This window comes from Streptomyces sp. NPDC079167, from assembly GCF_040686735.1.
Classification (GTDB): domain Bacteria; phylum Actinomycetota; class Actinomycetes; order Streptomycetales; family Streptomycetaceae; genus Streptomyces.
The window spans coordinates 226103-281313 of the sequence record NZ_JBFBLO010000004.1 but is presented as its reverse complement, the minus strand read 5'-3'; the positions used below and the strand labels follow the sequence as shown (position 1 = coordinate 281313).

Below are 55211 nucleotides of genomic sequence, written 5' to 3'. Positions count from 1 at the left end.
CCGGCACGAACCGATGCCGCCCCAACTGGCCGAGCGCCTCCGCGAAGCGCCGGAAAACAGCACAAAATCGAGTTAGCTGACTGGATCTGACGCCTTCCGCCCGCCCCCGGTCACGACAGCGGGCGGACGGCGCGCCCGGACGATACTCTGTGGGCCCAGCTCAGAAGGTGTGCGACGTACGGTAGTTGGGAACAGCCGCAGGAGCAGACCGTGCGGGCGAGTGGGGGCGACAGTGGCCAACGACGGATTCGATTTCTCTCCCGGAGCGCAGATCCCGCTCCAGGGCTCGGGAGGGCAGGCGGTGGCGACCAACGCCCTCGCCTCCGCCGCGTACCGCGACAGCGATGTGACGGAGATCCTCAAGGCCAACAGCGAGTGGCACAAGTCCGAGGTGAAACCGGGCGATTCGAAGCTGTTCAAGTCCGACTACTTCAAGCCGAATCTCGGCGAGGCGTTCTCCCGGGCCGTGCAGGAACGCATGCTCGGCGGTGGCCGCAACGCGCTCATCCAGTCCTTCGGCACCGACCCGCAGACCGTCGTCGAGCACTGCCTCTCCGCGACCCGGCTGCGCAAGGCGCGCGACACGAAGCTGACGCTGATCACCGCCGTCTTCGGCTTCGTCTTCCTGCCGGGCCTGATCCTCTGGGTCCTCGCCTTCCGGCTGCGCGACTTCCTCAACAGGTCCAAGGACAGGTTCTTCCAGGCGCTGGGTGCCATCCTGCTCATCGCGCTCGGCGCCGGCGCCGCGTTCTTCCTGATCGCCATGCCGCTCACCGGCTTCCTGGCCCTCTACCTGCGGGCCGCCGCCATCGCCCCGCTGATCGGCTGGCTGCTCGCCAAACGGATCGCCGAGACATCGGTCAAGGATCTGCGCGCCCGCTGGGAAGGACTCCTCTCCGGCACGGGGGTCAGCGCCAAGATCCCCGAGGCCGTGCCCAAGAACCCCAACGAGACGGCCCGCGAAGCACTGCGCCAGGGCCTGGAGAAGCTCTCCGCCGAGCAGCAGTCCAACGCCGTCTTCTACGCCGGCCCCAAGGGCATCCTCGGCATGGGGACCCGCTGGGGCAGCTGGCAGCTCGCCGAGGAACTGACCCCGGAGGACCCCGCCAAGGAGATCCACCAGTTCCGCAGCTGGGACGTCGTGCGGGCGATCCACGACCAGCTGAAGATGCTGGAGCGCGGCCCGCTGAACACCGGCGGCTTCCCCACCCCGTCGGTCAAGCACTGGATCGTCTCCCCCGTCGGCGAGAACGCGGACTCCGTCTCCCGCCCCGAGGGCGAGGACGTCGCCACCTTCCAGATCAAGCCCCACGAGATACAGCGCATCTGCAACCACCAGCAGTTCGGCAGCGGCAACCGCCACTACCTGGGTGTGCAGTTCACCCTCTGGGACGGCCAGCTCGTGATCACGATGCTGATCACGGTCACCGTGCTCCACGAGACCCTGCGCATCGAGGTCACCGGACACGCCCTGGGCCCCGTCCACGGACTCTTCCTCACCAAGCCGGAAGCGGCGACCAAGACGGTCAAGAAGGCGGTCAGGTTCTGGGAGACCCGCAAGGTCACGCTCCCCCTGATCAAGGCGAGCGAGGTCGTCAGGCTCTCCCTGCGTGCCCCTTTCACCTGGTACCCGCCGCTGCTCGACTACCTGGGCGGCAAGATCGTCCTGCCCGAGCCCTTCGGCCTGCGGCACGCCTGGGCGGCCAAGCCGTGGGGCCACCGCTTCATGGCCGACGACGCCATGCGGACGGCCACCCCGGTCCTGCGCGTCGTCCACTCCGCGACCATGCGGGTCCTGAAGGAACACGGCGTCGACACCGAGCGCTTCGACAACCGCTCCATGATCCTCAGCGGACTGGTCCAGGACCCCGCCCCGAGGAAGGCCGACGTCTACGACGCCTGAGGCGACTCGGCACCCCGGGGCGCCTCCCGGGCGCTCTAGAGGGGTGGATTGCCGTGCTTGCGGGGCGCCGGTCCGGCGGCCTTGGACCGCAGCACGGCGAGAGCCGACACGAGCGTCTCCCTGGTCCCGGCCGGATCGATGACGTCGTCCACCAGTCCGCGCTCCGCCGCGTAGTAGGGGTGCATGAGTTCGGCCCGGTACTCCTTCACCAGCCGGGCGCGGGTCCCCTCGGGGTCGTCCGCTCCGGCTATCCGGCGCCGGAAGATGACGTTGGCCGCGCCCTCGGCGCCCATCACCGCGATCTCGTTGGTGGGCCACGCAAAGGTGAGGTCGGCCCCGATGGACTGCGAGTTCATGACGATGTACGCGCCTCCGTACGCCTTCCGCAGGATCACCGTGACCCTGGGCACCGTGGCGTCGCAGTAGGCGTACAGCAGTTTGGCCCCGTGCCGGATGATGCCCTCGTGCTCCTGGCCGACGCCGGGGAGGAAGCCGGGGACGTCCACCAGGGTGACCAGCGGGATGTTGAAGGCGTCGCACATCTGGACGAAGCGCGCGGCTTTCTCGGACGCCTTGATGTCCAGCACGCCGGCGAGTGCCAGCGGCTGGTTGGCGACGACGCCCACCACCTCACCGGCCAGCCTGATCAGGACGCACAGGATGTTGGGTGCCCAGCGCTCGTGGACCTCCAGCACCTCGTCGTCGTCCGCGAGTTCCGCGATCACCTCGCGCATGTCGTAGGGCCTGCTGCCCTCGGCGGGCACGAGGTCGAGCAGCCGCGGTGACCGCCTGGTGACGGGGTCGCCGGTGGCGGCCCCGGGCGGGCGCTCGCTGTTGTTCGCGGGCAGGAGTCCGAGCAGGTAGCGGACCTCGGTGAGGCAGGACTCCTCGTCGTGGTAGGCGAAGTGGCAGACCCCGGAGACCTCCGCGTGCACGTCCGCGCCGCCCAGCCCGCTCAGGGTGACCTCCTCACCGGTGACCGCCCTCACGACGTCCGGCCCCGTGATGAACATCTGTGAGGTGCCGCGCACCATGAACACGAAGTCGGTCAGTGCGGGGCTGTAGGCCGCGCCCCCGGCGCACGGGCCGAGCATGACGCTGATCTGGGGGATCACGCCCGAGGCGCGGGTGTTTCTGCGGAAGATGCCGCCGTACCCCGCGAGGGCCGAGACGCCCTCCTGGATGCGGGCCCCGGCCCCGTCGTTCAGGGAGACGATCGGCGCGCCCGCCTCCAGGGCCATGTCCATGATCTTGTGGATCTTGGCCGCGTGTGCCTCTCCGAGCGCACCCCCGAACAGGCGGAAGTCGTGCGCGTAGACGAACACGGTCCGGCCTTCGACCTCGCCCCAGCCGGTGATGACGCCGTCCGTGTGCGGACGTTTCGTCTCCAGTCCGAAACCGGTCGCCTGGTGGCGGCGGAACTGCCCCACCTCGTGGAAGGTGCCCGGGTCCAGGAGGAGGCCGATCCGTTCACGGGCGGTCAGCTTCCCGCGGGCGTGCTGGGCGTCGGTGGCCTTCTCGTCGGGCCCGGCGTGCACGCGGGCGCGCAGGGCGTCGAGTTCGTCGACCCGTAGACGCATGCCGGACGCGGAATGCGGGGCGGAAGCCGGTGCGGCGGTCGGTGCGGGCGTATCCTTGGTGGTCATCTGACGTCCTTTCCGGGGAGCCGGCGGTGGCCCGCCGGATGACGGGGGGAGAAGCTCAAGCGGCGTATGCGGTCAGGAGCTCCCGGGCGGCGGCCAGGCCGTCCCGCGTACCGGCGGCATCGGACGGTCCTGCGGGCAGGAGCGGAAGCACCCTGCTCCGGCCGGCCAGTACCGCCGGGTGCCGCCGGGCGATCGCGGACAGGCCGCGGCCGGGCCCGCACTCCACGAGCTGCCGCCCGGCGCCGGACAGCAGGTGGTCCAGCGCCGGCCAGAAGCGCACCGGCGCCGCCGGATGGGAGGACCACCAGGCGGGATCGGCGGCCTGCTCCGCCGTGAGCGGGGCGGCGGAGTAGCCGGATATCAGCGGAAGGCCGGGAGGCCTGGCGCCCACCGCCGCGAAGACCGGCTCCGCCCCTGCCGCGAGGGGAGCGAGCACCGGGCTGTGGAAGGGCGTCGACGACGGCACGGCCCGGCACACCAGCCCGCGCTCACGCAGCGCCGCGGTCACCTCCCCCAGGTGCGGTTCGGGGCCGGCCAGGATCGTCTGACGCGGCGCGTTGTGCGCTCCGACCACCACGTCGTCACGCAGATAGGGCGTCAGGGTGTCGGGGGTGGCCGCCACCGCGACCATGCCGCCGGCCGGTCCCCCGGCGAGCCGGGTCACCCGGTCCCACATCAGGCGGGCGGCGTCGGAGAGGGTGAAGACCCCGGCGAGTACGGCTGCCGCCATCTCGCCCACACTGTGACCGAGCAGTGCCACCGGGCGCACCCCCCAGGACCCGACGGTCCGGCCGAGGGCGTAGTCGATCGTGAACAGCAGGATCTGGGACCGGGTGACGTGATCCATCGGCACACCGGGCCGTTCCGCCAGCCAGTCGTCACGCACCTCCGCGCCCGGAGCCCCCAGAGCGGCGAACACCTCGTCCGCCGCTTCGGTGAAGACCTCGTCGTGTCCGTAGAGACCGGTGGCCATGCCAGGGTGCTGGGCTCCCTGGCCCGGCAGCAGGAGAGCCGCCGGCAGTGGCTCGGCTCCGGTGACCGGCATCGTGTTCGTCATCGCTTCCCCTCCCGCGCTCCGCGCCGAGCGGTGCGCGGGCCGATCCTGCCGGGGCCCGCTACAGGCACGCTCGACGGCGGATCGAGGTCCTCCAGCAATCCTCGATCCGCGGTCGAGAAGCGCACCGGACCATCTGAGGGGCGCCCGTGGGTGCGGGCCCGGAGAGGATGTCCATGAGGTGCGATCAGCTCTACGTCGCCGGACTCGGCAGCTGGCTGCCGCCCGCCCTGCCGGTGGCCGAGGCCGTGGCCAGAGGGGACTGGGAGGCGTCCGCGGCGGCGCGCAGCGGCATGCGGTCGGTGACGGTGTGTGAGGACGGCTCCCCGGCGCCGGCGGAGATGGCCGTGCGGGCCGCGGAACGGGCGCTGGAGCGAGCGGGGACGGACGGCTCGGACGTACGGATGCTGCTGCACGCGAGCCTGTACGAGCAGGGCAACGCCCTGTGGGGCACCGCGTCGTACGTACAGCGCCGGGCCGTCCGCGCGAGCTGTCCGGCCTTGGAGGTGCGCCAGGTGTCCAACGGTGGCATGGCCGGTCTCCTGCTGGCTTCCGCGGTCCTGGCACAGGGCGGCGGCGAGGTTCTGCTCACCACCGCCGACCGGTTCTGCCCGCCGGGCTTCGACCGGTGGCACAGCGACCCTGGGACCGTCTACGCCGACGGCGGTACGGCGATGCTGCTCTCGGCGGGGCGGGGGTTCGCCCGGGTGCGTTCGCTGGCCGTGGTCTCGGACCCGGAACTGGAGGGGATGCACCGGGAGGGTGACCCCTTCGGGACGGCACGGACCGCTCCGCCGGGCGTGCTCGACCTGGAGGCGCACAAGAAGCGGTACGTGGCGCGGGCCGGGATGTCGTTCAGCGTGGCGCGGGTGGCGGCCGGGCAACGAGACGTCGTCAAGGAGGCCCTGGCGGACGCGGGGGCGGACGCCACGGAGATCTCCCGGTGGGTGCTGCCGCACTTCGGGCGCCGCCGCCTGGAGAGCAACTGCCTGGGTCCGCTGGGGATCGAGGCCGACCGGACCACCTGGGAGTTCAGCAGCCGGGTGGGACACCTGGGGGCGGGAGACCAGACAGCGGGCCTGGAGCACCTGGTCCGCTCCGGCGCGCTCGGATCCGGCGATCTGTGCGTCCTGATGGGGGTGGGGGCGGGGTTCACCTGGTCGTGCGCGGTGGTGGAGGTGCTGCGGGCCCCCGGCTGGACGGTATGAGACGGATCTGAGGCCGCAGGCCGCTCACGCGGCGGCGGGGCACCCCCGGAGGGGCGCCCCGCCGCCGCGGTACCTGCGGAGGTCAGCTCTGGTCGATCGTGCGCATGAAGTGCGCGGGGTAGCGCGGTCCTGCGGTGGCACCGGCCGGGAAGAGGCCGGAGAGCCGGGCGACATCGTCGTCGGTCAGCCGTACATCGGCCGCCGAGACGTTCTGCTCGAGGTGGGAGACGCGCCGGGTGCCGGGGATCGGCACGATGTCGCCGCCCTGGGCCAGCACCCAGGCCAGCGCGAGCTGGGTGAGGGTGACGCCCTTCTCCTGGGCCAGCTCCTCGACCGTGCGCACCAGGTTGCGGTTGTGGTCGAAGTTCTCGCTCTGGAACCGGGGGTGGTTGCGGCGCTGGTCGTCCGCGTCCAGGTCCTCCGCACTGTCGAAGGCGCCGGTGAGGAACCCGCGGCCGAGCGGGCTGTACGCCACGAAGCCCGTGCCGAGCTCACGGCAGGCGGGCAGGATCTCCGCCTCCACATGCCGCTCCCACAGCGAGTACTCGGTCTGCAGCGCCGCGATCGGGTGGACCGCGTTCGCCCGCCGCAGGGTGCGCGCGGAGACCTCGCAGAGCCCGATGTGCCGCACCTTGCCCTCGGCCACGAGCTCGCCCAGGGCGCCCACGGTCTCCTCGATGTCGACCTTCGGGTCGAGCCGGGCCAGGTAGTAGAGGTCGATGTGGTCCAGGCCCATGCGCTGCAGGGACGCCTCGCAGGCTTCCCGGACGTAGGCGGGGCTGCCGTCGACGTAGGGCGGACCGGCCGCCGGCCGCCGCATGCCGAACTTGGTGGCGACCACGGCTTCGTCCCGGCGGCCCTCCAGGGCCTGGGCGACGATCTTCTCGGCGGTGCCCGGTCCGTAGAAGTCGGCCGTGTCGATCAGGCTGACCCCCAGGTCGAGCGCCCGGCGGACCGTGGCGACTGCCTCGTCCGTGTCCGCTGTGCCGTATGCGCCGGCCATGCCCATGCAGCCGAGGCCGAGAGCCGAGACGCCCAGACCGGCGGCGCCGAGCTTCCTGTTCTCCATGAATGCCTTTCCATAGCCCGCCCGTTCCGGACGGCACGAAGGGGTACGGGCGCCGAACGCGCCGCGAGGTACGCGAGTTGGGGCCCGCGTCGAAAATATAGCCGACTAACTAATGACCCGACAGGTGATCGCCCGGCACGGCCGGACGTTCCGCCGGGCGCCGGCCGCCGTTCACCCGTCGAGCAGCGCCACCACCCTCGACCACCCCGCACCCGCTCCGGCGATCTTCACCGGGAGGCAGCTGACGGTGAACCCGGTCGGCGCGGGCAGGTCCTGAAGGCCGGCGAGCCGTTCGAGCTGGCAGTACTCCTCGCGGCGCCCGGCGAAGTGGGCGGGCCACAGCAGGTCCTTGTCCCCGGTGCGCTGGTACTCGCGGATGATGTGGGTGAAGGGGGCGTCGAGACTGAAGGCGTCGGTGCCGATCACCCGCACCCCCAGTTCGAGCAGCAGCCGGGTGGCCGGACCGTCCAGGCCGGTGAACTCGGTGAAGTACTCCGGCTTGCCGAGGTGCTGGTCGGCCCCGGTGTGCAGCAGCACCACGTCCATGGGCCGGGGCCGGCGTCCCACCCGGTCGAACTCCCGCTCCAGGTGAGGGACTCCGGCCGTGCCGGTGCCGACGTCCCGCAGGTCCAGGACCATACCGGGCCGGACGAACCAGTCCAGCGGCATCTGGTCGATGGTCCGGGGCGTGTGGTCCCCCTCGGCCGGCCCGTAGTGCGCCGGGGCGTCGACGTGGGTGCCGGTGTGGGTGGTGAGCGTCATGTGGTCGTTGGTGAGGAAGGCGCCGTCCCGGAAGACACCGGGGTCGAGCTCCAGGCCGAAGTGCTCCTTCATCTCGTCCCGTACGTGCAGGGCCGCCTGGTGCGCGTCGAGGACGCGGTGCACCACCTCGTCCGGCTCCCAGAACGACGCGTCGATGGGTGAGGACAGATCGATGACCCTCATGCTCCTGCCGCCTCTCCGCGGATGGGTTCCGCCGTACCGAACAGGTCCGAGCGCACAGCGATCGGCCGGGCCCCGAACGCGATGGCGCGCAGGATCTTCCCGTAGAGCGGGGTGTGGGCCAGTGCACGGGCGGCCAGGGGACGGACCGCGCCGGCCAGCCGGCTGCCGCCGCCGAGCATGGCCTTGCTCTGCCTGGCCTGAAGGGTGAAGACCTTCTCGATGTCCTTCCTGCGCTCGGGCACCCACCCGGACAGCGCGGACTCACCGAAGTCACCGCTGTCCAGGGCGTTCATCAGCACGGGATGGAGCAGTGCGGCGTCCTGCAGGGCGAGGTTGATGCCCTGAGCCCCGATCGGACTGTGCGTGTGCGCGCTGTCGCCGAGCAGGACCAGTCCGTCGTCGGCCCACCGGGTCGCGTAGCCGGAGAAGACGTCGAGCAGGGTCAGATCGCTGAGCTGCTTCACCTGCTCGAGGATCTGGTCCGCGTAGCCGGGAACCGCCCGGGCGATCCGCGAGCGCAGCTTGTCCACCCCCTCCTCGGCGATCTGCCGGTACCCGTTGTGCGGGAGGGTCCAACCGATCTGTACGCAGTCGGGGTAGGAGTCGTAGATGAGTACCGGAGTGCCCTGGGTCCGGTGCACCCGCACCGAGCGGTCCGTCCGCCCTCCGGCCGCCACCCTGAACCACAGGATGTCGTGCGCGAAGGTGTCCAGCCGGTGCTGCTCGATACCCGCCAGCCGACGGGTTCTGGAGTAGCGGCCGTCGGCGGCGACGGTGACCGGAGCGCTGATCCGGCGGCGCCGCTCCCCTTGCCCGCACACGACTCCGGTGACGGCGCTCCCCTCACGCACGAGGTCCCGGATTCCGCAGCCGTCCAGGTACGTGAAGCCGGCGTGGCGTGAGCAGGCGTCGAACAGCTCGGTCAGCAGATGGCGCTGGGGCAGGCTCAGCAGGAAGCCGTAGGGCGGCGGCAGCGTGCCGTAGTCGATGTCCATCAGGAGGCGCTCGTCCTCGACGAGCTGGAAGCGGCCGAGTTCGTAGCCGCCGCGGGCGCGCGCTCCGTCGAGCACCCCCAGGTCGGCGAGCAACGTCATCGCGCCGGGCTGGAGGATCTCGCCGCGGTACTCACGGTCGAAGGAGCGGGTCCGGTCCAGGACGGTGACCCGGGCGCCCGAACGCAGCATCAGGAGTGCCAGGGTCAGGCCGGCCGGCCCCGCTCCGACCACGCAGATGTCTGTGGTGATGTCCATGTCCGTCCCCCTCAGGCCCGGAGGCCGAGACCGCCGTCGGCCACGACCACCTGCCCCTGGATCCAGGCGGCCTCCGGTGCGCACAGCAGGGCGATCACATCGGCGACGTCCTCGGGGCGGGTGAGACGCCCGTTGGGGGTGCGGGAGGCCAGCAGACCGGCGATGGCCGGGTTGGAGGTGTGTTCCCCCTTGTCGAGGAGATGGGTGGAGACGGCGTTGACGGTGATCCCGAACGGCGCGAGGTCGACGGCGAGGTAGCGCACCAGGTTCTCCAGTGCCGCCTTGGCGACGCCGGTCGCCAGGTAGTGCGGGATCACCTCGAACGCTCCGTTGCCGGAGACCGCGATGACCCTGCCGCCGTCCGGCATCAGCTTGGCGACGGTGGCGGCCCCGTGCAGCAGCGGGTTCAGGGCGAGGGCCATCTCGTCGAAGAGGGGGGCCACCTCCGGCGCGACGGGCAGCATCGGGTGCATGGTGGCGGCGTTGTGCACGAAGATGTCCAACTGTCCGTGCTCGTCCCGTATCCGCTCCAGGAGCCCGTCGAGGAACTCCGCCGAGCGGATGTCTCCCTTGACGGAAGTCGTGCTGCCCGGCAGACCCGCCGCCGCCTCCACCGCCTCGGCTGCGGCGGCGTCGTCGTGTGCGTAGTTGAGGTAGACATGGCAGCCGTCGGTACGCAGCCGGTGGGCGACGGCCCTGCCGAGGCCGCGGGACGCCCCGGTGACCAGGGCGATCCGTCCGGTCGGGAAGAGTCCCCGTCCCTGGGCCGGACGAGGGGTGTGCTGATCGAGTGGAGCGTTCATGCCGGGGACCGCCTTCGTGTGGTCAGGGCCGCCCGCCGTTGACGACCTGGAGGTGGCCGTTGACGGGGCTGGACAGGTCGGAGGCGAGCGCGAGGACGCATCCCGCCACTTCGTCGGGCGTGTTGGGCACGATGCCGGGGCCCAGCGGGCCGGGATGCGGGATGCCGGGCTCCTGCACGGGACCCGGCGCGACGCAGTTGACCCTGACCCCCTCGCCCGCCAGGTCGTGCGCCAGGGCCAGGGTCAGGCCGGCCACCCCCGCCTTCGCCGCGCACAGGTGGGCGGCCGCCGGCCGTCCGCGTACCCCGGCGAGCGAGGACAGCAGCACGACCCTGGCGCGGCCGGACGCGGCGAGCAACGGGAGCAGGCTGGTGACCAGGGTGTGCACGGCCACCAGATCGGTCTCCAGCACGGCACGGAACTCCACGGCTGTCATGGCCGCGGCCGGCCTGGGCCGGCCGTCGTAGCCGGTGACACAGTTCACCAGGACGCCCAGCCGGTCCACGCCGGCCGCCGCGAGTCCCGCGTTCAGGGTTTGCGGGGCGTCGGGGGCGGTGAGGTCGGCGGTCACCGGGTGCGCGTGGACGGCGTACCCGGCGATGAGGGCGTCGGCGAGGGAGCCGGTGCTCTCCGGGTTCCGCCCGTGCACCACGACCCTGGCGCCCCGCGCCGCGAAGGCGTGTGCGACCGCGGCGCCCACCCTGCCGGTCGCCCCGGCCACCATGACCGGGACGCCCGCCAGGCCCAGCGGGTCAGCGCTCAACGTGCGACACCACGCTGTGCAGCTGGGGTGTCGCCCTGGCGACGCCCGCGAGTTGTCGGATGTGGTCCTGGAAGCCCTCGGACTGTACGACCTGGAGGTGCGCGGCGGCGTCCTCCCAGCGCGCGATGTTGATGTAGGTGTTCGGGTTGGTCAGGGAGCGGACCAGGGTGTGGTCGACGAAGCCGGGCTGTTCGCGCATGTACAGCGAGCTGGCCTCGAAGACCTTCTCGAACTCCTCGGGTGCCGAGGTCAGGATGAACTCGTTGATCAGGATCACCATGGGGGAACCTCCGTCGAGTCGTGCGTGGAAGGACGCCCGCAGCTCACGCCGCGGGATCTTGCCGTTGGGGCTGCGGGGAATCTGTTCGGCCACCTCGTAACCGCGGACCTGCTTGTAGTAGGGCAGGCGGACGTTGAGCCGGCCGACGGCCGCTGCCGCCCGCTCCTGCGGACCGGGGACGGCCGCGGGGTCCGCGGGGTCCGGGGGCGTGAGGACGAGCAGCGCGTGGGCGACCGCGCCGGACGCGGGGTCCGGCCTGTCCAGGACGACGCTGTCCGCGACCGCCGGATCCTCGGCGAGCAGGGCCTCGATCTCGCTCGGGGACACGAGCCAGTTGTCGCACTTGAAGACGTCCTTGATGCGGTCGGTGAGGTGGAGACGGCCGCCCTCGTCGATCCGTCCGACATCGCCGGTGGCCAGCCAGCCGTCGGCGTCGACGGCCGGCCCGTGTGCCGGATCGAGGTATCCGCGCATCACCTGCGCCCCTCTGACCTGGAGTTCCCCGTTCTCACCGGAGGGCAGTACGGTGCCGTCGTCCAGCGAGACCACACGGTGCTCGGTCCCCTCGACGGGAGTGCCGACGGAACCGGGCCGGTGGTCGCCCGGCCGGTCGAAGTGGGTCAGCGGGGAGGCCTCGGCGAGCCCGTAGCCCTGGACCACCGGCACTCCGAAGTGCTGTGACAGGGTGCGGGCGAGGGCCGGTGCCAGGGCCGAGCCCCCCGAGGCGATCATCCGGGCGTCCGGCAGCCTCAGTCCGGGCAGCCGGGGGTGGGCCGCCAGCTGGGCCAGCCGGGCGGGCAGCGAGTAGATGTACCCGGCCGCGCAGTGGCGGGCCCGCTCCATCGCGAGTACGGGGTCGGCCTCCGGCACGAGCACCTGCGTCGCGCCGGCTGCCAGCGCGGAGTTCATGTGCATGGGGTGGTAGCTGGGGAAGTGCACCAGGGTGACGGAGCCCGGCTCCAGCCCGTGCGCCCGCGCGGTCTGCACCGCGTTGACCGTCACGTTGCGGTGGCTGAGTACGACGGCCTTCGGCAGGCCAGTGGTGCCGCTGGTGAAGTGCAGGGCGGCCGGGCCCTGCGGATCGGCGTGCCACTCGGGCACCCCGGGGGCGGCGGCGTCCAGCAGCTCCGTGAGGCGCGGTGCCTCCGGGGCCGCCTCGGCGGCGTCCTCACCCAGCACGGCGACCAGCTCCAGTCCGGGCAGCCCGTGTCGCACCCGGCGCAGCCGGTCGTACAGCGCGGTTCCCAGCAGGGCCGCTCGCGCGCCGGACGCCTCCAGGACGTACTGCAGTTGCTGCTCGCGCAGCAGCGGGATCACCATCAGTGCCTGGTTCCCGCTGCGCAGAGCGCCGTGGTACGCGATCACCACGTCGGGGTGCAGGTCGGCGCCGATGGCCACGACCGCTCCCCCGGCGCCGAACCGCTGCCGCAGAACTGCGGCACACCGGTCCACCGCCGCGTCGAGCGAGGCGTAGGTGACCGTACGGCCGCCGACGACGAGTGCGGGACGGTCGCCGTGGCGTCGGGCGGCGGTGCGCAGCAGCAGGTCGGCGCGGTCGGGGAGCCCGTCCAGGAGGTCAGTCACCGGATGTCCCTTCGACGAAGGCCTTGGCCTGCCGCAGCGTGGCCGAGCTGTTGCGGCCCAGGGCTTCGCGGACGAACGTCCGGGCCTCCCGCAGGCCCGCGTCCGGCCCGAGTACCCCTGCCACGGCTGCCGTCTCCAGTACGACGGTGTGCTCGGCGACCGCGGTGACGCCCCGGCCGTCCTCGGTCAGCAGCCAGCTTCCGGTGTGCACCCGGAGCAGGGCAGGGGTGAGGAGCTGCTTGTAGTGGATGCTTCGGGGCGCCTCGCAGATCCGGACGGACCGCGTGGTGTGGGACGACCCGTCCGGGGTCCGGGTGTCCATCTCCAGGATCTGGACACCGGGCTGGTCCTCGGTCAGCCGCACCCGCGCCACATGGGGCAGGCGCTGCTCCCACTGCTCCGCACGGTCCAGGAAGGCGTGGACCTCGGCGGCGGTGCCCTCGATGTGCAGGCTGTCGCGGAAGGTGAAAGCCGTCTCCGAGCCGGCTTCCTTCTCCCGAGCCGCGACGGCGAGGGCTGCGAGTTCGGCCCGGCTGTTGCCGTCGACCGCCTTCTCCAGCCAGCCGAGCGTCTCGGCGTCGTCGTCGGCGGCCGCGTAGGTGTGGGTGAGGACCACCTCGCTGCCGGCGTCCACCGGACGGACGGTCCACTCACCGCCCATGGCGGCGATGGGTTCCTCGGGCCGGTCCTGCCCGAACGAGATGCGCATGCGCACCGGATCGACGAGACGGCGGGAGGTCCAGGTGCGTACCCCGCCGTTGGCTGTCGCCCACAGCTGGAGCCGTTCCGGACCGCCTTCGTCCGGCGCCCGCTCCAGGAACCGGGCGTGCACCGTGGGCGGGAAGATCAGCGGCCACTTCTCGACGTCGGCGAGCAGGGCGAAGACGGCCGCCGGAGCGGCGGGGACGGTGATGCTGTGCTCCACGTCGACGCTCGACGGGTCGCCGGGGCGTGCGCCCGGCGTGCGCCGCGAGGGACGGGCGGACACCTCGGGGGCAGGGCCCGGCGTCGTGGTCAGGGGTGTTGTCTCGGACATGGGCGTGCACCTTCCGGACGGGCGGCGTGGCCGGTCAGTAGTTGCCGAGGCCGCCGCAGACGTTGAGCGCCTGCGCGGTGACGGCGTCGGCGGCCGGTGAGACGAGGTAGGTGACCATGGCGGCCACCTCCTCGGGGGTGGTGTAACGGCCGAGCGGGATCTTGGCCTCGAAGCGCTCGCGCACCTCTTCCTCACCGGTGTTCCACGCCTCGGCGTAGGCCCGGCGGACCCTCCCGGCCATGGGTGTCTCGACGTAGCCGGGGCAGACCGCGTTGACAGTGGTGCCGGAGGAGGCGAGTTCCAGGCCGATGGCCTTGGTCATGCCGATCACGCCGGCCTTGGACGCGGAGTACGGAGCGGCCAGGACGACCCCCTGTTTCCCCCCGGTGGAGGCGATGTTGACGACACGTCCGCGCGGCCGGCCGAGCATGCCTCCCGCGGACAGGACCTCCCGGGTGACCAGGAAGACGCTGTTGAGGTTGGTGTCGACGACGTCGTACCAGAGGTCGTCGGAGAGCTCGGCGGTGACTCCGCCGCCGTTGCGGCCCGCGTTGTTGACCAGCACGTCGACCGGTCCGAAGGCCGCGACGGCGGTGGCGACCAGTTGGACGACCTCCGCGCGGGAACGGACGTCGCACGTCGCGCCGTCGGCCTCATGGCCCAGGTCGCGCAGTTCCTTGACCGTGGCGGCGACGTTCTCCGCCGAGCGGGCGCACAGGAAGACCCGGAGTCCTTCGGCGGCCAGCGCGTGGGCGACGGCGAGGCCGATTCCGCTGGTGGCGCCCGTGATCAGAGCCGTGCGGGGCGCTGCGGGACGGTTGGGGGCGCTGGCAGGCATCTCGCTCCTCGTTCCTGGCCGCGGGGCGGCGTTCTCGGGGCACGGATTGGTGTGCGGCTCCGTGACCGGCTTCGCCAGAGAGGCTTTCCGGGAGCGGTGGAGTCCGGCTCGAACGCGGCTGGAGCGCCGCCGCCCGGTGCGTGGACTGGTCCTCAAGTCCTTCTCCAGTCACCGCTCCTACGTTGTCCACGTCCTGGCGACCGCCGGGGCCCCTGGGGGCCCTGAAGAAGGAGTGACGATGGAATTTCCTGCCGACCAGCCGATGCGGGTGCAGGCGACCCAGGAGGTCGTCGACTACGTGGTCGCGAACGGCATCGCGCCGCTGCCCGCCCACCACGAGCTGGTGGAGCGCACCGAGAAGGAGACGGGTGACAAGGCCGGTATGCGGATCGCGCCCGAACAGGGCGCCCTCATCACACTGCTGGCCCGGATGGCCGGGGCCCGGCAGGCGGTCGAGGTGGGGACCTTCACCGGTTACTCCTCGCTGTCCATCGCCCGCGCCCTGCCCGCCGGCGGACGTCTCCTGTGCTGCGACACCAGCGAGGAGTGGACGCGCATAGCCCGGGACGGCTGGGAGTCCGCGGGACTGGCCGGTCTGATCGAGCTGCGCCTGGGCCCGGCTCTGCAGACCCTGCGGGCCCTGCCTCTGGAGGAGAGCATCGACTTCTCGTTCGTCGACGCGGACAAGACCGGTTACGCCGCGTACTTCGAGGAGCTGGTGGCCAGGACCCGGCCCGGTGGCCTGCTCGTCTTCGACAACGTCCTGTACGGCGGCCGGGTGCTGGGCGACGAGCCGGTGACCGGAAACGCCGCCGCGCTGCGTGCGTTCAACCCCGCGCTCGCCGCCGATCCGCGGGTCGACGTCGTGATGCTGCCGCTCGCCGACGGTCTGACCGTCGCCCGCAAGCGCTGATCCACGCCGCCTCACCCACGGCGTCCTGTGCAGCGCGGGCCGCCGTGGGCGGGGCGGCACCGAAACCCGGGGGCCGCGGTTCATCGGCCGGAGACCGGTCCGCGGTCCCCCGGCCGGCGTCCATCGTCCACCGTCCAGTCAGAGGAGTGGTATGTCAGGCAGAAAGTCGCTCTCCCGTCGTCGGTTCCTCACCGGCGTCGCGGCAGGCACGGCCCTCGGGGTCCTCCCGCTGAGACCCGCCGTGGCCGCGGCCGCGGAGCCCGTCGAGATCCTCGTCGTCGGCAGTGGTTACGCGGGCAGCGTCGCCGCTCTGCGGTTCGCTCAGGCGGGTCTCGACTCGGTCGTCATCGAGCGTGGCAGACGCTGGACGGTCGATCCGCAGGGTGGCACGTTCGCCACCCCCGCCGCGCCGGACGGCAGGGCCTCCTGGCTCAGTTCGTGGAGTCCGTTCGTCCCTCAGCAACTCGACGTGTATCCCGGTGTGCTCGAAGCCTTCCGGGCCGACGGGGTCATCGCCCTCGCCGGGGCGGGCGTCGGCGGCGGGTCCCTGGTCAACAACGCGGTGATGCTCAAACCGTCCGAGGCCGCGTTCAACCGGGCGTTCGGCACCGACATCGAGTTCGACGAGATGAGCGAGCGGTGGTACGCCCGGGCCCGTGCCCTGATCGGCCCGGCACCGATGCCCGACGACGTCTACGCCTCCACGCACTACACCGCCGCCCGTTCCTTCACCGCCGAGACCGCGGCTGCGGGCCTGGCCCCGTTCCGGGCCGACATGGCGGTGGACTGGCAGGCGGTGCGGGAGGAACAGGCCGGCACCCGGGAGCCGTCGCTGATACTCGCCCGTTCCATCTGGGGCGCCAACAGCGGGGCCAAGCGCAGCGTCGACCGGACGATCATGGCGGACGCCGAAGCCACCGGCCGGGTCTCGGTGGAGACGCTGACCCGCGTCGTGGACGTGGTGCCCGCCGCCGGCCGTTACCTGGTGCGGTGCGAGCGCATCGACGACTCCGGGGCCGTGGTGGCCCGGCCGGACTACAGCGCGAAGCACGTGTTCTTCGCCGCGGGTTCGCTGGGGACCAGCCGGCTGCTGGTGGCCGCCCGCGGGCGCGGGAGCCTGCCCGCGCTCCGGGCCTCGGTCGGCAAGGGGTGGGGAACCAACAGCGACCGGCAGACGGTCCGGGTGGGCATGCCCTGGAACAACCCGACGCAGGGTGGCCCGTCGGGCATCGTCGCCCAGGACCTCGACAACCCGTACGAGCCCGTCACCATGATCAACTTCCCCTGGCCCGTCCCCCCGGCGGACGGAACCGGAGCACTCGGCGCTCTGGCCATGACCACGTGTGCCGCGGACGGCCGCTTCAGCTACGACGCGGCGACCGACTCCGTGAAACTCACCTGGCCGAGCACCGGGGCGGCGGCCGTACGCGCCACCCAGGCGGTGACGGCCACCGTGGACCGGATCAACGCCGCCAACCCGCAGACGTCCACTCTGCGGGTGAACGCCGACACCACCTCGCACACGCTGGGCGGAGCGGTCATCGGGAAGGCGTGCGCGCCGGACGGCCGGCTGCACGGCTACGACAACCTCACCGTCATCGACAGCTCGCTGATCCCGGGCACGATGGCGACGGTGCCACCGGCCCTGACCGTCACCGCGCTCGCCGACCGCTGCGTGCACAAGGCACTGAACCGCATGCTGAACTGACCGCCCGCGAGCGTCCCCTCCCCCGCACGCGCGCGGAAGAGGGGACGCTCGCGGGAATGCGCACCGGGACCGACGGCTGCCCGTTATCAGTGCACCTAGAGCCGCACAAGCACTTTTCGGACAACCCGCTTCCTCCCCGGTCGTGTTGACACGTCCGTTTCGAAGTACCCGCGGTCCGTCTGGGTAGCGTTCGGGTGCATCACAGGCACTACACACAAAGCGGCCAGGTCACGCCGGTATCCGGGGGGAGCCCGAAGCGGCCATGGCACCGCAGACCTTGGGGGGAAATGATGGACATTTCCGTCGGCATATTGGGGATACTGGAATTACGGTTCGGTGACTTTCAATGCGTTCCCAGCGCTCCCAAACCGAAGAAAGTGCTGGCGCTCCTCCTCATCTACTGCAATCAGATCGTCCCGGTCTCCGCGCTGGTGGAGGAGCTGTGGGGCAACCGGCCCCCCGCCAGCGCCAGGACGACGCTCCAGACGTACATCCTGACGCTCCGCAAGCTGCTGCAGGCCGCGCAGCCCTCCGCCGGTGAGCTCCTGGTGACAGCGGGCCCCGGGTACATGCTGAGGATCCCTGACGCCGCCTTCGACCTGCACCGCTTCACCCGGCTCGCCAAACAAGGACGCGAGGCCATCAGCCGAGGCGACGACGCGGCCGGCGTGGTGTTCCTCTCCCAGGCCCTGGAGCTCTACCGCGGGCAGGTGCTGGCGGACGTCGACACCGGCCAGCGCGTGACCGCCCACGTCACGCGGCTGGAGGAGCTGCGGCTGACCACTCTGGAACTCCGTATCGACGCCGAGATGAGGCTGGGGCGGCACCAGGAACTCCTCGACGCACTCGCCGCGCTCACCGCCCACCACCGCTTCCACGAGAACCTGCACGCCCAGTACATGCGGGCCCTGTGGCGCTCGGGGCGCCGCTCGTGCGCCCTGGATGCCTACCAGCGGCTGCGTCGTTCCCTGGCCGAGGAACTCGGCATGGAACCGGCGTGGTTCCTCCAGCAACTGCAGTGCGCGATCCTCTCCTCGGCCGCGCCGCAGCAGCAGAAGCTGCCGGGCGGAGTGCCGTACGAGAGGGCCGGCTGACCCCGGTGGAGAACGACGTGCCGCGGGGCCCCGTCCGTGACCCCGCGGCACGTCCTCAGACCAGGTCGTCCCTGCTGACCTGCCGGTGTCTGACCAGCCAGCTGCCACCGTCGTGCACGAGCACGTCCTCGCACACCGTGCTGCGGTGTACGGCCGGTGAGCCGCCGGCCGCGGTGGCGATCACCAGGGCGTAACACCGGGCGGCGACGCTGCCGTCGGGCCGGGGATCCACCGTCAGCATGCCGAGCCAATGACGGTGCATGACGTTCTGCCCGGCGAGCGCGGCACGGGCCTTCCCGCTGCTCGCGGCCAGTTCCGCGCGGCCGGTCGCACGGTCGTGACCGCCGTGCAGGAGAAACACGCCGTCCTCGGTGAACGTCTGTGCCCAGTCGTCGGTCCGGCCGTCGTCCAGGGCCTGCATCTGCCGTGCGTAGAAGTGCGAGACCTCACCGTGGAGCCGGGCGATGTCGGGCCGGGCCGTGTCGAGCGGTGCGGTGCCGGTGTGCGGCATCGGACCTCCTTAGCGCTGTAGGGGCCACCAGCGTGCTCGGCACGCCTGGAAGGCGGCTGGAGCCCCGCTGGAGCACCGGGCGCTCAGGCGCTCCCGCTTCCGTCCGCCGGGAGGGAGGTCTCGTACAGGCGCAGCAGGAGCGAGATGAACTGTTCCCGCTCCTGCGGTGAGAAGGGCGCGAGCAGATCCCTCTCCAGCTCCGCGAGCGCGGCGGTCACCTGCGGCCAGGTACGCCGGCCGAGGGGGGTCAGCCAGACCCGGCTGCGCCGGGCGTCCTGGTCGTCCGGGGTGCGGTGCACCATCCCGGCGGCCTCCATGCGCTTGACGGCCTGTGTCGCCGTGGGCGCTTCGACCCTGACCCGCCGGGCGAGGTCTCCGACCGTGCTGCCGTCCGCCTCCCAGAGGCAGCGCATGAAGAACTGCTGGCCGACGTGCAGCCCGAAGCCGTTGAGCAGACGTTCGGAACGCAGACGCGTGGAACGCCCGGCCAGAGCGAACAGGGTGCTGAAGTCCCCCAGGGAGACGGCGGGCTGGGCGGCCATACAGATGTGACCTTCGCGGGTTGCGGACGGCATACGGGCGGCCCACGACACGGGGGATGCCCCGGCCATGATACGCGGCCGGCGCTTCACGGTCCGGGGCCCGTCTCCACCGGTTCCCGAGTCCCCCTCCAGCGCCGCCGCCAAGGATGATCCGCGTCCCCCGGTTCCTCCACGGGCGATGCGTCACGCCACCGGCCGAGTACGGGAAAGGGTCGATTCGATGGACAGCGCACAGCGCGCGGCGGGAGCCGCACGGCACACGGCGAAACCCGCGCGGAACGTACCGGACCGCTGGAAACCCGTTGTTCTCGCCGCGGACGGATCCGGCCATTCCCTGGATGTGACGAGTTGAGCCGCCGCGTCGCCGTCACCGGAATCGGCGTGGTCGCGCCGGGCGGCAACGGGACCAAGGAGTTCTGGTCACTGATCGCTTCCGGCCGGACCGCGACCGGCCCCCTGACGGCCTTCGACGCGACGCCCTATCGTTCGCGCATCGCCGCCCAGTGCGACTTCGATCCGCTGGCAGCGGGTTTCTCCCCGCGAGAGGTCCGGAGACTTGACCGCGCGGCGCAGTTCGCCGTGGTCTGTGCCCGTGAGGCCCTGGCCGACGCCGGCTTCACCTCCGGCCCTCCCCCGGTCCCCGAACGGACGGGTGTGTCCCTGGGCACCGCGGTCGGCTGCACCACGAGCCTGGAGAACGAGTACGCCGTCGTGAGCGACGGTGGTCGCGACTGGCTCGTCGACCACCGCCACGCCGTACCGCACCTGGCGGACTACCTGGTGCCCAGCAGCCTGGCCCGGGAGGTGGCGTGGGCGGCGGACGCCCTCGGCCCCGCCGCGGTCGTCTCGGCCGGCTGCACCTCAGGGCTCGACGCGGTGGGGCACGCGTGCGAGCTGATCCGTGAGGGCACCGCGGACGTCATGCTCACCGGCGGCACCGACGCGCCCATCTCACCGATCACCGTGGCCTCCTTCGACGCGATCCGGGCGACCTCCGCACGGAACGAGGACCCGGCCACCGCCTCCCGCCCCTTCGACAACTCCCGGGACGGCTTCGTCCTGGGTGAGGGAGCCGCCGTGCTGGTGCTGGAGGAGTGGTCCCACGCGAGGGCCCGGGGCGCGCACATCTACGCCGAGATCGGTGGCCACGCCTCACGGGGCAACGCCTATCACATGACCGGACTCCGCCCGGACGGCCGGGAGATGGCGGAGGCGATCACCCGGGCACTCGACGAGGCACGGCTGGACGCGACCGCCGTCGACTACGTCAACGCGCACGGCTCCGGCACCCGGCAGAACGACCGGCACGAGTCGGCCGCCTTCCTCCGGGCCCTCGGTGAGCATGCCCGGGAGATCCCCGTCAGTTCCATCAAATCGATGATCGGCCACTCCCTCGGGGCGATCGGGGCCATCGAGATCGCCGCGTGCGCACTCGCCCTGGAGCACGGCGTCGTGCCTCCCACCGCCAACCTCCACGAGCCGGACCCCGAGTGCCCGCTGGACTACGTACCGATCACTGCCAGGGAACAGCGGCTGGACGCCGTCCTCACGGTGGGCAGCGGTTTCGGGGGGTTTCAGAGCGCCATGGTGCTCACCCGGCCCGAGAGGACACGCCGATGACCGCCCCTGCCCCCACGCCCCTGTCCGAACGCCCCGGCACCGGGCGGGAGACGGCGCTGGTCACCGGTCTCGACGTACGGGCGGCCAACGGTGACGGCACCGAGGATTTCTGGCGGAGCCTCCTGGAAGGGCGCGGAGGCATCGGCCCCATCACCCGCTTCGACGCCTCCGGCTATCCCAGCCGGCTGGCCGGAGAGGTCACCGGGGACCCGGACGCGTCCCTGCCCGGCCGGCTGCTGCCGCAGACCGACCGCGTCACCCGGCTCGCCCTGGTCTCCGCCGCCGAGGTGCTGCGGGACGCGGGCCTGGATCCGGCCGTCATGCCGGAGTACGGGGTCGGGGTCGTCACCGCCAACGCGGCCGGCGGATTCGAGTTCGGCCAGCGGGAGCTGGAGAACCTGTGGGCGAAGGGCCCGCACCACGTCAGCGCCTACCAGTCGTTCGCCTGGTTCTACGCGGTGAACACCGGCCAGATCTCCATCCGGCACGGTCTGCGCGGCCCCAGCGGCGTCCTGGTAACCGGCCAGTGCGGCGGACTGGACGCGGTCGGTCACGCACGCCGCATGCTGCGCAAGGGCACCCAGGCGGTCCTCACCGGGGCGATGGAGTCCGCCCTCTGCCCGTGGGGGCATGTGGCGGAACTCACCGGCGCCCGGCTGACCACCGCCGACAGCGCCGAGGGGGCCTGCCTGCCGTTCGGGGAACACGCCTCGGGGCACGTGGCCGCGGAGGGCGGGGCCCTGCTGATGCTGGAGAGCGCGGCCGCGGCCGGCGCCCGGGGCAGCACGCGCTCCTACGGGGAAGTGGCGGGCTACGCGGCTGCTTTCGACCCGCGCCCCGGCTCGGGGCGCCCCGGTGGGCCGGCCCGGGCCGCAAGGGCGGCGCTGGCCGACGCGGGCATCGACCCCTCGGCGGTCGGCGCGGTCTTCGCCGAGGGGGCGGCCGTCCCCGAACTGGACGCGCAGGAGGCCGCGGCGATCACCGAGGTGTTCGGTCCGCGCGGCGTACCGGTCACCGCGGTCACCTCCCGCACCGGACGTCCCGGAGCCGGTGCCTCCGCGCTCGACCTCGCGGCGGCGCTGCTCTCCGTCCGCGACCGGCTGATCCCCCCGACCGCTGACGTGGGGCGTGTGCCCGCCTCCTACCGGATCGACCTCGTGACCGGAGCACCGCGCCCGCTGGAGGGCGACGCGGCGCTCGTACTGGCGCGCGGCCACGGCGGCTTCAACAGCGCGGTGGTCGTGCGCCGCGACCGCACGTCCCGATGACCTGGTCCCACCCCGACCGCAGTGAAAGGTGACCACCATGAACGGCTTCACCCTCGACGACCTGAAGCGCGTGATGCGGGAATGCGCCGGTGAGGACGAGACCACCGGCCTCGACGGCGACATCCTGGACGCCCCCTTCGAGGATCTCGGCTACGACTCCCTCGCCCTGCTCGAGACGGCGACCAGGATCGAGCGGCAGCTCGGTCTGCGTCTGCCGGAGGAGGTACTGAGCGGGGCGAAGACGCCCCGGCTCCTGCTGGAGGCAGTCGCATCCGCCGACTGACCGTCGCCGGTGGCCGCCGCGAGCGGCGGCCACCGGTTCTGCGAGCCGACCCGAAGGTGAGAACCATGACCGACAGACCTGTCGTCCTCGTCACCGGAGCCACCGGGGCGCAAGGCGGCTCCGTCGCCCGCCATCTGCTGCGGACCGGCCGCTGGGCGGTGCGGGCCCTGACCCGCGACCCGCGCTCGGCGGCAGCCGCCGCGCTGACCGCTCAGGGCGCCGATGTGGTGGCCTGCGACCTGACCGACCCCCTCCAGGTACGTCGGTCGGCGACCGGAGTCCGGGCAGCGTTCCTGGTGACGGACTACTGGTCGCTGAGGGAGCGCGAGTACGAGGTGGCCCGGCACACGGCCGAAGCCGTGCTCCTCGCGGGCGCCGAGACGCTGGTGCACAGCAGCCTGCCCGAGGCGCACCGGCGCAGCGGCGGCGAGCTCCTCCTGCCGCACCACGACGGCAAGGCCCGGCTGGAGGAGGAGCTGCGCGCGAACGGCGCCCCCGTCTCCACCGTCCACCTGTCCACGTACTACGAGAACTGGCCCGCCCGCCGGCTGCGCAGACAGCAGGACGGCACCTTGGCCTTCATGCTGCCGCACGGGGACTCCCCCCTGCCCGCCGTCTCCGTCGCGGATCTCGGTCCGCTGGTCGCCGCGGTGCTCGAAGCGGGCAGCGCACTCCACGGCCAGGTGGTCAAGGCGGTCGGGGATCTGCTGCCTCCCGCCGCCTACGCCGCTGCCCTCACCCGGTCGCTCGGCGTCGAGGTCTCCTACCAGGACGTGCCCTACGAGACCTATCGGCAGCTGCCCCTGCCCCATGCCGGGGCCGTGGCGGACATGCTGGAGTTCACCCGGCGGCACCCCGACGTCACCCCTGAGGATCTGAGCCGCGCCCGGGCGCTGTACCCCGGCATGCGGACCTTCGCCGCCTGGGCGGATTCGGCGGCCGGCCAGTTCGAGCGGCTGCTGCGATGAGGCGGCGCCAGCGGTTCAGACGGACGGCAGCTCCGCCGGCCACACACCGGCCAGCATCGTCCGGGTGTCCCCCAGGAGCTGCGGGAGCACCTTCGTGTGACCGACGACCGGCATGAAGTTGGTGTCCCCGCCCCAGCGGGGCACCACGTGCTGGTGGAGGTGTGCGGCGATACCCGCGCCGGCCTCGGCGCCCTGGTTCATCCCGATGTTGAAGCCGTGCGCCCCGGAGGCGGCCCGCAGCGCGACCATGGCCCGCTTGGTGAAGTCGGCCAGCTCCACGGTCTCGGGGCCGTCGAGCTCGGTGTAGTCGGCCACATGCCGGTAGGGCACCACCATCAGGTGCCCGCCGTTGTACGGATACAGATTGAGCACGGCGTAGACCCGCTCGCCCCTCGCGACGATGAGCCCGTCCTCGTCGGACTTCGAGGGGATCTCGCAGAACGGACAGCCGTCCCCGGCCCCCGGGCCGCTGGGCTTGCTCTCACCCTGGATGTAGGCCATCCGGTGGGGCGTCCACAGGCGCTGGAACGCGTCGGGCGTCCCCACTCCGATCTGCTGTTCCGGCTCACTCGTCATGCCGGTCAGCATATTGCGTCACTCCCGGCGCGCGTGTCGCCGGGGGCGGCCCCGCCGGGGCACCGCGATGCTGACGCCATGAGCGACCGCCCCACGGCCCCCGACCCCGTCCGGCTGCAGGAATGGGAGCAGCGCACCGAGGTGCCGCTCTTCGCCGCGGCGCTGGTCTTCCTCACCGGTTACGCGGTCCGCGTCCTCGCCCCCGTCGGCGTCCAGCCCTGGCGTGACATCGCCCTGACCCTCGTCGCCGCCACCTGGCTGCTCTTCGTCGTGGACTACGGCGTACGGCTCAGGCTCAGCGGCCTGGGCCTCCGCTTCGTGCACCGGCACTGGCTGGACACGGCGGTCCTGCTCCTGCCGCTGCTGCGCCCGCTGCGCATGGTCAAGGTCTACACGGCGGTCCAGCAGCGCAGGAACGGCCCCGGGCTGAGCCTGTACGCCCGGGTGATGACGTACGCGAGCCTCACCGCCGCGCTCCTGGGCTTCTCCGCGGCGCTCGCGGTGTACCACCAGGAGCAGGGGGCGCCCGGCTCCACCATCCGCACGTTCGGCGACGCGATGTGGTGGGCGTGCGCGACGCTCACCACGGTGGGCTACGGCGACGCGGTGCCGGTGACCCCGGTCGGCCGGGTGATCGCGGCGGTCATGATGGGCTGCGGACTGGCGCTGCTGGGGGCGGTGACGGGGTCGTTCTCGTCGTGGCTGGTGGAGGTGTTCAAGCGGGAGGACGAGAAGAGGCCCCCGGGGAGCGCGTAGCTCTCCGGGAGCCTCCTCGGGCGTGGATCAGACCTGTACGCGACGCTCCACGACGTCGACGAGCTTGGCGATCGCTTCGTCACGGGCGATGCCGTTCTCCTGCGAGCCGTCGCGGTAGCGGAAGGACACCGTGCCCGCGTTCATGTCGTCGTCGCCGACGATGATCATGAACGGCACCTTGGCCTTCTGGTGGTTGCGGATCTTCTTCTGCATGCGGTCCGAGGAGGCGTCCACCTCGACCCGCAGCCCCTTCTTGCGCGCCTCGGCGGCGAACTCCTGGAGGTACGGGATGTGGGTGTCGCCGATCGGGATGCCGACCGCCTGGACCGGGGCCAGCCAGACCGGGAACGCACCCGCGTAGTGCTCCAGGAGCACCGCGAAGAAGCGCTCGATGGAACCGAACAGCGCGCGGTGGATCATGACCGGGCGCTGCTTGGTGCCGTCCGGTCCGGTGTACTCCAGGTCGAAGCGCTCCGGCAGGTTGAAGTCGAGCTGCACGGTCGACATCTGCCAGGTACGGCCGATGGCGTCCTTGCACTGCACCGAGATCTTCGGGCCGTAGAAGGCGGCGCCCCCCGGGTCCGGGACCAGCGGGAGGCCCTGCTTCTCAGCGACCTGACGCAGCGTCTCGGTGGCCTCTTCCCATGCCTCGTCCGAGCCGACGAACTTCTCCGGGTCCTTGGTGGAGAGCTCCAGGTAGAAGTCGGTCAGACCGTAGTCGCGGAGCAGGTTGAGGACGAAGGTGAGCGTCCGGTCCAGCTCCTCGGCCATCTGCTCACGGGTGCAGTAGATGTGCGCGTCGTCCTGCGTGAAGCCGCGCGAGCGGGTCAGGCCGTGGACGACACCCGACTTCTCGTACCGGTACACCGTGCCGAACTCGAAGAGGCGCAGCGGCAGTTCACGGTAGGAGCGGCCACGCGCGTCGAAGATCAGGTTGTGCATCGGGCAGTTCATCGGCTTGAGGTAGTAGTCCACCCCGTCGTCGAGCTGCATGGGCGGGTACATGCCGTCGGCGTACCAGTCCAGGTGGCCGGACTTCTCGAAGAGCTTGCCCTTGGTGGCGTGGGGCGAGTAGACGAACTCGTAGCCCTCCTCCTCGTGGCGGCGCCGCGAGTAGTCCTCCATGGCCCGGCGGATGACGCCGCCCTTGGGGTGGAAGACCGCGAGACCGGGGCCGATCTCGTCGGGGAAGGAGAAGAGGTCCAGCTCGTTGCCGAGCTTGCGGTGGTCGCGCTTGGCGGCCTCCTCCAGGAACGTGAGGTGCGCCTTGAGCTCGTCCTTCGTGGGCCACGCGGTGCCGTAGATGCGCTGGAGCATCGGGTTCTTCTCGCTGCCCCGCCAGTACGCCGCCGCGTTCCGCATCAGCTTGAACGCGGGGATGAACCGGGTGGTGGGCAGGTGCGGGCCCCGGCAGAGGTCCTTCCAGCACAGCTCGCCGGTCTTGGCGTCCAGGTTGTCGTAGATGGTCAGCTCGCCGCCGCCCACCTCGACGTCCGCGCCGTCGTCCGAGGAGGCCGAGCCCTTGATGCCGATGAGCTCCAGCTTGTACGGCTCGTCGGCGAGCTCCTCACGCGCCGCCTCGTCCGTCACGACCCGGCGGGAGAACTTCTGGCCCCGCTTCTGGATCTCCTGCATCTTCTTCTCGATGGCCTTGAGGTCCTCGGGGGTGAACGGCTTCTCGACGTCGAAGTCGTAGTAGAAGCCGTCCTTGACCGGCGGGCCGATGCCCAGCTTGGCCTCGGGGTGGAGCTCCTGCACGGCCTGCGCCATCACGTGCGCGGTGGAGTGCCGCAGGATGTTCAGGCCGTCCTCGGAGGAGATCTCGACGGGCTCGACGACCTCGCCGTCCTTCAGCTCGTACGCGAGGTCGCGCAGCTCGCCGTCGACCCGGGCCGCGACGACGGTGCGCTGCCCGGGGAAGAGCTCGGCGGCCGTCGTGCCCGTCGTCACCACGTGCTCTTCCCGCTCGGAATCGCGATGGATGATCACACGGACGTCTGACACCGGTCTCTCCTGACTGAGGGGGTGCGTCGCTCCTCTGGCGCGCGCAAGAGGAATCGTACCGAGCCGGGGGGCCTCGACGCGAAAGGGATACCGGGCGGGCTACTCCTCGTCCCCCGTGCACGCCTCCTCAAAGAAGTCGACGTTCTCGTGGAGCGACTTCATCAGCCGGTCCCGCTCGGCCTCGTCCACCTGCACCGGTGTGACCTGGGAGGCGCCGCTGAGCCGGCGGAAACCGCCCCGGTTCTCCAGCCTGCCCTCCACCCGCAGGGGCAGGCCGACCAGATGCGCGTGGCCCGCGATCCGGTAGGCCTCCTCGTCGAGCTGGATCCGTACGTGCGCGACCTCGGCCCCCGCCAGCACCTGCAGCCGCACCACGCCGGGCCCGCGCGGCCCGGAGCGGCGCAGCCGCACGACGGCTCCGGTGATCCGTACGGGAACGGCGGGCTCGTCCTGGAGGTAACGCACACCGGCCATACGGAGGGCGGGCAGGTCGCCCGGGGAGAACTCGACGGGTTCGGGGCTCGCGGGGCACCCCTCGGGCGTTCCGGCGGCCGGGGCCCAGGCCAGCGTGATCCTGGCGCCCTCGGCTCCCCGGACGAGGGCGACGACCGCCTCGGTCAGTTCCCGGCTTACGCCGGCGGCGACCGCGGTGTCGAAGGCTTCCATCCCGCCGGTGGCCCGCTGGTAGTCGACGGCTTCCCGTGCAGCGTGGAGCGCCGCGTAGAGCTGTACGGCGACGGCCCGCCCCGAGGTGACGGGGACGAACGCGGTGAGGCAGCGGCCGTCGGCGGCGGGCCCGACCAGGGTGCCGTCCAGGGCCCTGCGGGCTTTCCCCCGGTGCCGGGCACCGTGGTATCCGGCCCGGCCGCGTACGGCGAGGGATCCGGCGAGGAGGATCTGCCGGGCCGCCGTGCGCAGCTGGTCGGTGCCGGTCCAGTCGGCGGCCCCCGAGGCGCCTTCGGGGACGTCGCGCCACCAGCGGATCTCGTCGCTGGGCACGGTGAGGGCGACCAGGATGTCGCGGGCCGAGGGGGCGGCGCTGCGGGTGAGCGCGGTGAGGGCCTCGGCGAGCAGCTCCTCGCCGTCGGGGAAGGCGGTGCTGTCCGGCACGAGCAGGCTGGTGCCCCCGGTGGCGGGGCCGGGCGGGACCCAGCGGCTGTAGCGTCCGCCCGCGCCTCCGCGCCGGTGCCAGCCGTGCCGCCGCAGCAGTGCCCCGAGGACGGCGGGGTCGACGCGTGCGGGGTCGGGGGCCCCTCCGGGGCCGGGGTCGTCGGCGTACGGGTGCGCGCGGCTGCCCGCCGGGACCGTTCCTCCGGTGGGTTCGTCCGTCGGCCTGTGCATCAGGGTCTCCCTCCCGCCCCGACTCGGGCCATGATGTCGCAGAGTGCGCGGTCGTCGAAGATCCGCGAGGTCGGGATCCGCACGGTGGTCCGGTACCTGCCCGTCACCGGGTGGCCGGCCAGGTTCGTCCAGTAACAGCAGTGCCGCAGGTCGAGCCCGTCGTGTCCGGCCCGCAGCCAGTCGTCCTGGCTGCGGGGCACGAGCATCACGACCAGGATCTTGTGCACCGACACGGGGCTGCGCGCGAGCTTCACCAGGTGGGCGTTGTCGAGGGTGAAGGAGAACGCGGCGCCGGGCGGGCGCGGGGGGATCTGGTAGGTGCACTTGAGCTGCACCTTGATGGTCACTTCGTCGTCGACGGTGTGGTCGGGGGCGCCGTGGCTGACGTGCCAGTCGATGCCGTTGTCGGGAAAGGGCTGCGAGAGCGAACAGCCCGCCGCCGCCGCGACCGCGTGGAGGTAGCCCACCTGGAGGGTCTCCATGCAGGCGGTGGTGGCGAGTGTGCCGCGCAGTGGTGGTGCGTTCCGCTGCTGCGGCGGCTTTCCCCCGTGGTCCTCGGTGCGGGCGGGACTCCCTGGGTTCGGCTGCGCGAGCGCCATGGCTCCGTGCCTTCCGGGCTGTGCCGACCGGTTGCCCGGTCTCCGCTGGCGGGCCTGCCGACTTCCGTGCCCGTCCCTTGTGTTGTCACCGCAGGAGGCGGGCCGTAAACGGCGTATCAGGCATAGGGCGCGGGTATCACCGAACCGGGCAGAGGAATCCCGCCATCTGCCGTGCAGGCGCGAGGAGTTCGGGGATGATGCATTGGTTCGAGGGGCCGCTGGCGGCTTTTGACACCGAGACAACAGGCGTCGATGTCGAGGAGGACCGGATCGTGTCGGCCGCCCTCGTCGTCCAGGACATGGCGGGCGGCCGGCTCCGCGTCACCCGCTGGCTGGTCAATCCGGGGATTCCGGTGCCGCCCGGCGCCACCGAGATCCACGGTCTGACCGACGACCATCTCCAGCGCAACGGCCGTTGGCCCGCGCCGGTCGTCGAGGAGATAGCCCGGGCGCTGGCGGAGCAGTGCGCGACGGGACGGCCTCTGGTCGTGATGAACGCACCGTTCGACCTGACGCTGCTGGACCGGGAGCTGAGGCGCCACCGGGCGTCGTCGCTGGCCGGCTACCTGCGGAACAAGCCGCTCTGCGTGCTGGACCCGCGGGTGCTGGACAAGCACCTGGACCGCTACCGCAAGGGCCGACGCACCCTGACGGACCTGTGCGAGCTGTACGGGGTCCCGCTGGACGGCGCGCACGACGCGGCTGCCGACGCGGCGGCTTCGCTCGAACTGGTGCGGGCGGTGGGGCGGCGGTTCTCCGCCCGGCTGGAGCGGCTGTCACCGGCCGAGGTGCACACACTGCAGGCGGTGTGGCACGCGGCTCAGGCCCGCGGGCTGCAGGCGTGGTTCGAGAAGAACGGCGCGCCGGAGGCCGTGGATCCCGCCTGGCCGCTGCGTCCGGAGCTGCCCGCGGCGGCCTGAGGCGGGTTCCGGGCCGGGCGCCGGGTACGCGAAAGCCGGTCCGTCGATGATGCTGACGGACCGGCTTTTCCCGGGTGGGCGATACTGGGTTCGAACCAGTGACCTCTTCGGTGTGAACGAAGCGCTCTCCCACTGAGCTAATCGCCCGGGAACGGGTTGAACCATACAGGGCTCGGCGGTCTCCGTTCAAACCGCTTGCAGCCAAGCCCCCAGGCCGCGGTGTCCGGCGCGCATCATCAGGGTGTGGTTGGCGCGGAAGAAGGGGCGGCAGGGGACGGCGAGCCGGCGCAGCAGCGCCCTGCGTACCTCGGCCTCCTGCTCGTACACGATGCGGCTGCCGCCCTTGTGCGGGGCGACGGTCCAGCGTGCCCAGCCTTCGAGGTCGCCGCTCATCGCCGCTTCGAGGGTCCGTGCGGCGGGGTCGTTGCGGCGCTGCCGCAGCGTCAGGACGAGGTCGTACGGGAGGGACGAGCGGAAGCGGGCCCTGGCGGTGGAGTCGTCGATGCGGCTGATCCCCCGGACCTGGGGCCACCACCGGGGGTAGTCCTCGACGCGCTCCAGGGCGGCGTAGACGGCGTCGGGCGGCGCCGGCAGTTCCCAGACGCTCGTGAAGCGGTAGTGATTCCAGTCCATGGGTCCAGTCTGCGCGAAGGGCCTGTGCGCGGCGCTACTCAGCGGCGGAACTGAGTAGGGGAACGCATGCACGAGGGTGTGGCGGCCGCCACACTCCCGTACATGAGACATGTGCCGCCGCCCGCCGAGGAATTGGCGCTCCTCGATCACGAACTGGCCCGGCTCGACGCCCGTCGGCTGCAGTTGCTGGACCGCCGTGCCTGGCTGGTGGCCGCCCTGCGCGCGCCGGCCGCCCCGACGCCGTTCCCGGCGCCTGCCGCCAGGGCGCAGACCCCTGCCGTTCCGTACGCACCCTCGGCGCCCGCGCACGGCACACAGAACGTGCTGCTGGTCCTCGGTGGGCTGCTGCTGACGGTCGCGGCGATCGCCTTCACCCTGTTCAGCTGGGGCGAGATGGGCATCGCGGGCCGTTCGGCGGTGCTGGCGGCGGTGACTGCGGGCGCGCTGGTGGCGCCGGCTCTGCTGCTGGCGCGCAAGCTGCCCTCGACCGGTGAGGCGGTGGCCGCTCTGGCCCTGGTGCTGACGGTGCTGGACGCGGTCGCCCTGCACGCGGTCGCGGCTCCGGGGGCCGACGGGCTCGTGTTCTCGGCGGTCGCGTCGGCGGTGCTGGCGGCGGTGTGGACCCTGTACGGGCTGCTGCTCGGCCGGCTGCGGGTGCCGTTGCCCGCGGCCGTGGTGGCGGGGCAGTTGCCGCTGGTGCTCACCGCCTGGGCGGCGGGGGCGACCGCGACCGGCTTCGGCTGGGCGCTCCTGGTGACGGCGGCGGCGGATGTCGCGGTGGTGACGTGGGCCCGGAGGCCGGCGGTGCGGGTCACGGCGGCGGTCGGGGCGGGGGTCACCGGGCCGGTCGCGCTGCTGACCGGTCTCGGGTTGTCCGTGTCGGCCGGCGGGCCGCTCGCGGGCGCGGGGGCGCTGCTGCTGGCGGGCGCGGGGGTGGCCCTGGCGGGGGCGTGGCGCGCGCCGAAGGAGTGGGCCGTCGCCGCGGGCGTGGTGGCGGGCCTGGCCTCGGTGGCCGCAGTGGGCGGTGTGCTGCGTACGGAGCTGCCGTGGGACTGGTCGGTCGTGGTGTATCTGCTCTGCGGTATCGCGTTGTCGCCGGTGTTGTGGCTCCGGGTTCCGCAGCCGGTGGGCCGGGGTGTGCTGGGGGCGTCGGCCGCGGTCACCGCGGGTGCGCTGGTGTGGGCGCTGCCCGTGGTGGCCGCCGTGGTGCTGGGGCCGGTGTCCGTCCTGGCGGATGTGTGGTCCGGGGCGCCGGAGGGGTTCCGGGGTGCGCTGGGGCAGTCGGGGCCGTCGGTATCCGCCGCGGTCCCTGTGGTGCTCGTGGTGGTGGCGGGTGCGTCGGCCGCGCTCCATGTCCGGTGGCCGCGCTCGCTCCCGGAGAAGGGGTGGCGCGCCGCGGCGGCGGCCGGTGCGGTCGTTCTGGGCTGGGGGACGGTGCCGGCCCTGCTCGCGGTGGCGGATGTGCCGTACGCGGTGGCGGTGGGCGTGGAGCTGCTGATGGTGGGCGGGCTGCTGGCGCTCGCCGTGCGGCAGGGGTCCGGTGGCGTCCGGCCGGCCGCTCTGGCGTGCGCGCTCGTGGGCGCGGTGGGCGTGGGGCTGCTGGCTCTGGCCGCCGAGCCGGCCACGTACGCGGTCTTCGGGGGCCTGCTGGTGCTGTTCGCGGGCGCGGCCGCCCGGTCGGAGGCGGTGGTGGTGCGGTCGGTGCTGGCCGTCGGGTCGGTGCTGTGCGGGGTCGTGGTGGCTACGGCGGCGGGGGCGTCGCTGGGATGGAGCGCGCCGCAGTCGGCTCCGGTGGTGCTGGTCGTCCCTGCGGTGACGGTGCTGCTCGGGGCCCGGCTGCGGGTGGCGGCGGTGGCGTGGTCGCTGGAGGCCGCAGGGGCGTTCGGTGCGCTGGTGGCCATGGGGCTCGCGGTGACGGACGCGCCGTTCCTCGCACTGGTGCTGGCGTTGTGCGGGGTGCTGTCGGCGGGGAGCGCGGTGAGGGCCGAGCGCCGGCCGGCCGCGGGTCATCTGGCGGCGGCGTTGTCCGTGGCGGCGATGTGGGTGCGGCTGGGGGCGTCGGGGGTGACGGCGCCGGAGGCGTACACGCTGCCCGTGTCGGTGGCCGCGTTCGCCGTGGGACATCTCCGGGCCCGCACGGACCCGGCCGTGTCGTCCTGGGTGGCGTACGGCCCGGCCCTCTCGGCGACGATGGTGCCGAGCCTCGTGGTGGCGTGGACCGACGCCGGCTGGCAGCGGCCCCTGCTGCTGGGGGCTGCGGCTCTGGTGGTCACGCTGTCGGGCGCCCGTCTCCGGCTCCAGGCCCCGCTGGTGCTGGGCGGTTCGGTGCTGGCCCTGGTCGGTCTGCACGAGCTGGCCCCGCATGTGGTGCAGGTGCTCGACGCGCTTCCGCGCTGGGCGCCCCCGGCGCTCGCCGGGCTGCTGCTGCTCGCGGTCGGTGCGACCTACGAGCAGCGGCTGCGCGACGCGCGCCGGGTGCGGGAGAGCCTGGGCCGGATGCGTTAGGGCATCTTGTCCCCGACCAGGGCGAGGTTCTCGATGGCGGCGAGTCCGTAGAGCGCGGTGTCGTTGGTGTAGACCCAGTTGGCCTCGGCCCCGGGGACCGTGGTGACGGGGCCGGTCACCTCCTCGGTCTTCCAGGGGGCCGATTCCTTGTATCCGTCGCTGTTGTAGAACTTCTCCCAGGCACGGGCGGCGAGCTTCTCGTCGCCCGTGCGGACCGCGGCGTAGGCGTCCAGCCGTGAGTGGCCCTGGAAGAGGATGAGGCTGCCGAAGTCGGAGCCGTAGCGCGCCTTCTGCTCGGCCTTCGTCGCGTTGAAGTACCGGCAGTAGTCGAGGTACGCCTCCTCGAACTCCGGCACGTCGTCCCCCACGAGGTCGATGAGCTCGGCGCACAGCTCGTTCAGGCCGAAGACCGCCGAGAGGTGCGAGACGCTGACGACCGGTTCGGTGCCGACGGCGAACCTGCCGGTGTCGAGGTCGTAGAGGCCGCTGCCCTGGACGAAGCCGTTGGGCTGGGCGGCGATGGTCTCCATGGTGCCGAGGATGCGGGCCTCGGCCTTCGCGGCCTGCGGCCCGCCGCGCTCCCATTCGGTGAGCCAGGCGGAGACCAGCCCGCTCCAGTCGGTGCCGAAGCCGATGGACAGGGCGTGCCGGTCCGGTGTGTAGGGCTCGGTACGGATCTTGCGGAGCGGGTCGAGGGCGAGGAAGGTCTCGTCGGAGTCGACGTTGGCGCGCATCAGGTCGCCGACGCGTTCGTCGGCGGTGAGGAAGTAGTAGAAGCGCCGGTAGGTGGTGTTGGCGATGCGCTGCTGCTTGGCGCTGTCGGCGTAGTGCTGGATGCCGTGCCGGGTCCCGAGGCCGGCCCACTCGCCGAGGTGGTAGACGTCGACCTCGCCGGTGTGGCGGGTCATGGCCTCGGCGAAGCGGAAGATGTCGGCGCGGCCGGAACGCAGGTAGGCGTACCAGAGCCACAGGTCGGGTGAGAGCTCGGAGTTGTCCCAGGCGTAGCCGCCGACGTCGTAGCGCCACTGGTGGCGGGCGGGGTCGTAGGAGTGCATGACGTCGCCGTAGTCCCAGAACCCGTACCAGCGCCGCATGTCGACCTGGTCCTTGTAGTACGTGAAGAGGAAGTCCAGGTGGTCCTCGATCTTCGCCCTGGCCGGGGTCGAGCGGTCGACCGGGGAGAACAGTCCGCCGAAGACCTTCGCGCCGATCAGCTGGGACGGCGGCGCGACCAGCTGCGGGAGGGTGCGGACGGCTTCGGTCTGCTGGGCCAGGGCGGAGGCGCCGGGGGTGGAATCATGGGCCCAGAAGAGCAGTTCGCTGGTGCGTGCGATGCCGTACGGGGTACCGAAGCCGGGTTCGTAGTCCTCGTAGGTGATGTTGAGGCCTTCGAGCTGTTCGGCGTACGTGTCCTGGCCGAGGCCGTCGTGGTAGAAGCGCAGGTCCATCGGCTCGGCCTCGGGCGACCAGAGCCACAGGGTGACTTCGGCCGCGTCGGTGTGGGCGTCGCGGATGTCGAGCTGGGCGGGGAACTTCTCCCAGAAGTCGCGCAGGCCGAAGGCGAGTCCACCGCTCGCCCCGCCGACGTATCCGAAGCCGGAGGCCCTCCGGCCGCCGCCCGCCGCGATCCAGCCGTGGCCCTTCTTGGTGCGCTTGCGCAGGGAGAACCCGTCGGCGGACAGCTGGCTGAGGGTGTAGTCGCCCCAGGCCGGGATGAGGTGGAGGCGGCTGGTGACGCGCTGGTCCCAGGTGGCGGGGTCGGGGAGCTTCGTGCCCTCGAACTGGGCTGCCTGGACGGCCGCGCCGGGGTCGCGGCGCAGACCGGTGATGCCCTTCACGGCTTCCCGGAGCATGCCGGTGCCTTCGCCGCCGATGCGGATGTGCCGGTCGTAGGCCTCGTCCCGCATCGGGACGGTGAAGCGGACGCCGAGGCCGCGGATGAAGTCGCCGCTCGCCTTCCCGGGTTCCTGGGTGCCGTCGAAGGTGATGGTGTGCACCATGCGGAACGATTCGGCGCCGGCGTAGAAGTAGAGCCGCACCGAGAAGGGCAGCCAGGAGCGCTTTCCTCTGCGGTGCTTCCCTTCGATCCGGACGACGGCGCGTACCGGGCCGCTCTGTTCGACCTCGGTGGTGGTGACGGCGCTCTCGAACCGTTCGTACGCCTCGCGTCCCTGGTCGCCGTCCTCGATCTCGCCCTGCCGGATCAGGACGAGCCGTCCGTCCTTGGCGATCTCGGTGGAGCCCCGGGTGAGGGAGGTGATGAGCGAGGAGCCGGACTTCCCGATCCTCGCGGTGATGACGCCGGTGGAGACGGTGATGGTGGACCCGGTGCTCTTGACGGCGACCTTGTGGGCGGGGGCCGCGGGCGTGCCCGGGCCGAGGACGAACTTCTTGGCGCCGGCGGCTGCGGGGCCCACGGCGTGCGCGGTCCATTTCGCGGAACCGTCGGGCCAGGTGGCGGTCGTCCACGACTGCACGGGGACGTCCTTGCCGTCCTCGGTGGTCAGCGCGAAGGTCTGGTCCTTGCGGTACTGCCCCTTGGGCCAGGGCACGCCGAGCGTGGAGCCGGGCGCCGCGCCGAGACCGCCGGCCTCCAGCCAGGTCAGGGTGACGGGTTCACCGGTGTGCTCCGCCCCGGGGGCCGCCGCCGACGCGGGAGCGGCGCCGAGGGACCAGCTGAACTGTGCGGCCGCGCCGGCCGCTGCCGCGGCCTTCAGGAGCGTTCTGCGGGGCATCCTGGACATGGGTGTGCCTCTCTCCGTGCGGATTCGAGAAAAAAGGGAAGGTACGGAAAAGCGTCAGCGGGCGGTCCGCCGCGCCCGCACCGCTGTGGCCGCGGCGGCGACGGCCCCGACGACGGGGACGGCCAGCGGCAGCACCAGGGCGCCGGACAGCACGACGACGGCCATCCCGCAGACGAGCAGCAGCGAGCCGGCCGGGTCCCGGACGGTGTCCCGGCCGGCCTCGGCCAGGAGGGTGCGCCAGAGGGCGCCGGGCTCCCAGCAGGAGGCGGCGCGTACGACGGCGACCAGGAAGCCGATCAGGGCGAGGATGCCGACCGCGCCCACGAAGGGCCCGCCGGGCAGCCCGGCGCGGACAGCCGCCAGGTCGAGCCAGAGCAGGCCCCCGGCGGCCCATACGGCCACGCCGACGAGCCATCCGCCGCGGGCGGCGGCCCTGGCGTCGTCCGCGAACGCGCGCAGTCCGCCGTGGACGCCGTCGAGGTAGCGGCGCAGGTGCCGGGTCCCCGCGGCGAACGCCGCGGGGAACGTGAACAGTGGCAGGGCGGCGACGGCTATCCACACGCCGACGAGCAGACATTCGGAGAACAGGGCGAAGCGGTTCATGACGCGCGAGCGCCCGGCCGGGGTGCGGGTCTTCGTCGCCACGGTGTCAGCCCTTCAGGCCCGAGGTGGCCATGCCGTCGATCAGATACCGCTGGAAGGCCACGAAGAAGGCCAGCACGGGGAGCAGCGCCACGAGTGACATGGCGACCATGCCGCCGTAGTCCGCTACCGCGTCCTGGTCGATGAACATCTTCAGCCCCAGGGAGACGGTGTAGTTGTCCGGCTCGTTGAGGTACAGCAGCGGGCCCATGAAGTCGTTCCAGGCGTTGATGAACGTGAAGATCGCACTGGTGACGAGCGCCGGCCGGCAGAGCGGCATGACGATGGACCAGTAGGTCCTCAGGTGACCGCAGCCGTCCAGCCGCGCCGCCTCGTCGAGCTCCTTGGGCAGGCCACGCATGAACTGCACCATCAGGAAGACGAAGAAGGCGTCGGTGGCCAGGTACTTGCCGATCAGCAGCGGGGTGAAGGTGTTGATCAGCTCCAGCTTCTGGAACAGGACGTACTGCGGAATGATCAGCACGTGGTACGGCAGCAGGAGCGTGCCGATCATGACGGCGAACATGATGTTGCGGCCGGCGAACCGCACCTTGGCGAAGGCGTAGGCGGTCAGCGAGCAGGACAGCACGACTCCGATCACGGAACCGACGGCTATGTAGGCCGAGTTCAGGAAGAACGTCGAGATCGGGATGTCGGCGATGCCCTCGGTGAGCCGGGCGTAGTTGTCACCGATCGGGTCCGCCGGGAACAGGTCCAGGCCGCCGATGATGTCGGCGCTGGGCTTGAACGAGGCGCCGATCGTCCAGACCACCGGGTAGAGGACCACGGCGAGGATGACGAGCGCACCGAGGTGCCAGGCGAGTGCGCCGGGGCCCCGGCGGCGTACGGCTGTTGTCAGGAGACTCATCGGCCGCCCTCCTCGTAGTGCACCCAGCGCTTCTGGGACCAGAACAGCACGGCGGTGACCAGCCCGACCGCGAGCAGCAGCAGCCATCCCATGGCCGAGGCGAAGCCCATGCGGCTGTTCACGAAGCCTTGTTCGTACAGGTAACAGGTGTAGACGAGCGTCGCGTCGGCCGGTCCGCAGCTGCCGTTGCTGACGATGTAGGCCGAGCCGAAGATCTGGAACGAGTGGATGGTCTCCAGCAGGACGTTGAAGAACAGGACCGGCGAGATCATCGGCAGCGTGATGTGGAAGAACCTGCGCCAGGGGCCGGCTCCGTCCACCTCGGCCGCTTCGTACAGTTCGCGTGGGACCTGCTTGAGGCCGGCCAGGAAGATGACCATCGGCGCGCCGAACTGCCAGACGGTGAGGGCGATCAGCGCGTAGATGATCATCGCGGGGTCGCCGATCCAGCCGCCGACCTCGAAGCCGAACACCTTCTGCGTACGGTCGACGATCGCGTCGTCCGAGAACAGCGCGCGCCAGACGATGGCCGCCGAGACGCTCGCCCCGATGAGGGACGGGGCGTAGAAGGCCGCGCGGTAGAAGGACTGGCCCCACCGCTTCTGCGCGAGCAGCATGGCGACGGCGAGTGCCGCGGCCAGCTTGACCGGGGTGCCGATCAGCACGTACCAGGAGGTGACCTTCACCGACTGGCGCCAGCGGGGGTCGGCGAACATGTCGGTGAAGTTCTGGAGGCCGATCCAGCGCGGGGCTTCGAACAGGTTGTACTCGGTGAACGACAGGTACAGCGAGAACACCATCGGCCCGGCGATCAGGAACAGGAAGCCCGCGATCCAGGGCGACATGAACAGATAGCCGGTCAGGTTCTCGCCGCGGTCCCGCCGCTTCCGCGCGGGGGGCGGCGCGTTTCCTCCGGGACCGTTCCGCTTGGTTACGGAGCGGTCGTCCCCGGCCGCGAGCACGCCCGGGGAGGTGTGGATGTGAGTCACCTCGGTCCTCTCAGTTCGAGCCGAGGGCGGTCTTCGCCTCGGAGAAGAACTGCTTCACGGAGTCCTCCGGCGAGGTCTTGCCCAGGGACAGGTCGGCGCCGATGCGCAGGAACGCCGCCTCGATGACGTCGGCGCCTGCCGGGTGCGGGGTGATCGGCTCCAGGACCCCCGCGTCGGCGATCGCCGTCTCGTACGCGCCGATGGCCTTGCTGGGGGCGTCCGCGGGCTGGTAGGCCTCGAACTGTGCGGTGGTGGCGGGCACTCCGCGGTCGTATCCCATGATCCGGGCGACCTCGGGGTCGTGGGTCATGAAGCTGATGAACGTGGCCACCTCGGCGGGGTGCTTGGTCCGCGCCGTGCCGCTCAGCATCAGCGAGCCCAGGTACTGTCCGGTCTTCTTGCCGTCGGTGCTCGGGATGGGCGCGAGGCCGTAGCTGCTCTTGCCCTCCGCGCTGTAGCGGACCGAGAAGTTGTCCCAGGTGAACTCACCGGCGGACAGACCCTTGGCGGTGGCCGACGCGGGCTTGAGCTGCTCGACCTTGTTGGGGTCGGCGTAGAGACCCGACTTGACCCGCCCGAGGGCCTCGGTCCAGTACGGCAGGAGTTCGTCCTCGCCGAAGCCCATGCCGTCCTCGGTGAAGAACGCCTTGCCGTTCTGGCGGAGGATCAGGTCGTAGAGGTACATCACGCCGTGCGGTCCGGCGTCACCGGCGATCTTCTGGCCGCGCTTGATCTTCTCCAGACCGGCCAGCCAGTCGTCCCACGTCCAGCCGATCTCGGGCGTGATGCCGGCCTTCTCGTACACCTTCTCGTCGATGACCAGGGCCATCGAGTTGCTGCCGACCGGCACGCCGAGCAGCTTGCCGTCGATCTCGGCGAACTTCTCCAGGCCGGAGCGGAAGCCGCCGAGGTCGAGGTTGCCCTTCTCGGCCTGGGGGCCGAGGTCGAGGAGGACGTTCTTCGCCTCGTACTTGCGCAGGAAGGTCACGGCGTTCTGGATGACGTCCGGGGGGTTGCCGCCGGCCGCCTGGGTGTTGAACTTCTTCCAGAAGTCCGCGTACTGCTGGAAGTCCGTCTTCACCTTGATCTTCGGGTGCTTCTTCTCGAAGAGGCTGACGCACTGCTGGACCTTCTTGGCCCGGTCGTCCGCGCCCCACCACGAGTGCCGGATGGTGACCGGACCACCGGAACCGCCGCTGCCCGAGCCGCAGCCGGCCGCGGTCAGGCCGAGACCGGCCGCAGAGAGGCCGGCCAGCTTCAGCAGCTGCCGCCGGTCCATGCCGTTGTTCCGAGACATAGCTCGCCCCCACCGTTCGCATTGAATCGTTTTAGAAAGCGCTTGCTGGGTCAAAGTAGGGAGCGGCAGGGGGCGCGTCAACGGTTAGGACGAAATTTCGGCGACCGGACGACGGGCCGAACGAGCGGCAGGGCCGGCGGAGACGGGAACGCCAGGAGACGCCGATGGCCCGGAAGCTTCTCAGAAGCTTCCGGGCCATCGGTCCGGGGTGGGCGATACTGGGTTCGAACCAGTGACCTCTTCGGTGTGAACGAAGCGCTCTCCCACTGAGCTAATCGCCCCGGCGCACCGCAAACATTACCCCATGTCAGCGGTGCCTCGGGACCACCACCGGGTCACTGGTCGATCTTCCACGGCATCACTATGCCGAACTTCCAGACGTAGATCCCGACCAGCACGGCGATGATCACGAGCCCCACCGTGGTGAGGAAGATGTTGCGCCGCCGGACCTTGGGGTCGAGGGCGCGCTGCGCGGCCTCCGTGACCTTGCGCCGGGTCCAGCGCAGGACGATCTGCGCCCAGACGAATTCGGTGGCCCAGATCGCCATGCCACCGAAGATCACCAGCCACCCCGGGCCCGGCAGCACCAGCATCGCGATGCCCGCGCCGACCACCGCGAGGCCGACCACGAAGATCCCGACCTGCCAGCTCAGGTGGAGCAGCCTCGATTTCCGGATGAACCCGGGCGCCCGCGATCCCAGCTCGCGCTCCGCCGTCCGTTCGTCCCCCGCAGCGGAATCGTCGGCCACCGTCGCGGCGACCTCTCTCCGCTCGTCACTCTCCGCGTTCATGAAGCCCAACCTACCGGAACCTCGATCGTCACCGGAATGGACGCATGACCCAAAGTTACACACCGCCGTACGAGCGACCTGAAGCAGCACAAATAGGTCAGAGGGGTTTACAACGGCACCGTAGGTGGCATGTCGATTTCGCCGACGTGCGAATCCCCGAGCGCACACTGAGCGAAAGGCCCTGGCGCTTATGAACACCACGGTCAGCTGCGAGCTGCACCTGCGCCTCGTTGTGTCGAGCGAGTCCTCACTGCCTGTACCCGCGGGCCTGCGGTATGACACGGCCGATCCCTATGCCGTGCACGCCACCTTCCACACCGGAGCGGAGGAGACGGTCGAATGGGTTTTCGCCCGTGACCTCCTTGCCGAGGGGCTGCACCGGCCCACCGGCACCGGAGACGTCCGCGTCTGGCCATCACGTAGTCACGGCCAAGGCGTCGTCTGCATCGCACTGAGCTCCCCGGAGGGAGAAGCCCTGCTGGAGGCCCCGGCACGGGCCCTGGAGTCGTTCCTGAAGAGGACCGACGCCGCGGTCCCGCCCGGCACCGAGCATCGTCACTTCGACCTCGATACGGAGCTCTCACACATCCTGGCCGAGAGCTGAGCCAGGCCGAGAGCTGCGGGACGCCGTCCGACTCGGGGAGACGGCGTCGCGCGGACAACCTCATAGGGCAGGCACCGGCGCCGTCGCCGCGGAACCCACCGCGGCGGCGGCGCCGCTGTGCGCGGGAGGCGGGAGGCGGGAGGCGGGAGGCGGGAGGCGGGAGGCGGGGCGAACGCGGCCGGGGCGAGTGGGTGTACATCTAGGGTGCCCAGGCCTCGCCACACCCCCCACCATCCGCACCACGCGCCTCACCCGTGCCGCAGGAACGGCCTCCGGAGCCGCCAGAGGGGCACGTGCGCTCCGCGACGCGGCCCGGACGGGAAAAGGGGCCGCACTCCCCCGCCGGGCCCGTACCGGCCCCTGAGTGCCTTCGCCGAGCCAGTAGAGTCTGCCCGCATCGGCGGACGCCCCGTCCGCCGGAGGCCAGGGAGCGAAGCGTGCTGATCCCACACGACACCCGGATCGCCCTCGACACGGTGGTCGATCTGGTGAACACCGCGCCGGAGAGCGGATCGGGCGACGGGCTCGCCGAGCTCACCGCCCTCTACGCCTTCGCGGAGCGCCACCACATCAGCGGCGTGGGCACCCTCGGCGACAAGGACCTGCGCGCCGTGCGGGACGTCCGGGACCGGTTCGCCGAGATATTCGCCGCACCCGACGCCCGCACGGCCGCCGACCTCGTCAACAGCCTGGTCGCCGGGGCCGGCACCACCCCACAGCTCACCGATCACGACGGCTACGACTGGCACGTCCACTACTTCGCTCCGGACGCCTCCGTCGCGGACCACCTCGCGGCCGACTGCGGCATGGCCCTGGCCTTCATCGTCGTGGCCGGCGAGCAGGACCGGCTGCGGCGCTGCGAGGCCCCCGACTGCCGGGACGCCTTCGTCGACCTGTCGCGCAACCGCTCCCGCCGCTACTGCTCCAGCCGCACCTGCGGCAACCGGCTCCATGTCGCCGCGTACCGGGCGCGGCGCCGGGAAGCCGCCCGTTGATCCTCCCCGGACAGCCCGTGCGGCCACCCCCGGGCGGGGGCCGGCCCTGCGGGACGGTGGGCGTCCGGGCGCGGCGGCCTGCGGCCGAGGAAGCGTGGCAGCCGCTCGCGGCAGAAGGGGCGGGACGGCCGCTCACAGCAGGAAGAGATCGTGCAGGGCGGCCATCAGCAGCAGGCCGCCGACGACCGTCAGGAAGATCATCAGCGGCGGCTGGGAAAGCGCGAAGAGGCAGCCACGCGGCTCTTCGGCGGGGGGTGCGGGGACGTCGCCCCGGGATGTGTCCACCATCTCGTAGTGATCATGACGCAGAGCGGACCCTGTTGGCGATCAACAAAGCTTTTCGCAGGGCGAGTTCACACACTCCAGGATGAACGGGAATCGCTCCCGCGTCCGAAGGCCCCGCATGCGTTCGCCCCGCGCGCCCCGACGCCGGGCACCCGCCGGTCCCGGCATACGCCCGCGGGCCCCTGCCCGTGTCAGCGAGGAGCGGCGCTGGAGGCGCGTACGACCAGTTCCGGCTGGAGGACCACACTGCGGTGCCGGTGGCCGCCGTTCTCGTCGTCCGCCTCCTCCAGGAGGAGCTCGGCCGCCATCCTGCCCATCACCACGGCGGGCTGCCGGACCGAGGTGAGGGGCACGGCGGCGGCCGCGGCGAACTCGATGTCGTCGTAGCCGACGATGGCGACGTCCTGCGGCACCCGCACTCCGGCGGCGTACAGCGACTGCAGGACACCGAGGGCCAGCAGGTCGTTGGCACAGAACACCGCGGTCGGTCTGGGTACGAGGCCGAGCAGCCTGGCCCCCGCGTCGCGGCCCGCCGCCACGTCCAGACGGTCGGAGGGGATCTCCACGAGCGCCTCCGGGCCGAGTCCCGCCTCGGCGAGCGCCGCGAGGGCGCCTTCCCGGCGGTCCCGGATCTGATGGAGATCACCGGGTCCGCTCACATAGGCGACGGACCGGTGGCCGGCGGAGACGAGATGACCGACGGCGAGCGTGCCGCCGCGCACGTCGTCCACGGAGACGGCGCAGCTGTCGGTGGTGGCCGCCACGCGGTCGACCAGCACATAGGGGATCCGGTGGCGGGCGAAGGCCTCCAGGTTGCCGCCGGAGGCGTCGGCCGGGGTGACGAGCACACCGCAGACCCGCTGCTCGGCGAAGAGGCCGAGATATTCGGCCTCCTCCTCCGGACTCTGCCCGCTGTTGCAGACCATCACACCGAGACCGGCCTCCCGGGCCGCCCGCTCGGCGCCGCGCGCGACGTCGACGAAGAAGGGGTTGCCCATGTCCAGCACGAGCAGGGCCATGATGCGGCTGCGGCCCGCCCTGAGCTGCCTGGCCGACTCGCTGCGTACGTATCCGAGTTCCTCGATCGCCGCGAGCACACGGGCCCGGGTGTCGGGAAGCACCGCCTCGGGGCGGTTGATCACATTGGAGACCGTGCCCACCGAGACTCCGGCCTGCCGGGCCACGTCCTTGATCCCTGCCACACGCCCCACTTGCCCTGCCCCACTGATGCCGTCCGGCCGCCGCGCGTCGGCGCCGGTCCCTGGTCGCCGGACGGACGTCCAGCGTGGTCCGTCGCGTCGCCGCCGGCCCGCGCCCATCGATTGAATTGTTTCAATCCGCTCGGGACGCTAACCGCATCCACGGGATACCGTCAAGATCGGAGCGGCGCAACCCGAGAATACCCAGAACCGGTACGGGTGCCGTCATCCCGCCGACCGACGTCCGTCATGAATCGATTCATGACGCGTGCATGCCCCGCGTCGACCGGACGTCCTGAGCGGACCTGTCAGATCCCGTGCTTCTTCAGGATGGCCTCGATGTCACTGAAGTCGTCACCGGGGGCGGCGGCCTCTTCCCGCTTCTTCGGCTTCTCCCGCGCCTGCGGGGCCGCTGTCCCTGCCCCCGGGGTCAGCGAGGGTGACGAGGCACCCGGCGCCACCGCCGCGCCCCGCTCCGCCGCCCGGGCGGCCTTGCGCTCCTTGCGGGTCGAGCCGCTCCGGCGCTCCACCGCGCGCGTGGTCACGAAGAGCAGCCAGGCCACGGCCAGCAGCCCGAAGCCGATCCAGACGCTCGGCTTGAAGGCGATGCCGGCCACCCAGTCGACCACACCGGTCATCACCAGCCCGACGGGCACGAGCGAGTAGGCGGCGATCCGGGTCGCCGTGAGGAATCGCTTCCGGTACGCGGTGATCGCGGCGATGCCCAATCCCGCCGCCGACACCGCGGAACAGATGGTCTCGGCAAGCATCGGTGCCTCCAGCGATCGGGATACGTCCCTTCCATCCTGCACCGGCCACTGCCGCGGGGGCCACGGCGCGGGCCCACATCAGGGACATTTCAGGGCCGGGCTCCTCCCCAGGTCCCGATTGGGAAGCGCGGGTCCGGCCTGAAAGACTGGTTTCATGAGCGATTCCCCCTCCGCCGCACCGGTCGTCCTCGACCTCTGGTGCGAGCTCGAGTGCCCCGACTGCCACCGGGCCCTCTCCGACGTCCACGCGCTGCGCGCCCGCTACGGCGACCGGCTGGAGGTACGGCTGCGCCACTTCCCGCTGGAGAAGCACAAGCACGCGTACGCCGCGGCGCAGGCCGCCGAGGAGGCCATCGTCCAGGGCAGGGGATGGCCGTACATCGAGGCGGTGCTGGCCCGCACCGCCGACCTCGCGCGCGTGGGCGAGCCCCTGCTGCTCGAGGTGGCGGGCGAACTGGGTCTGGACGCCGAGGAGTTCGACACCGCCCTGATCGACGGCCGGCATCTGCTGATCGTGGACGCGGACCAGGCGGAGGGCAAGGCGATCGGCGTCACCGGGACCCCGACGTACGTGATCGGTGACGAGCGGCTGGACGGCGGGAAGAGCCAGGACGGGCTGCTCGCGCGCATCGAGGAGATCGCCGACCGCCTGCTCGCCGGGCAGGACTGACAGCCCGGCCACGTCGACGGCCGGTCACAGCGCCTTGGCCAGGTTGTACTGCGTCACCTCGTAACCGAGCGACTCGTACAGCCGCAGGGCGGGTGTGTTGTCCGCGAAGACGTGCAGGCCGAGGAGGCCGAGGCCGGCGTCGAGCGTGATGTCCTCCGCGAGGTGCATCAGCGCCCGGCCGTATCCGCGCCCCCGGTGCTCCTCGCGCACCTCCACGTCGAAGACGTAGCCGAGGTCGTCACCGTCCGGCACCTCACGCCGTGCCACCCAGACGTGGCCGACGACGGCATCGTCGTGGACGAGGACGCGGAAGTACATGCCGCGGGTGGCCAGGCCGTCCGGCAGACTGGTGGCGTGGTCGGTCTCGGTCTTGCGCCGCGCCTGCTCCTCCGGGACACCGCGCTCCACCCACTCCCGCGTGTACGTGTCGGCGCTGGTGGCCGCCCACGCGGCGTACTCCCGCTCGGTCATGGGACGTCCGGTGACCCCTGCGGGCAGTGCGGGGGCGGGCCGGCTGAGCGGCTTCAGCATGTTGCGGCTGCGCTCGGTGTAGCCGAGTACCGTCGCCAGGGCCCGGGCGGCATGGTTGCCCTCGGGGGCCACCAGGCGGACCTGCGTACAGCCCCAGCCGCGGAGCACCTCCTCGGCGGCGAGCGCGGCGATGGTCCCCCGGCCGCGCCTCCGGTGCGCCTCGTCGATGCGGAGCGACCGGAGTATGCCCGCCGAGGCGCCGAAGGCCGGGTCGGTGGAGATGGCGACGGCGCCCACGGGCCGCCCGTTGTCGCACACGTCGTACGTCCGTGCCCGTACGCCGTCGGCGCCTTGCTGGACCGGCTCGGCCGGCCGGATGGTCGTGGTCATCAGGTCGTTCTATCCGCTGGGCGGCGGGCCGTCACCCCTTTTACGGTTCCGGTTCCGGTGTCCGCCCCGGATCACGGGTCGAGATTGTCCGCCGCGCGCTCGTCGAAGAGCCGCGCGGCCTTCGCCGTCACGGGCCCCGGGGCGCCGGGCAGCTCCCGCGCGTCGACCCGGTGGACGGCCTGGATGTCGCGGAGCGTGGAGGTCAGGAAGATCTCGTCGGCCTGTTCGAGCACGTCCAGCGGGAGGTCGGTCTCCTGCGCGCCCGTCCACTCCACCGCCAGTGCGCGGGTGATCCCCGCGAGGCACCCGGACGTGACGGGAGGCGTGTGGATCCGGCCGTCCAGGACGACGAAGACGTTGGAGCCGGTGCCTTCGCAGAGCTGCCCGACCGTGTTCGGGAACAGCGCCTCCGAGACACCCTGCTCGTGGGCGCGTGCGAGAGCGACGACGTTCTCGGCGTACGAGGTGGTCTTGAGGCCCGTCACCGCGCCGCGTTCGTTGCGCGGCCAGGGGACGGTCACGACGGCGGTGCTGTCCGGACGGCGTGCCGCCTCGCCCAGCGCGACGACCAGGCTGGGCCGGGCGTTCCCGCGCTCCGAGCCGAGCGGTGACAGACCACCGGTGCAGGTGATCCGGAGCCGGCCGAGCTCCATGGGATTGGCCTCGACGACCGTCGCCACCGCGTGGCGGACCTCGTCGTGGTCGGGGCCCGTCAGGCCCAGGCCCCTGGCCGAGCGCGTCAGCCGGTCGAGGTGCCGGGTGAGGGCGAAGGGGCGGCCCCCGGCGACCTTGACGGTCTCGAAGACGCCGTCCCCCACGGTCAGCCCGTGGTCGAGCACGGACAGCCGCGCGTCATCGGCGTCACGCAGTCCGCCGTTGACCCAGATCCTCATGAAACGGTCCTTCCTGTCTCCTCGTACGCGCCCGACGCTACAGCGAGCAGGCGTGAGGCCTTGAGCTCGGTCTCGGCCCATTCGCGCGCCGGGTCCGATCCCCAGGTGATGCCGGCTCCGGTGCCGAACCGGAGAAGGGGCGCGGGCCCGGTGCGGTCGATCCAGAAGGTCCTTATGCCGACGGCCAGTTCCGCGGTGCCCCGATCGGCGTCCACCCAGCCGAGGGCTCCGCAATAGGGGCCGCGGGGGGCCGTCTCCAGGGCGTCGATGATCCCCAGCGCGCTGGACTTGGGCGCGCCGGTGACGGATCCGGGCGGGAACGCGGCGGTGAGCAGCCGCGGCCAGCCGACGCCGTCGGCGAGCCGTCCGCGCACGGTGGAGACGAGGTGGACGAGCCCGGGGTGCTTCTCCACGGCGCAGAGGTCCGGGACGGTCACGCTGCCGGGTTCACAGACCATGCCCAGGTCGTTGCGGACCAGATCCACGATCATGACGTTCTCCGCGTGGTCCTTCTCCAGCAGATCGCCCTCGGTGCGCCCGGTGCCCTTGATCGGACCGGACTCGACGGTCCGGCCGTCGCGTGCGAGGAAGAGCTCGGGAGAGGCGGTGGCGATCTCCACGCCGTGCTCCGGGAGGCGGATCGTTCCCGCGTAGGGTGCCGGGTTGCCGCGGGCGAGCAGCGCCGTGAGCGCGTCCACGTCGGTCCGGGGTCCGGGCAGCGGCGCGGACAGGACTCTGCAGAGGTTGGCCTGGTAGACCTCGCCGGCCGCGATGTGTTCACGGATCCGTCGTACGCCGGCCATGTAGGCCTGCTCGTCGAGTGAGGACGTCCACTCCTGCGGGGAGGGCCCTCGCCAGGCGCCGGGCACGGGGAGCGGGACCTCCTCGGAGCGCACGGTGGCGAAGCGGGCACAGACCGGGCGGCCTTCGAAGTCGACACAGACCGCCCAGAAACCGGACGATTCAAGAGCGGCTGGGTCGCTGGTGACGTCCAGCAGGCCGGTGGCGACGAGGCCACCGAAACGGGCAAGGGGGGTGAGGTCGCGCACGTGACCGAGTCTAAGGCGGCACGCGGTGACCTGCGGCGGGCGACGGTGGCGCAGCACGCTGCGCAAACGCGTTTTTGTGCTGGCCCGGGAATCCGCTAGAGTTCAACACGTCGCCGGGACGCGCAAGCGGTCCGGGAAAGACAAGCGGACGTAGCTCAGTTGGTAGAGCGCAACCTTGCCAAGGTTGAGGTCGCCAGTTCGAACCTGGTCGTCCGCTCGCAGTAGATGGGGGATCTTCCCGAGCCCCCATCCCTGGTGGAGTGGCCGAGAGGCGAGGCAACGGCCTGCAAAGCCGTCTACACGGGTTCAAATCCCGTCTCCACCTCCAAGGACGATTAGCTCAGCGGGAGAGCACTTCCCTGACACGGAAGGGGTCACTGGTTCAATCCCAGTATCGTCCACCGGTCCGCAAGGACCCCCGCGCGATTAGCTCAGCGGGAGAGCGCTTCCCTGACACGGAAGAGGTCACTGGTTCAATCCCAGTATCGCGCACGCAGTACACGCAGGGTCACCCTGCGCGATTAGCTCAGCGGGAGAGCGCTTCCCTGACACGGAAGAGGTCACTGGTTCAATCCCAGTATCGCGCACCAGCCGAAGCCCCCGGTCGTCTCGACGACCGGGGGCTTCGTCGTGGGCGGTGGAGGTTCAGCCGGTGAAGAGCTGGGTGGCCTTGCGGACGAGCTCGTACAGTCCGTAGGCGAACGGCACGGCGACCCAGAGCCAGACGAACGTCATGAGGGGCTTACGACTGCTGCTGGTGGACACGGGGGCTCCCTTCCGGTACCTCGTGGAAACGGGCGTGGACCGGGCGGATGCATTCGTTGGCGACGAAGCCGACGATCAGCAGCCCGATCATGATCGTCAGGGAGGTCGTGTAGAGGCTGGGCCCGCTGTGTCCTGCCCGCTCCCCCGCGTCCGCGATCCGGTTGACGATCAGCGGGCCGAGGACACCGGCCGTGGACCAGGCGGTCAGCAGGCGGCCGTGGATGGCTCCCACCTGGTAGGTGCCGAAGAGGTCCTTCAGATAGGCCGGCGCGGTCGAGAACCCGCCGCCGTAGAAGGAGAGGATCACCAGCGCGCAGCAGATGAAGAGCGGCTTGGAGTCGTCGCCCAGCTGGGCGATGACCACGTACATGAGCGCGCCGACGCCGAGGTAGATCCGGTACATGTTCTTACGGCCGATCAGGTCCGAGGTGGAGGACCACAGGAGGCGTCCGCCCATGTTGGCCAGCGAGAGCAGGGCGACGAAGCCCGCCGCCGCGGAGACCGAGACCGGGCCGGCGGTGTTCGTGAAGAAGTCCTGGATCATGGGCACGGCCTTCTCGAGGATGCCGATGCCCGCGGTGACGTTCATGCAGAGGACCACCCACAGACACCAGAACTGCGGTGTGCGCAGGGCGTTGCGGGCGGAGACCTGGGCGTTGGTGACGAGCCTGCGGGTCTCCTGCTTCGGTTCCCAGCCGTCGGGGAGCCAGCCGTCCGGCGGCACCCGTACGAGGAAGACGCCGAGTGCCATGAAGGCGGCGTATACGACACCGTGGACGAGGAAGGCCGTGGCGATGCCGGAACGGTCCGTCCCGAAGCTCTCCAGCATCCCGGTGGACCAGGGTGAGGCGATGAGGGCGCCGCCGCCGAATCCCATGATGGCGATGCCGGTGGCCATGCCGGGGCGGTCGGGGAACCACTTGATGAGGGTGGAGACCGGCGAGATGTAGCCGATGCCGAGGCCTATGCCGCCGATGAATCCGTAGCCGAGGACGACGAGCCAGTACTGGCCTGTCGAGGCGCCCAGCGCGGCGACGAGGAAGCCGGAGGAGAAGCAGACGAGGGAGACGAACATCGCCCAGCGTGGACCGTTGCGTTCGACGAGGGTGCCGCCGAACGCGGCCGAGAGGCCGAGCATGACGATGCCCAGCTGGAACGGGAGAGCACTGGCGGTGCCCGAGAGGTCGAGGGCGGACTCGAGCGGGGGCTTGAACACGCTCCAGGCGTAGGCCTGTCCGATGGAGAGGTGCACGGCGAGCGCGGCGGGCGGTACGAGCCAGCGGCTCCACCCCGGGGGCGCGACAGTCCGGGACCTGTCGAGGAAGTTCATGGATCCGCACTCTAGGCATCAGCCATGGCCATGACTAGATCATGAGAGGAAGTCGTCGACCGTATGCAATGCGGGCCCGGGCAACGGCCCGGGCCCGCCCTGCGGCACTACCCGCTCAGAAGTCGCGGTCAGGAGCTGAACAGCATCCGGCCGAAGCTCTTCTGACGGTGGTGGCCGCCGTGATGACCGCCCTGGTGCGGCGCTCCCCAGGCGGGGGCCGGCGCGGCGGGGTACGGCTGCTGAGCGGCGGGGTAGCCCTGCTGCGGGGCGGGCGGGGCCTGCTGTGCCCACTGCGACTCCAGGCGGGTCAGGGACTCCAGCTCGCCGTAGTCGAGGAATATCCCGCGGCAGCCGCTGCACTGCTCGATCTGCACACCGTTGCGGTTGTACGTGTTCATCGGCGCATGACACTTGGGGCACTGGATCATCGGGTGGACTCCTCAGGTCGTGGCGGCGTCACCGGATACCTGCCCGGCGGCGCTGGCTTCACCCTACGACGCGTATGCGGACGCCAACTCGGGTGGCAGGGACGCAATTCGGACACATGCATCGATCATCAGCTGTTCCACCTCATCCGGACTGCGGCCCTCCGTCGCGGACTTGGCGAGGGCGAGGGCGGCCGTCTGCACGGTGAGCGCCCGCGCCGCGACGTCCAGCTCGGGCCATGGGTCCCCCTCGGCCCGTACGGCGGGGCCGCCGGAGGCCCGGTAGGTGTCGAGGAAGCGCAGCCAGATCTCGGGCGACAGCAGCCCTGCGGCGTACCAGGCCGCGGGCCGCGCCAGGTCCCAGGCGGGGTCGCCCAGGCCCGTGTCGTCCATGTCGATCAGCAGCCAGGGGCCGCGCCGCGCGGGGTGCCGCACGAGCTGTCCGAGGTGGAGGTCGCCGTGGCAGAGGAAGCCGTCCCGGTGTTCCGGCGTCGGCTGCTCGGCGCGGGCCCAGCCGGGCAGCCCCCGCCAGGCGGCCAGCACGGGATCGGCAGCCGGGTCGCCGGGGCGGGCGGCTCGCATCCGCGCCACGGCCCGGGCGGCCTTGACCGGTCCGCGCATCGGCGGGAGCGGGTGCGGCGGCGGGGTGCGGTGCAGCCGGGCCAGGAGGGCCGCGGCTTCCTCCCAGGGGGCGGCGTCGGGGTCCGAGGGGTCGACGGGCGTACCGTACGGCCAGAGGCTCACGGTGCGGCCGTCGGCGCTGTCCGGTCGCCCGTCCGGGGCCGGCAGGGGCGGGAGCAGGATCCCCGCCAGCCGGGGTGACGCGGCCAGGGACAGGCGGGCCGCCAGGGCGGCGGGGTCCGAGTCCGGGGCGTGCGCCTTGGCGACGTGCGGGCCGCTGCGGACCACCGTGGCGTCGGGCCGGTCCGCGAGCACCTGGGGCGGCGCGCACACGCATGCCGTGGTCGCGGCGTGGGCGCCCTCGTGCGCGAGTTCGCCCAGCGCGCGTACGACAGGGGTGGTGGTCATCGGATCGGCTCCCGCGCAGGTGATCGGCCGGCTCGCGGCCGGTCCCGGCGGCGATCGTACGCGGCCGGCGGCGCCGTGGCGGGCGACGGGCCGCCGCGGCGGCGGAACGGGTCCGGACAGCGCGATGTCCGGCCAGCTCCCCAGCTGGCCGGACAAACGCTGCCGTCCGCCGCACCCCCGTCCCCACGGGGCTGTTGGCCGGATGTCCCGGTCCGGACCGCTCTTCCGGACCCGGGGCGCCGCTCAGCGCCCCAGCATCACGCCCACGGACGACGCCTGTGTGACCACTGCGTCCCAGCCGCCGAAGACGACGACCAGCAGGGCCGCCAGGGGAAGGACCATGGCTGTCGCCACCAGCGGGTGGCGTGTGCCGGACGTGCGTACGCCGAGCGAGGCGTATGCCCTGCTGCCCTGCGTGCGGGTGATCGTCCGCGCGGCCGTGTCCGCCATGGTTCCTCTCCTGACCTGTTCCGGAGCGGCGGGCGTCTGGCCTCGGGGGACGAGTTCCACGCCCGCCGCTTGACTTCAACATTAGGGAGAGGGAGGGCCCACGGCGTCATGCCCGCGTACCGAATGCCGGGCCTCCCGGAGGATGAGCCGACCACCTCCGGTGTACTCCCCTGGGTGGAGAAACAGTGAGGGTCGCGGTACCCGCCACCTAAGGGTTCGGCCCGAGGTTCCTTCCGCCACGGGTCAGGGCTTGGCGTTCGCCATCGACAGCAGCCGGTCGAAGACGGCCGCGTCGGCCCGGACCCCGTCGTGCGCGTGGTCGGGGGTGACCCAGGTGCGCAGCCCTCGCACCGCGTCGGCGGTGGCGAGCGCCTGTTCGCGGTCGACGTACATGTCGTCGTGGTAGACGGCGGCCACCACGGGGACCTCGTTGGCCGCCAGCCGGCCGAGGTCGTAGAGCGCGGGCCAGTCGGTGCGTGCGGCGAGGGCTTCCGCGGCGCCCCGCAGGGGGACGAGTGCGGGGTCCTCCTCGAACTGCCAGGGGTAGACCATCTCTCCGGTGAAACGGACCGGGCCGCCGGACCCGGCGTCGAAGGAGGGGAACTCCTGGCGGATCCGGTGCGCGGACCAGTCCGTGGGGCGGTGCCCCTGGGCGTATATCGGCTCGTGCAGCGCCGCGTAGAGCGGGCGTTCGGCGAAGGACACCGCGGCGTCGACGCCCCGCAGGAACGTGTCGGTGAGCTCGGGCCCCCGCACGCCGTCCGTGAACGCGGTCTCCAGAAGGTAGTGCAGCGAGTCGAACTTCGCCGCCGTGCCGAAGGTGATGCCGAGCGTCTGGAAGCGGCGCACGGTGAGCCGTTCACCGGTCGGCATGCGTACGTCGTGCGCCGCCAGGTGTGCGGCGACGGCGTCGGCGAGCCGCTGGTCTCCCGGATAGCGCGCGAAGTAGCGCTCGTTGTGCGCGAGGGTGCGGGCGTAGGCGGCCCGGTACACGTCGTCGGCGTGGCCGGTCAGCGTGGGCAGACCGCCGGTGATGTATGCCTGGGCCAGACCTTCGGGGGCGAGACTGAGGTAGGTGAGGGTCGCGAAGCCGCCGAAGCTCTGCCCGAGTACGCTCCACGGCCGCTCGTCCTGGAAGTACCGGCGCAGCAGTTCGGCGTCACGGACGATCGAGTCGGCCCGGAAGAGGCCGAGGTGGCGGGCGGCGGCCGGGTGATCGGTGCCGAACCGGGCGAGGGTGCGCCGGTCGGCGGGGGCGGAGCGTCCTGTGCCGCGCTGGTCCATCAGGACGACTCGGTGGCCGGCGAGGGCACGCCGGAGCCAGGCTCCCGCCGCGTTCGGCCGTTCCGCGCGGCCGCCCGGGCCGCCCTGGAGCCAGAGCAGCCGGGGCAGGTTCTCGTGCTCCCGGCCCTCGGCCACCACTTCGCGGGCGAACAGGCTGATGGACGGGGAGCCGGGGTCCCGGTGGTCGAGCGGCACGTCGAGGGTGTGGTCGGTGCAGACCAGACCGCCGTGGCGGTAGGAGACGGGCGGGGGCGTGGACATGGTCGCTCCTTGTCGCGGTGAGGGAGGTCGGGGCGGGGGGAGTTGACGGTGCGCCGGCGGAGCGGGCCGCGTCGGTGCGCGGACGGTCGCGGGCAGGTGTCCCACGGGCCGGTGGCCGCCGGGGGCCGCGGGCAGGCGTCGGGGGGGCCGCCCGCGGCCGTACTGGCTCAGTAGCCGGCGACGCCGAGCTCGCGGCAGATCTCCACGAGCCGGGGGTGCACGTAACGCCCGTTCTCCTCTATCGCGACACCGTCGAGGTAGATGGACGGGCCGAGCACGCTGCCGTCGGTGTGCGCGGCGGCGACCCACGGCTCGCCGCCGATCCAGGCGCCCTTGGTGCCGATGCCGAGCTCGACGCAGCCGAAGACGCGCTCGTCCTCCACGATCCGGCCCGTCGGGGCGAGTACGCCCGGGTTGAAGCCGAGGGACCAGTGGGCGACGCGGAACATGTTCGGGTCGTCGAAGGACTCCATCCAGCGGCGGAAGGTGTCTGCGTCGGCGCCGCCCTCGATCCTGGTCACGACGCCCTTCTCGACGGTGCAGCGGACCGGGGAGCGCAGCAGGCCGATCTCGTCCGGCGGCCACAGGGCGCCGTCGAAGACGAGAACACCGTCCTGCGTCTCCTCCAGAGGGTTCCAGGAGATCTGGCCTGACAGCATGACCGTCTCGCCGGGCTTCTCCGCGGGCTTGCCGCGCAGGTTGATCGGGCGGTCGCCGTTGCGGCCCACGAGGTCGGTGCCGTTGGCGGAGGTGATACGGACCTCGTCGGCGGCTTCGAGGAGCGCGACGAGTTCCTTGCCCAGGCGGATGACTCCCTGGAAGTCCGGGCGCCCGACGGTGGCGACCAGCATCTGGACGTCCATGGCGGTGAGGTTGGTGTACCGGCAGCCGTTCGCCATGGCGGCGCGGAAGGCGTCGGAGTGCATCAGGTAGGAGACCGCGAACTCGATCCACACGTCGGCGTCGGCGATGGCGCCGGCCACGGGGCGGGGCGGCTCCATCGAGGCGCCGGGCAGCGTCTCGTACCAGACGATGACGGGGTGCGCGCCGGCGGCGGCGACGGCCTGGGCGGTCGCCTCGACGACCCGGCGGTCGCTGCTGGTGTCCCCGGTGAGGACGACGTGCTCGCCGCGCTTGACGAGCATGACCTCCTCGACGAGCTTGCGTGCGGCCAGGGCCAGTTCGAAGCTGAGGTACTCGGAACGCGGTTCGAGCCTGCTGTACATGTCCACGGTGGGGGTTCTCCTTGCCTTGCGGGTGGTGCGGGTGGTGGCTTGAGGGACCCGGCCCCGCGGGGTGGGTCCCCGGGGTCAGGTCTTGAGGATCTGGGCGGAGTCCCCGAGCGAGCTGCCGGCGATCACCCCGGCGCCGATCAGGTTGAGTTCCTCGTCGGCGGCGGGGCCGCGCAGCCTGCGGTAGACGACGCGGACCGCCAGCGCGCCGAGGACCAGCCAGCAGGCCTGCGGGGTGAGGATGAGAAGGCCGGTGGCGAGCATGACGCCCATCTGGCGCCGGGTTCCGCCGATCAGCTGGATGGCGGCGCCGGGAACGGCCCAGAGCAGCATGGTGCGTACCGCGTCGGGATCGCTGAGGCCGCTCTTGATCGTGTCGGCGTACACCTTCGCGACGGGAGGGATGAGGCCCTGCCCGAAGTAGGAGCGCCAGGCGACGGCGACGACGGCCAGGGCGACCGCGAAGCCGATCAGGGCGGCCAGGAACTGCTGGCGGCGGCCCTCTCGCTCATAGGGGTCCCAGGGGCGGTGGTCGCGGCGGAGGAGCCAGCCGGCCTTGAGGTCGTACCCCATGTCGGCGAAGGCCGGGCCGGTGGCGGAGACGTATCCGATCAGGAGGGCCAGGGGTACCGAGGGGATGCCCATGGCGAGCCCGAGGATCAGGAAGATCAGGGTGACGGCGAAGGACGGGAACCAGCCGGACTGCATGGCGGCGAGGCCGACGATCAGCTCGTGGACCAGCGCGGCGAAGGCGGCGAACAGGACCCAGCCGATGATCCCGAGCGGGCTCATGTCCCCGATGAGCCCGCCGAGTACGGCGAGCACGACGGCGCCCGCGGTGAACAGGGCGTAACCACGGACGAGGGCGAGCCGCAGGGCGCGCTCGTCGACGGTGTACTCGACGGTCGGGTCGGCCACGGCGAGGGTGCTCGCCGGCTCCTCGGCGGCCCTCCGCTCCGCCCGCTGCTTCTTGCGGGCGCGGCGGCCGACCAGCATGTGGACGGCCTGTCCCAGGGCGACTACGCCCGCACCGACCATGACGCCGTGCGGGATGAACCCGGCTCCCAGGTCGGTGTCGAAGAGGTCGGGGCTGTACTGGCGCAGCATCAGGCCGATGCCGAACATCATCAGCGCCCAGACGTTGCCCAGGAAGGCCAC

At 71.7% G+C, this 55211-nt stretch carries 52 protein-coding genes and 7 tRNA genes (2 of these 59 running past the window's edge); 21 read left to right on the top strand and 38 right to left on the bottom strand.

The features are described 5' to 3' along the window. Positions 1–76, top strand: the end of a protein-coding gene (locus AB0P41_RS11250) for an elongation factor G-like protein EF-G2 (RefSeq protein WP_365931432.1). 2150 nt of this gene lie to the left of the window's left edge; only the last 76 of its 2226 coding nucleotides appear in the window; the start codon falls outside the window, past its left edge; the stop codon is at positions 74–76. Between the two features lie 156 nt (positions 77–232). Next, positions 233–1903: a hypothetical protein gene (locus tag AB0P41_RS11245; RefSeq protein WP_365931586.1), complete on the top strand. Its 1671-nt coding sequence runs from the start codon at positions 233–235 to the stop codon at positions 1901–1903. Positions 1904–1938: 35 nt separating this feature from the next. Here the strand turns inward: AB0P41_RS11245 and AB0P41_RS11240 are convergent, their stop codons facing one another. Both AB0P41_RS11240 and AB0P41_RS11235 read right to left on the bottom strand, forming a co-directional pair. Then, positions 1939–3549 carry an acyl-CoA carboxylase subunit beta gene (locus tag AB0P41_RS11240; RefSeq protein WP_365931431.1) on the bottom strand — a complete coding sequence of 537 codons (1611 nt, stop codon included), beginning with the start codon at positions 3547–3549 and terminating at the stop codon, positions 1939–1941. Between the two features lie 55 nt (positions 3550–3604). Continuing rightward, entirely contained in the window at positions 3605–4606 is a 1002-nt protein-coding gene (locus AB0P41_RS11235; RefSeq protein ID WP_365931429.1) for an acyltransferase domain-containing protein, read from the bottom strand. Between the two features lie 173 nt (positions 4607–4779). Between AB0P41_RS11235 and AB0P41_RS11230 the strand changes: the two genes are divergently transcribed. After that, positions 4780–5811, top strand: a complete 1032-nt coding sequence (locus AB0P41_RS11230; RefSeq protein ID WP_365931427.1) for a ketoacyl-ACP synthase III family protein — start codon at positions 4780–4782, stop codon at positions 5809–5811. An 82-nt stretch (positions 5812–5893) separates the two neighbouring features. Here the strand turns inward: AB0P41_RS11230 and AB0P41_RS11225 are convergent, their stop codons facing one another. The 8 genes from AB0P41_RS11225 to AB0P41_RS11190 all read right to left on the bottom strand — a co-directional run bounded on the left by AB0P41_RS11225 (position 5894) and on the right by AB0P41_RS11190 (position 14379). Further along, complete coding sequence (locus AB0P41_RS11225) at positions 5894–6880, bottom strand: aldo/keto reductase (RefSeq protein WP_356712486.1); 987 nt, start codon at positions 6878–6880, stop codon at positions 5894–5896. Positions 6881–7051: 171 nt separating this feature from the next. Continuing rightward, the gene (locus AB0P41_RS11220; RefSeq protein WP_356712484.1) at positions 7052–7825 is read right to left on the bottom strand and encodes a cyclase family protein; all 774 of its coding nucleotides are present in this window, start codon (positions 7823–7825) and stop codon (positions 7052–7054) included. Next, positions 7822–9075 carry an FAD-dependent monooxygenase gene (locus AB0P41_RS11215; RefSeq protein ID WP_356712482.1) on the bottom strand — a complete coding sequence of 418 codons (1254 nt, stop codon included), beginning with the start codon at positions 9073–9075 and terminating at the stop codon, positions 7822–7824. Before AB0P41_RS11215 ends, AB0P41_RS11220 begins: the two co-directional genes overlap by 4 nt. An 11-nt stretch (positions 9076–9086) precedes the next feature. Then, the gene (locus AB0P41_RS11210; RefSeq protein ID WP_356712480.1) at positions 9087–9878 is read right to left on the bottom strand and encodes an SDR family oxidoreductase; all 792 of its coding nucleotides are present in this window, start codon (positions 9876–9878) and stop codon (positions 9087–9089) included. Between the two features lie 22 nt (positions 9879–9900). Beyond that, complete coding sequence (locus AB0P41_RS11205) at positions 9901–10641, bottom strand: SDR family oxidoreductase (RefSeq protein WP_356712478.1); 741 nt, start codon at positions 10639–10641, stop codon at positions 9901–9903. Then, the gene (locus AB0P41_RS11200; protein ID WP_365931423.1) at positions 10631–12505 is read right to left on the bottom strand and encodes an AMP-binding protein; all 1875 of its coding nucleotides are present in this window, start codon (positions 12503–12505) and stop codon (positions 10631–10633) included. Before AB0P41_RS11200 ends, AB0P41_RS11205 begins: the two co-directional genes overlap by 11 nt. Beyond that, the gene (locus AB0P41_RS11195) at positions 12498–13541 is read right to left on the bottom strand and encodes an aromatase/cyclase (RefSeq protein WP_365931422.1); all 1044 of its coding nucleotides are present in this window, start codon (positions 13539–13541) and stop codon (positions 12498–12500) included. Before AB0P41_RS11195 ends, AB0P41_RS11200 begins: the two co-directional genes overlap by 8 nt. Positions 13542–13575: 34 nt before the next feature. Next, positions 13576–14379, bottom strand: coding sequence for an SDR family NAD(P)-dependent oxidoreductase (locus AB0P41_RS11190; RefSeq protein ID WP_365931421.1), 804 nt, complete (start codon positions 14377–14379; stop codon positions 13576–13578). A gap of 238 nt (positions 14380–14617) precedes the next feature. Between AB0P41_RS11190 and AB0P41_RS11185 the strand changes: the two genes are divergently transcribed. The 3 genes from AB0P41_RS11185 (at position 14618) to AB0P41_RS11175 (ending at position 18094) form a co-directional block, all read left to right on the top strand. Then, positions 14618–15292 carry a class I SAM-dependent methyltransferase gene (locus AB0P41_RS11185; RefSeq protein WP_356712471.1) on the top strand — a complete coding sequence of 225 codons (675 nt, stop codon included), beginning with the start codon at positions 14618–14620 and terminating at the stop codon, positions 15290–15292. A gap of 151 nt (positions 15293–15443) precedes the next feature. Next, positions 15444–17000, top strand: coding sequence for a GMC oxidoreductase (locus AB0P41_RS11180; RefSeq protein ID WP_356712469.1), 1557 nt, complete (start codon positions 15444–15446; stop codon positions 16998–17000). A gap of 377 nt (positions 17001–17377) precedes the next feature. Then, positions 17378–18094, top strand: a complete 717-nt coding sequence (locus AB0P41_RS11175; protein WP_365931420.1) for an AfsR/SARP family transcriptional regulator — start codon at positions 17378–17380, stop codon at positions 18092–18094. 55 nt (positions 18095–18149) lie between these two features. Here AB0P41_RS11175 and AB0P41_RS11170 read toward each other — a convergent pair whose 3' ends face one another. After that, the gene (locus tag AB0P41_RS11170; RefSeq protein ID WP_365931419.1) at positions 18150–18605 is read right to left on the bottom strand and encodes a nuclear transport factor 2 family protein; all 456 of its coding nucleotides are present in this window, start codon (positions 18603–18605) and stop codon (positions 18150–18152) included. Positions 18606–18688: 83 nt separating this feature from the next. Next, on the bottom strand, positions 18689–19147 hold the full coding sequence (locus tag AB0P41_RS11165; RefSeq protein WP_356712463.1) for a MarR family transcriptional regulator: 459 nt from the start codon (positions 19145–19147) through the stop codon (positions 18689–18691). A gap of 348 nt (positions 19148–19495) precedes the next feature. On the opposite strand from AB0P41_RS11165, the gene AB0P41_RS11160 reads away from it, so the two are divergent. From AB0P41_RS11160 to AB0P41_RS11145, 4 genes are all read left to right on the top strand, one after another. Next, positions 19496–20767, top strand: coding sequence for a beta-ketoacyl-[acyl-carrier-protein] synthase family protein (locus AB0P41_RS11160; RefSeq protein ID WP_365931418.1), 1272 nt, complete (start codon positions 19496–19498; stop codon positions 20765–20767). Further along, on the top strand, positions 20764–22035 hold the full coding sequence (locus AB0P41_RS11155) for a beta-ketoacyl synthase N-terminal-like domain-containing protein (protein WP_365931416.1): 1272 nt from the start codon (positions 20764–20766) through the stop codon (positions 22033–22035). Before AB0P41_RS11160 ends, AB0P41_RS11155 begins: the two co-directional genes overlap by 4 nt. Before the next feature lie 37 nt (positions 22036–22072). Continuing rightward, entirely contained in the window at positions 22073–22318 is a 246-nt protein-coding gene (locus AB0P41_RS11150) for an acyl carrier protein (RefSeq protein ID WP_356712457.1), read from the top strand. A gap of 65 nt (positions 22319–22383) precedes the next feature. Next, positions 22384–23286 (top strand): NmrA family NAD(P)-binding protein, encoded by a 903-nt coding sequence (locus tag AB0P41_RS11145; protein WP_356712455.1) that lies wholly within the window; start codon positions 22384–22386, stop codon positions 23284–23286. A gap of 15 nt (positions 23287–23301) precedes the next feature. Here the strand turns inward: AB0P41_RS11145 and AB0P41_RS11140 are convergent, their stop codons facing one another. Next, positions 23302–23874, bottom strand: coding sequence for an HIT domain-containing protein (locus tag AB0P41_RS11140; protein ID WP_356712453.1), 573 nt, complete (start codon positions 23872–23874; stop codon positions 23302–23304). 66 nt (positions 23875–23940) lie between these two features. Between AB0P41_RS11140 and AB0P41_RS11135 the strand changes: the two genes are divergently transcribed. Next, entirely contained in the window at positions 23941–24618 is a 678-nt protein-coding gene (locus AB0P41_RS11135; protein ID WP_365931414.1) for an ion channel, read from the top strand. A 27-nt stretch (positions 24619–24645) separates the two neighbouring features. On the opposite strand, the gene thrS is transcribed toward AB0P41_RS11135, so the two are convergent. From thrS to AB0P41_RS11120, 3 genes are all read right to left on the bottom strand, one after another. Continuing rightward, positions 24646–26622, bottom strand: a complete 1977-nt coding sequence (thrS, locus tag AB0P41_RS11130; protein ID WP_356712449.1) for a threonine--tRNA ligase — start codon at positions 26620–26622, stop codon at positions 24646–24648. Positions 26623–26721: 99 nt separating this feature from the next. Then, on the bottom strand, positions 26722–27963 hold the full coding sequence (locus AB0P41_RS11125) for a hypothetical protein (protein ID WP_365931412.1): 1242 nt from the start codon (positions 27961–27963) through the stop codon (positions 26722–26724). Then, the gene (locus AB0P41_RS11120) at positions 27963–28562 is read right to left on the bottom strand and encodes a DUF4365 domain-containing protein (protein ID WP_356712445.1); all 600 of its coding nucleotides are present in this window, start codon (positions 28560–28562) and stop codon (positions 27963–27965) included. The genes AB0P41_RS11125 and AB0P41_RS11120 overlap by 1 nt, the downstream gene beginning before the upstream one ends. A gap of 194 nt (positions 28563–28756) precedes the next feature. Here AB0P41_RS11120 and AB0P41_RS11115 point away from each other — a divergent pair, with 194 nt between their 5' ends. Then, positions 28757–29482, top strand: coding sequence for a 3'-5' exonuclease (locus AB0P41_RS11115; RefSeq protein WP_365931411.1), 726 nt, complete (start codon positions 28757–28759; stop codon positions 29480–29482). Positions 29483–29557: 75 nt separating this feature from the next. On the opposite strand, the gene AB0P41_RS11110 is transcribed toward AB0P41_RS11115, so the two are convergent. Together AB0P41_RS11110 and AB0P41_RS11105 are read right to left on the bottom strand one after the other, a co-directional pair. Next, a tRNA-Val gene (locus AB0P41_RS11110) sits at positions 29558–29629 on the bottom strand. A gap of 39 nt (positions 29630–29668) precedes the next feature. Continuing rightward, the gene (locus AB0P41_RS11105; RefSeq protein WP_356712441.1) at positions 29669–30115 is read right to left on the bottom strand and encodes an SRPBCC family protein; all 447 of its coding nucleotides are present in this window, start codon (positions 30113–30115) and stop codon (positions 29669–29671) included. Between the two features lie 102 nt (positions 30116–30217). Here AB0P41_RS11105 and AB0P41_RS11100 point away from each other — a divergent pair, with 102 nt between their 5' ends. Continuing rightward, positions 30218–32620 carry a hypothetical protein gene (locus AB0P41_RS11100; RefSeq protein ID WP_365931409.1) on the top strand — a complete coding sequence of 801 codons (2403 nt, stop codon included), beginning with the start codon at positions 30218–30220 and terminating at the stop codon, positions 32618–32620. Here the strand turns inward: AB0P41_RS11100 and AB0P41_RS11095 are convergent. From AB0P41_RS11095 to AB0P41_RS11065, 7 genes are all read right to left on the bottom strand, one after another. Then, positions 32617–35364 (bottom strand): Tat pathway signal sequence domain protein, encoded by a 2748-nt coding sequence (locus tag AB0P41_RS11095; protein ID WP_365931407.1) that lies wholly within the window; start codon positions 35362–35364, stop codon positions 32617–32619. The two genes, AB0P41_RS11100 and AB0P41_RS11095, sit on opposite strands and share 4 nt — an antisense overlap. Positions 35365–35418: 54 nt before the next feature. After that, complete coding sequence (locus tag AB0P41_RS11090) at positions 35419–35967, bottom strand: hypothetical protein (RefSeq protein WP_356712731.1); 549 nt, start codon at positions 35965–35967, stop codon at positions 35419–35421. A 46-nt stretch (positions 35968–36013) separates the two neighbouring features. After that, entirely contained in the window at positions 36014–36874 is an 861-nt protein-coding gene (locus tag AB0P41_RS11085; protein ID WP_365931404.1) for a carbohydrate ABC transporter permease, read from the bottom strand. Continuing rightward, positions 36871–37863, bottom strand: a complete 993-nt coding sequence (locus AB0P41_RS11080) for a sugar ABC transporter permease (RefSeq protein WP_356712434.1) — start codon at positions 37861–37863, stop codon at positions 36871–36873. The genes AB0P41_RS11085 and AB0P41_RS11080 overlap by 4 nt, the downstream gene beginning before the upstream one ends. A gap of 10 nt (positions 37864–37873) precedes the next feature. Next, complete coding sequence (locus AB0P41_RS11075; protein ID WP_356712432.1) at positions 37874–39160, bottom strand: extracellular solute-binding protein; 1287 nt, start codon at positions 39158–39160, stop codon at positions 37874–37876. A gap of 209 nt (positions 39161–39369) precedes the next feature. Beyond that, positions 39370–39441, bottom strand: a tRNA-Val gene (locus AB0P41_RS11070). A 54-nt stretch (positions 39442–39495) separates the two neighbouring features. Continuing rightward, complete coding sequence (locus AB0P41_RS11065; RefSeq protein ID WP_365931403.1) at positions 39496–39951, bottom strand: TIGR02611 family protein; 456 nt, start codon at positions 39949–39951, stop codon at positions 39496–39498. Between the two features lie 190 nt (positions 39952–40141). On the opposite strand from AB0P41_RS11065, the gene AB0P41_RS11060 reads away from it, so the two are divergent. Then, positions 40142–40555: an SsgA family sporulation/cell division regulator gene (locus tag AB0P41_RS11060; RefSeq protein WP_003959770.1), complete on the top strand. Its 414-nt coding sequence runs from the start codon at positions 40142–40144 to the stop codon at positions 40553–40555. 437 nt (positions 40556–40992) lie between these two features. Then, complete coding sequence (locus AB0P41_RS11055; RefSeq protein WP_356712429.1) at positions 40993–41550, top strand: CGNR zinc finger domain-containing protein; 558 nt, start codon at positions 40993–40995, stop codon at positions 41548–41550. A 132-nt stretch (positions 41551–41682) separates the two neighbouring features. Here AB0P41_RS11055 and AB0P41_RS11050 read toward each other — a convergent pair whose 3' ends face one another. The 3 genes from AB0P41_RS11050 to AB0P41_RS11040 all read right to left on the bottom strand — a co-directional run bounded on the left by AB0P41_RS11050 (position 41683) and on the right by AB0P41_RS11040 (position 43804). Then, entirely contained in the window at positions 41683–41838 is a 156-nt protein-coding gene (locus tag AB0P41_RS11050; RefSeq protein WP_356712427.1) for a hypothetical protein, read from the bottom strand. 188 nt (positions 41839–42026) lie between these two features. Continuing rightward, on the bottom strand, positions 42027–43046 hold the full coding sequence (locus AB0P41_RS11045) for a LacI family DNA-binding transcriptional regulator (protein ID WP_356712425.1): 1020 nt from the start codon (positions 43044–43046) through the stop codon (positions 42027–42029). 296 nt (positions 43047–43342) lie between these two features. Next, positions 43343–43804 (bottom strand): hypothetical protein, encoded by a 462-nt coding sequence (locus tag AB0P41_RS11040; protein ID WP_356712423.1) that lies wholly within the window; start codon positions 43802–43804, stop codon positions 43343–43345. 154 nt (positions 43805–43958) lie between these two features. Here AB0P41_RS11040 and AB0P41_RS11035 point away from each other — a divergent pair, with 154 nt between their 5' ends. Further along, the gene (locus tag AB0P41_RS11035) at positions 43959–44474 is read left to right on the top strand and encodes a DsbA family protein (RefSeq protein ID WP_365931401.1); all 516 of its coding nucleotides are present in this window, start codon (positions 43959–43961) and stop codon (positions 44472–44474) included. A 24-nt stretch (positions 44475–44498) separates the two neighbouring features. Here the strand turns inward: AB0P41_RS11035 and AB0P41_RS11030 are convergent, their stop codons facing one another. The 3 genes from AB0P41_RS11030 to AB0P41_RS11020 all read right to left on the bottom strand — a co-directional run bounded on the left by AB0P41_RS11030 (position 44499) and on the right by AB0P41_RS11020 (position 47277). Then, the gene (locus AB0P41_RS11030; RefSeq protein ID WP_365931400.1) at positions 44499–45335 is read right to left on the bottom strand and encodes a GNAT family N-acetyltransferase; all 837 of its coding nucleotides are present in this window, start codon (positions 45333–45335) and stop codon (positions 44499–44501) included. Between the two features lie 71 nt (positions 45336–45406). After that, a complete protein-coding gene (locus tag AB0P41_RS11025) occupies positions 45407–46228 on the bottom strand; it encodes an aminodeoxychorismate lyase (RefSeq protein WP_365931398.1) in 822 nt (273 codons plus the stop codon). After that, positions 46225–47277 (bottom strand): chorismate-binding protein, encoded by a 1053-nt coding sequence (locus AB0P41_RS11020; RefSeq protein WP_356712415.1) that lies wholly within the window; start codon positions 47275–47277, stop codon positions 46225–46227. Before AB0P41_RS11020 ends, AB0P41_RS11025 begins: the two co-directional genes overlap by 4 nt. A 144-nt stretch (positions 47278–47421) precedes the next feature. Here AB0P41_RS11020 and AB0P41_RS11015 point away from each other — a divergent pair. The 5 genes from AB0P41_RS11015 (at position 47422) to AB0P41_RS10995 (ending at position 47867) form a co-directional block, all read left to right on the top strand. Further along, a tRNA-Gly gene (locus AB0P41_RS11015) sits at positions 47422–47494 on the top strand. 37 nt (positions 47495–47531) lie between these two features. Beyond that, positions 47532–47605: transfer RNA gene (locus tag AB0P41_RS11010), tRNA-Cys, on the top strand. Between the two features lies 1 nt (position 47606). Beyond that, positions 47607–47678 (top strand) — tRNA-Val (locus tag AB0P41_RS11005). Positions 47679–47697: 19 nt separating this feature from the next. Beyond that, a tRNA-Val gene (locus tag AB0P41_RS11000) sits at positions 47698–47769 on the top strand. Between the two features lie 23 nt (positions 47770–47792). Next, positions 47793–47867, top strand: a tRNA-Val gene (locus AB0P41_RS10995). 152 nt (positions 47868–48019) lie between these two features. Here the strand turns inward: AB0P41_RS10995 and AB0P41_RS10990 are convergent. The 7 genes from AB0P41_RS10990 to AB0P41_RS10960 form a co-directional block, all read right to left on the bottom strand. After that, the gene (locus AB0P41_RS10990) at positions 48020–49372 is read right to left on the bottom strand and encodes an OFA family MFS transporter (protein WP_365931396.1); all 1353 of its coding nucleotides are present in this window, start codon (positions 49370–49372) and stop codon (positions 48020–48022) included. A 128-nt stretch (positions 49373–49500) separates the two neighbouring features. Beyond that, entirely contained in the window at positions 49501–49800 is a 300-nt protein-coding gene (locus AB0P41_RS10985; RefSeq protein WP_104790358.1) for a zf-TFIIB domain-containing protein, read from the bottom strand. A 63-nt stretch (positions 49801–49863) separates the two neighbouring features. After that, a complete protein-coding gene (locus tag AB0P41_RS10980; RefSeq protein ID WP_356712410.1) occupies positions 49864–50826 on the bottom strand; it encodes an aminoglycoside phosphotransferase family protein in 963 nt (320 codons plus the stop codon). Positions 50827–51069: 243 nt separating this feature from the next. Then, positions 51070–51276: a hypothetical protein gene (locus tag AB0P41_RS10975; RefSeq protein ID WP_356712408.1), complete on the bottom strand. Its 207-nt coding sequence runs from the start codon at positions 51274–51276 to the stop codon at positions 51070–51072. A gap of 243 nt (positions 51277–51519) precedes the next feature. Beyond that, a complete protein-coding gene (locus AB0P41_RS10970; protein WP_356712406.1) occupies positions 51520–52821 on the bottom strand; it encodes an alpha/beta fold hydrolase in 1302 nt (433 codons plus the stop codon). A gap of 167 nt (positions 52822–52988) precedes the next feature. Then, entirely contained in the window at positions 52989–54047 is a 1059-nt protein-coding gene (locus AB0P41_RS10965) for a hypothetical protein (RefSeq protein ID WP_356712729.1), read from the bottom strand. An 84-nt stretch (positions 54048–54131) separates the two neighbouring features. Continuing rightward, on the bottom strand, positions 54132–55211 hold the 3' portion of the coding sequence (locus AB0P41_RS10960) for an OPT/YSL family transporter (protein ID WP_365931393.1). Its footprint extends 600 nt past the window's final position; the window shows 1080 of its 1680 coding nt (coding positions 601–1680); its start codon lies off the right edge, out of view — the gene reads right to left on this strand; it ends in the stop codon at positions 54132–54134.

Bases quoted from the DNA above. Each gene is read 5' to 3' on its own strand.
- AB0P41_RS11240 (WP_365931431.1), bottom strand. From the start codon at position 3,549: ATGACCACCAAGGATACGCCCGCACCGACCGCCGCACCGGCTTCCGCC.
- AB0P41_RS11235 (WP_365931429.1), bottom strand. From the start codon at position 4,606: ATGACGAACACGATGCCGGTCACCGGAGCCGAGCCACTGCCGGCGGCT.
- AB0P41_RS11230 (WP_365931427.1), top strand. From the start codon at position 4,780: ATGAGGTGCGATCAGCTCTACGTCGCCGGACTCGGCAGCTGGCTGCCG.
- AB0P41_RS11225 (WP_356712486.1), bottom strand. From the start codon at position 6,880: ATGGAGAACAGGAAGCTCGGCGCCGCCGGTCTGGGCGTCTCGGCTCTC.
- AB0P41_RS11220 (WP_356712484.1), bottom strand. From the start codon at position 7,825: ATGAGGGTCATCGATCTGTCCTCACCCATCGACGCGTCGTTCTGGGAG.
- AB0P41_RS11215 (WP_356712482.1), bottom strand. From the start codon at position 9,075: ATGGACATCACCACAGACATCTGCGTGGTCGGAGCGGGGCCGGCCGGC.
- AB0P41_RS11210 (WP_356712480.1), bottom strand. From the start codon at position 9,878: ATGAACGCTCCACTCGATCAGCACACCCCTCGTCCGGCCCAGGGACGG.
- AB0P41_RS11195 (WP_365931422.1), bottom strand. From the start codon at position 13,541: ATGTCCGAGACAACACCCCTGACCACGACGCCGGGCCCTGCCCCCGAG.
- AB0P41_RS11190 (WP_365931421.1), bottom strand. From the start codon at position 14,379: ATGCCTGCCAGCGCCCCCAACCGTCCCGCAGCGCCCCGCACGGCTCTG.
- AB0P41_RS11185 (WP_356712471.1), top strand. From the start codon at position 14,618: ATGGAATTTCCTGCCGACCAGCCGATGCGGGTGCAGGCGACCCAGGAG.
- AB0P41_RS11180 (WP_356712469.1), top strand. From the start codon at position 15,444: ATGTCAGGCAGAAAGTCGCTCTCCCGTCGTCGGTTCCTCACCGGCGTC.
- AB0P41_RS11170 (WP_365931419.1), bottom strand. From the start codon at position 18,605: ATGCCGCACACCGGCACCGCACCGCTCGACACGGCCCGGCCCGACATC.
- AB0P41_RS11165 (WP_356712463.1), bottom strand. From the start codon at position 19,147: ATGGCCGCCCAGCCCGCCGTCTCCCTGGGGGACTTCAGCACCCTGTTC.
- AB0P41_RS11155 (WP_365931416.1), top strand. From the start codon at position 20,764: ATGACCGCCCCTGCCCCCACGCCCCTGTCCGAACGCCCCGGCACCGGG.
- AB0P41_RS11150 (WP_356712457.1), top strand. From the start codon at position 22,073: ATGAACGGCTTCACCCTCGACGACCTGAAGCGCGTGATGCGGGAATGC.
- AB0P41_RS11145 (WP_356712455.1), top strand. From the start codon at position 22,384: ATGACCGACAGACCTGTCGTCCTCGTCACCGGAGCCACCGGGGCGCAA.
- AB0P41_RS11140 (WP_356712453.1), bottom strand. From the start codon at position 23,874: ATGCTGACCGGCATGACGAGTGAGCCGGAACAGCAGATCGGAGTGGGG.
- AB0P41_RS11135 (WP_365931414.1), top strand. From the start codon at position 23,941: ATGAGCGACCGCCCCACGGCCCCCGACCCCGTCCGGCTGCAGGAATGG.
- AB0P41_RS11125 (WP_365931412.1), bottom strand. From the start codon at position 27,963: ATGCACAGGCCGACGGACGAACCCACCGGAGGAACGGTCCCGGCGGGC.
- AB0P41_RS11120 (WP_356712445.1), bottom strand. From the start codon at position 28,562: ATGGCGCTCGCGCAGCCGAACCCAGGGAGTCCCGCCCGCACCGAGGAC.
- AB0P41_RS11115 (WP_365931411.1), top strand. From the start codon at position 28,757: ATGATGCATTGGTTCGAGGGGCCGCTGGCGGCTTTTGACACCGAGACA.
- AB0P41_RS11105 (WP_356712441.1), bottom strand. From the start codon at position 30,115: ATGGACTGGAATCACTACCGCTTCACGAGCGTCTGGGAACTGCCGGCG.
- AB0P41_RS11100 (WP_365931409.1), top strand. From the start codon at position 30,218: ATGAGACATGTGCCGCCGCCCGCCGAGGAATTGGCGCTCCTCGATCAC.
- AB0P41_RS11095 (WP_365931407.1), bottom strand. From the start codon at position 35,364: ATGTCCAGGATGCCCCGCAGAACGCTCCTGAAGGCCGCGGCAGCGGCC.
- AB0P41_RS11090 (WP_356712731.1), bottom strand. From the start codon at position 35,967: ATGAACCGCTTCGCCCTGTTCTCCGAATGTCTGCTCGTCGGCGTGTGG.
- AB0P41_RS11085 (WP_365931404.1), bottom strand. From the start codon at position 36,874: ATGAGTCTCCTGACAACAGCCGTACGCCGCCGGGGCCCCGGCGCACTC.
- AB0P41_RS11075 (WP_356712432.1), bottom strand. From the start codon at position 39,160: ATGTCTCGGAACAACGGCATGGACCGGCGGCAGCTGCTGAAGCTGGCC.
- AB0P41_RS11065 (WP_365931403.1), bottom strand. From the start codon at position 39,951: ATGAACGCGGAGAGTGACGAGCGGAGAGAGGTCGCCGCGACGGTGGCC.
- AB0P41_RS11060 (WP_003959770.1), top strand. From the start codon at position 40,142: ATGAACACCACGGTCAGCTGCGAGCTGCACCTGCGCCTCGTTGTGTCG.
- AB0P41_RS11050 (WP_356712427.1), bottom strand. From the start codon at position 41,838: ATGGTGGACACATCCCGGGGCGACGTCCCCGCACCCCCCGCCGAAGAG.
- AB0P41_RS11040 (WP_356712423.1), bottom strand. From the start codon at position 43,804: ATGCTTGCCGAGACCATCTGTTCCGCGGTGTCGGCGGCGGGATTGGGC.
- AB0P41_RS11035 (WP_365931401.1), top strand. From the start codon at position 43,959: ATGAGCGATTCCCCCTCCGCCGCACCGGTCGTCCTCGACCTCTGGTGC.
- AB0P41_RS11030 (WP_365931400.1), bottom strand. From the start codon at position 45,335: ATGACCACGACCATCCGGCCGGCCGAGCCGGTCCAGCAAGGCGCCGAC.
- AB0P41_RS11025 (WP_365931398.1), bottom strand. From the start codon at position 46,228: ATGAGGATCTGGGTCAACGGCGGACTGCGTGACGCCGATGACGCGCGG.
- AB0P41_RS10990 (WP_365931396.1), bottom strand. From the start codon at position 49,372: ATGAACTTCCTCGACAGGTCCCGGACTGTCGCGCCCCCGGGGTGGAGC.
- AB0P41_RS10985 (WP_104790358.1), bottom strand. From the start codon at position 49,800: ATGATCCAGTGCCCCAAGTGTCATGCGCCGATGAACACGTACAACCGC.
- AB0P41_RS10980 (WP_356712410.1), bottom strand. From the start codon at position 50,826: ATGACCACCACCCCTGTCGTACGCGCGCTGGGCGAACTCGCGCACGAG.
- AB0P41_RS10975 (WP_356712408.1), bottom strand. From the start codon at position 51,276: ATGGCGGACACGGCCGCGCGGACGATCACCCGCACGCAGGGCAGCAGG.
- AB0P41_RS10970 (WP_356712406.1), bottom strand. From the start codon at position 52,821: ATGTCCACGCCCCCGCCCGTCTCCTACCGCCACGGCGGTCTGGTCTGC.
- AB0P41_RS10965 (WP_356712729.1), bottom strand. From the start codon at position 54,047: ATGTACAGCAGGCTCGAACCGCGTTCCGAGTACCTCAGCTTCGAACTG.